Origin of the sequence: Pseudomonas sp. RC10-4-2 (assembly GCF_050433085.1) — a bacterium.
Taxonomy (GTDB): Bacteria; Pseudomonadota; Gammaproteobacteria; order Pseudomonadales; family Pseudomonadaceae; genus Pseudomonas; species Pseudomonas aeruginosa.
In genome coordinates this window covers 1,567,139-1,622,096 of the sequence record NZ_JBNPXX010000002.1, presented here as the reverse complement: position 1 = coordinate 1,622,096, position 54,958 = coordinate 1,567,139, and the positions used below count along the sequence as shown (strand labels likewise).

Genomic DNA, 54,958 nt, shown 5'->3' with positions numbered 1-54,958 from the left:
TCCAGGCCCGTGGCGTCGCCGTTGCCGTTGAGCACATGGCAGCCGGCGAAGCAGGGTTGCAGGCGCGCCGCACCGGCGCGCGGCTGGACCAGGGTGACGCCGGTGCGAACCTGCCTGCCGTCGATCCGCTGGTTCAGGGTGCTGTGGCCGACGCGCACGCCGGGAACGTCGGTGATCGCGTTGAACGGGCCGGGAGTGCCCAGGCCGAGGGTGATGCCAAGTTGTCGAGCGCGCATGCGGACTCCTGTTTCAAAGCTTCTGGAACGCCGGACTGAGCTTGCCGTAGGTGCAGTAGAGAATCACCGACACCGCCAGCAGTCCGACAATGATCATCACGTCCCTGGCCGAGGCCGCCAGGAACAGGTTGAGCAGCAGGTATCCCGCCCCGCTCACCGCCAGCAGCGCCGGCAGCGGCCACAGCGGCATCCGGTAGGGATGCTCGCGGTCGCGCCGCAGCACCCGGCTGAACAGCGCGCAGAGGGCGACGATCAGGTAGACCATGACGATCAGCAACACGGTGAACGAGGTCAGTTCGGCCAGGTTGGAGCTGAAGCTCAGCGCCGCCGAGGGAATGGCGAGGAACAGCGTGGCCAGCCAGGGCGATTCCCAGCGCGGATGGATACGGGTGAAGGCACGGTTCAACGCTGGCATCCAGAGCGCGTCGCGACCGCTGCTGAAGATCACCCGGGCGCTCTGGATGACGATGGCGACGATGGCGTTGAACACCGAGAGGAAGATTCCCGCGCTGACCAGGCGCGACAGCGTCTCGTTGCCATGGCTGTTCAACAGGTAGCCGATCGGATCGGGGCTGGCGAGCATCGCCGGAAGCGACGGCGCGCCGATCAGCAGCGCGGCGAGCGGGACGATCTCGATCAGCACCACCAGCGCCAGCGACCAGAGCACCGCGCGATGCACGCTGTGGCCGCCGTCCTTCATGTCCTCGGCGAGCAGCACCGCGCCGCCGAAACCGTTGTAGGAGAACAGCGCGGTACCGACCGCTCCGATCACCAATGCCCAGGGTGCGATCGCCAGCAGCCCGCCGTCGCCGACTACCTGCGGCTGCAGCAGGACGCTCGCCGGTTGCTGTGCATGGCCGAAACCGAGGCCGACGATCACCAGCAGCGCCGCCACTTCCAGCAGCAGGCAGGTACCCGTGACCCAGGCGTTGACGCGGATGTTGAGGATGCCCAGCAGGTAGCTGAAGGCAACGATCGCCAGGGCCACGGTCTGCGCATCGAAGTGGGTGCCGAGGGCAGCGTTCAGGTAAGTCGCCGCGCCGGTGGCGAGCACCGGCGGGATGAACAGCAGCATCGCCAGCACCGTGAGGAAGGTGGCGTAGCCGGCCAAGCCGCCGAACACCCGCTTGGCGTAGACATACTCGCCGCCGGCGGTGCTGTGCGCCCTGCCCAGCTCGGCATAGCACCAGGCGAACATCAGCGCCAGCACCCCGGCCAGGGCGAAGGCCCAGAAAGCGCCGGTGCCGGCCTGCTGGATGGCGAAGGGGGCGATGACGAAGACGGAACTGGCGGGAGTGACTGCGGAAACGGTGATGGCGACCACGTCGAACACGCCCAGCGTGGGTTTCAGCGCACTTTCGGGCGCGGGGGAAGAGCTCATGTCGTTGTCCTCTGATTGTTATTGAAGTTGAGGCAGTAACGGAGACTCGCGGCGGCCCCTTGCCGGGGCGCTGGTTATGCGCCGACTCTAGGAGCGCGGAACCGACGGGCCAATCACCCTTTGGGGTTACGCCCCTTGACGCGGCGGGTGGAAAAGCCGCAAACCGGAGCCTGCGAAAACCCACCGTGGAGCGAATACGGATGCACACCCTGTTCCGGGACATCGGCATGCACGCCAGCCTGGGCCGCGCCATCGAACAGATCGGCGGCAACCGTTTCTGGAAGCAATTGATCCTGCTGCTGCGCCAGCACCTGCCGTTCGACAACGCCCTGGCGATCTTCTACCCCGCCAACGGCGTGCCGGTGGCCCTGGAGGAATACGACGCCAAACCGCACGCCGGGCCGGCCTCGATGCTCGCCTACCTGAACGGGCTGTACCTGCTCGACCCCTTCTACCAGGCTTGCCGGGAAGGCCTGGCCAGCGGCCTGTACCGCCTCGAGGAGATCGCCCCGGACCATTTCCGGCAGAGCGAGTACTACCTCAGCTACTTCCACGACAACGTTCTGGAGGACGAGGTGCAGTTCATCCTACAGGTGCCCGGCCAGGGCGCGCTGTCGCTGTCGCTGGGCATGCAGAGGATGTTCGCCGACGAGGAATGCGGGATGCTCGGCTTGCTCTCGAGCTGGGTCCTGGCGCTGATGCAGCAGCACTGGCAGCAACGCAGCCAGCGCCTGTTGCCGGCTGCACCGCAGGAAGAGATGGCCACGCAGATACGCGACGCCCTCAGCCACTTCGGCGCCAGCGTGCTATCGGAACGGGAACTGGAGATCGCCCGCCTGATCCTTCGCGGCTACTCGTCGAAGGCCATGGCCGAGCGCCTGGCGATCTCGCCGGAGACGATCAAGGTCCATCGGCGCCACCTGTACGCCAAGCTGGACATTTCCTCGCAACCGGAGCTGTTCTCGCTGTTCATCCAGTCGCTCGGGCACGACCCGGAGAACCCCTAGGGATCATGGATTGGCGTAGCGCCGGCTGAGACCGGGCGGGATGCCGCGAGCGTCGGTCTCGGTCCATGGACCCTGCGGGCTGGTGGACCAGAACCAGCCGCCGTCCCACCGGTAGTAGGTGCGCTGGCGGTAGTAGAGATCGCGCTCGCCACGGATCACGTAGACCCCCAGGCTGCCGTCCCAGACGCCCTTGCCGCCTGGCGGCGGGGCGAACTGCGGACGCGAGCGGCTGGGCTGCGCCGGAGTCTGCGGTTGCGGGGTGATGCGCGGCGGGGTGGCGCCGGGCGCGCTGGACGGACCGGGCTGCGGCTGGCTCTGCGGCGGCAGCGAGGCCGGCGGTTCGCTGGTCTGCGGCGGATGCACCACGCACCCGCCGAGACCGCCCAGGAGAATCGCCAGACCCAGATACTTCGCCTTCACCGCCGCACCTCCCCAACCGATTGTCGTTATGGCCGGGCCGCCTGGGGCTGGTCCGGGCCGTCGATGGTCAGCGCTTGCGCCGACGACTGGGCAGTAGACAACGGTTTGCCGCGTCCGATCCACTCGCCGGAGATGGCGTTGCCGGCGCGGGATACCCGTGCCACCAGCTCGACCTGCGGGAAACCGCTGAGCTTGAGCTGCGGCATCATGGCGTCGGCATCGCTCAGGCTGACCTCGGCCGGCAGGTCGGCGACGGTCAGGCGCTTCACTGCCAACGGCATCGGCGGGCCGCCGACGGCGCGGGCGAAGACGAACACGCTGTCGTCGGCCTTGACCTGGCCCTTCACCGCGTCGCTGATATCCACCTTCACCGTCAGGGTCACCCCGGCGGCAGCGGGCGCGGCCGGCGCCGGCGGAGTCTGCCCGGCCTCGGTCATGCGCTCGCGGGCGCGCTGGATGCCGCCCTGGATCGCCGAGCGTGCCGGGTCCTCGTTCGGCAACACCGACACCAGGCGCTCCCAGAAGCCGATGGCGTCGGCGTAGCGCTGCTCTTCGAAGGCGGCGATGCCGAGCAGGCCAAGGGTGGTCACTTCGGCCGGGTCGCCCTTCAGCGCCTCGTCGGCCAGGGCCTTGATCTGCGCGGTCATTTTCTTGCCACCGGAGAAATACAGTGCCTGCGCCCACTGGCCGAGCACTTCCGGCTGCCGCCCGCTGAGTTCGGCGGCGCGTTCGAAGGCCCGCGCTGCATCGGCGCCGCGTTCCTGGGTCATGTAGGTGCGACCGAGGAAGTACCAGCCCTGGGCGGAATCCGGCTGAGCCTGTACCGCGCGCTCCAGGCGCGCAGTCATCTCTTCCATGGAGTGCGGCGCCTGGGCGAATTCGCGGGCCAGCTCGACCTTGTCGCTGGCGCCCCAATGCAGGTACAGGCCGAGCGCGACCAACGGCACCAGCAGCGCCGCGACCAGCGGGACCGCCCGGCCCAGGCGCGAGCTACGCTCTTCGCCGCTGCCCTCGGTGTCGGCGAGCAGTTCGCGGGCAGCCTCGGCGCGGCCATTCTCCAGTTGCTCGGCGGTCAGCGTGCCGGCGGCCTGCTGGCCGGCCAGCTCGGCGATCCGCTCCTGATAAAGCGCGACGTTCAGGGCGGTACGGTCTTCCTCGGCCTGGGCGCGACGGCCACGCAGCAGCGGAATCAGCAGGAATGCCAGGGCCGCCAGCAGCAGCAGGCCGGCAGCGAGCCAGAAATCGATCATTTGTCGTTCTTCAACAGGTTGGCGAGGCGCGCTTGCTCCTCGGCGGACAGGGTGGTTTGCACCTTGGCAGCGGTGCGCCGGCGGCGCAGGACGATCACGCCGATCACCAGCACGCCGAACAGCAGCAAGGCGCCCGGACCGAACCAGAGCAGCCAGGTACGCTCGTTGACCGGCGGCTTGTAGCGAACGAAATCACCGTAGCGGGCAACCATGTAGTCGACGATCTCGCCGTCGCTCTTGCCCTGCTGCAACTGGCCGTAGATCTGCTTGCGCAGGTCGGCGGCGATCGGTGCGTTGGAGTCGGCGATGTCCTGGTTCTGGCACTTCGGGCAGCGCAGTTCCTGGGTCAGGTTGCGGAAGCGTTCGCGCTCGGCGTCGCTGGCGAACTCGTAGGTGTCGATGGCGGCCCGGGCCACGCCGCAGAGGGCGAGACCGAGCAGCGCGGTGACGAGGAAACGCTTCATCGGGCCTCCGGCTCGTCCAGCAGTTGCTGGTACAGCGGCGCCAGTTGCTCGCGCCAGACTTTCTGGTCGACCACCCCGACGATCTTGTGGCGGATGATGCCCTGTTTGTCGATCAGGTAGGTTTCCGGCGCACCGTACACGCCCAGGTCCAGGCCCAGGGTGCCGTCGGCGTCGCTGATGCTCAGCAGGTAGGGATTGTGCAGCTCGTTCAGCCACTTGATGGCGGCGGCGTTGTCGTCCTTGTAGTTGATCCCGTAGATCACCACGCCCTGCTCGGCCAGTCGGGTCAGTTCCGGGTGCTCGACCCGGCACGACGGGCACCAGGTGCCCCAGACGTTGACCAACGCCGGCTTGCCCTTGAGGTCGGCCTCGGTCAGGCGCCGGGCCGGGTCCTGCACGCTGGGCAGGTCGAAGGCCGGGAACGGCTTGCCGATCAGCGCCGAGGGCAGCTCGCTGGGGTCCAGCCAGAGGCCGCGGAAGAGGAACACCGCGACGATCAGGAAGATCCCCAGCGGCAGCAGCAGAATCGCTCGTTTCAAGACTCAGGCTCCCTGACCGGCGAGGCCCAGGGCCTCGCGCACACGTGTTTTCACCTTCACCCGGTAGCGCCGGTCGAGCGCCGCCAGGGCGCCGCCGAGGCCCATCAGCAGGCCACCGAACCAGATCCAGCGGACGAACGGCTTGACGTGCACGCGCACCGCCCAGGCACCGTTCTCCAGCGGCTCGCCGAGCGCCACGTAGAGGTCGCGGGTAAAGCCGGCATCGATCCCTGCCTCGGTCATCATCGAACTCTGCACGGTGTACAGGCGCTTCTCCGGATGCAGGGTGGCGATCTCCTTGCCGTCGCGGCTGACGTGGATGCTGCCCTTGTCCGAGGTGTAGTTCGGCCCTTCGTGGTGCTTCGCGCCGTCGAAGAGGAAGTGGTAGCCGCCCAGTTCGACGGTGTCGCCGGGCGACATGCGCAGGTCACGCTGGGCGCTGTACTGGCTGCTGAGGACGATGCCGATGGCGCACACGGCGATGCCCAGGTGCGCCAGTTGCATGCCCCAGTAGCTGCGGGTCAGGCTGCGGGCGCCGGCCAGCACGCCCTTGTGCCGGGTCTTGTCGAGGAAGTCGCGGAAACCGGCCAGGACCACCCAGGCGGACAGCAGGAACACCGCCAGCACCGCCCAGTTGAAATCGCCGAAGTACATCGAACCGGCCGCCGCCAGGACCGCGCTGGCCACCAGCACCGGGGTCAGCATGCCGAGCAGCCAGCGGCTCGGGGTGTCCTTCCAGCGCACCAGCACGCCGACCGCCAGGGCCGCCATCAGCGCCGCCATCAGCGGCAGGAACATGGCGTTGAAGTACGGCGGGCCGACCGACAGCTTGGCGCCGCTGAGGGCATCGAGCAGCAGCGGGTAGAGGGTCCCGAGGAGGATCATCGAGGCCGCCACCACCAGCACCAGGTTGTTCAGCAGCAGCAGGGTCTCGCGCGACCACAGGGCGAAGCCGACCTGGCTCTTGACCACCGGCGCGCGCAGGGCGAACAGGGTCAGCGAGCCGCCGACCACCAGCAGCAGGAAGGCGAGGATGAACACCCCGCGCTCCGGGTCGGAGGCGAAGGCGTGCACCGAGGTGAGCACGCCGGAGCGGACCAGGAAGGTGCCCAGCAGGCTCAGGGAGAAAGCGGCGATCGCCAGAAGCACGGTCCAGCTCTTGAACACGCCGCGCTTCTCGGTCACCGCCAGCGAGTGGATCAGTGCAGTGCCGACCAGCCAGGGCATGAAGGAGGCGTTTTCCACCGGATCCCAGAACCACCAGCCCCCCCAGCCCAGCTCGTAGTAGGCCCACCAGGAGCCGAGCACGATGCCGATACCGAGGAAGGCCCAGGCTACCAGGGTCCAGGGCCGCGACCAGCGCGCCCAGGCGGCGTCCAGGCGGCCGCCGAGCAGTGCGGCGATGGCGAAGGCGAAGGCCACCGAGAATCCGACGTAACCCATGTAGAGCATCGGCGGGTGGACGATCAGGCCGACGTCCTGCAACAGAGGGTTGAGGTCGTTGCCGTCCATCGGGGTCTGCGGCAGCAGGCGGCTGAACGGGTTGGAGGTGATGATCAGGAACAGCAGGAAGCCGGTGCTGATCATGCCCATCACCGCCAGCACGCGGGCCAGCATGACCTCCGGCAGTTGCCGGGAGAAGATCGACACGGCGAAGGTCCAGCCACCGAGGATCAGCGCCCAGAGCAGCAGCGAACCTTCGTGGGCGCCCCAGACGGCGCTGAACTTGTAGTACCAGGGCAGCGCGCTGTTGGAGTTGCCGGCCACGTAGGCCACCGAGAAGTCGTCGCGCAGGAAGGCCCAGGTCAGGCAACCGAAGGCGAAGGCGAGGAAGGCGAACTGCCCCCAGGCCGCCGGGCGCGCCAGGCTCATCCACTGGCGGTCGCCGCGCCAGGCGCCGACCAGCGGCAAGCTCGACTGCACCAGGGCCAGGCAGAGGGCGAGGATCAGGGCCAGGTGGCCGAGTTCGGGGATCATCTACTTGCCCTCCTGGTTGTACGAGGTCTCGCCGGCGGCCTTGCCGTTCTCGTAGTGCTTCAGTTGGCCGCTGTCCTTGAGCGCCTTGGTGACTTCCGGCGGCATGTAGTTCTCGTCGTGCTTGGCCAGCACTTCATCGGCCACCAGCACGCCGTCGCCGCCCAGCTTGCCGAGGGCGACGATGCCCTGCCCCTCGCGGAACAGGTCGGGAAGGATGCCATGGTAGGCGATGGTCACTTCCTTGGCGCCGTCGGTGACCACGAAACGCACGTTCAGCGAATCCTCGCTGCGTTGCAGAGAACCCTTTTCCACCAGGCCGCCGGCGCGTATGCGGGTGTCGGTCGGCGCTTCGCCGTTGGCGATCTGGGTCGGGGTGTAGAACAGGTTGATGTTCTGTTGCAGGGCCGACAGCGCCAGGCCCACCGCGGCGCCGACACCCGCCACGATGGCGAGGACGATGATCAGACGTTTCTTGCGGACCGGATTCACTGCTGGGCCTCCCGGCGCAGACGACGCGCCTCTTCTTGCAGGTAGCGGCGCCGGGCCAGCAGCGGCTCGGCGACATTGATCGCCAGCACCAGCAGGCTGATGCCGTAGGCCGACCAGACGTAGGGGCCGTGATGGCCCATGGCGAGGAAGTCGCCGAACGATTCGAAGCTCATCGTGCCTTCTCCACCAGGGCCTTCACCTCGGCTTTCGCCCAGGCGGTGCGGGACTCGCGCTTGAGCACTTCCAGGCGCATGCGCACCAGCAGCATGGCCGCGAAGAAGCAATAGAAGCCGAGGACCATGATCAGCAACGGCAACCACATCTCCACCGGCATCGCCGGTTTCTCGGTGATGGTGAAGGTGGCCGGCTGGTGCAGGGTGTTCCACCACTCCACCGAGTACTTGATGATCGGGATGTTCACCACGCCGACGATGGCCAGTACGGCGCAGGCCTTGGCCGCGCTGTCGCGGTTACTGATCGCCTGGCCGAGGGCGATGATGCCGAAATAGAGGAAAAGCAGGATCAGCATCGCCGTCAGGCGCGCGTCCCAGACCCACCAGGCGCCCCAGGTCGGCTTGCCCCATACGGCCCCGGTAAGCAGCGCGACGAAGGTCATCCAGGCGCCGATGGGAGCGGCGCACTGCACCGCCACGTCGGCGATCTTCATCTTCCAGATCAGCCCGACGGCACCGGCCACGGCCAGCATGACGTAGCAGGACTGGGCGAGGAAGGCCGCCGGCACATGGATATAGATGATGCGGAAGCTATTGCCCTGCTGGTAGTCCGGCGGCGCGAAGGCCAGCCCCCAGACGCAGCCGGTGACGATCAGCAGCGCCGCCGCCACGGCGAACCAGGGCAGCCAGCGGCCGCTGATCTCGTAGAACCACTTGGGCGACCCAAGCTTGTGAAACCATGTCCAATTCATCATCAGGCTCTGTTTACAGGGCTCTTTGGAAATACCGGGCAGGCCTTCCGCTGCCAGCCCGGGTCAAGCGTGGGCGGCACAGCCGCCCGGTACCGCACGCCCGCCGATGCCTTCGGCGGGCGGACTCACTCGCCTACGCTGATCTTCAGGCCGGCAGCGATGGCGAATGGCGTGAGTGTCAATGCTAGCGCCGTCAGGCTCGCCAGCCACAATAAATGTCCGCTGCTGGGCAGTCCCTGCAGCGAAGCCTGCAGCGCCCCGCTACCGAGAATCAGCACCGGGATGTACAGCGGCAGGATCAGCAGCGCCAGCAACAGGCCGCCGCGCTTGAGGCCCACGGTCAAGGCCGCGCCGACGGCGCCGAGCAGGCTCAGCACCGGCGTACCGAGCAACAGGGAAAGCAGCAGCACCGGTATGCAACGGGCCGGCAGGCCCAGCATCAGCGCGAACAGCGGCGACATCAGGACCAGGGCCAGCCCGGAAAACAGCCAGTGTGCCAGCACCTTGGCCAGCACCAGAAGAGCCAGGGGGTGCGGCGAAAGGACCCACTGCTCCAGAGAACCGTCCTCGAAATCGCTGCGGAACAGCCCTTCCAGCGAGAGCAGCACGGCCAATAGCGCCGCCACCCAGACCAGGCCGGGCGACAAGGTTTGTAGCAATTGGCTCTCCGGCCCGACCGCCAGGGGGAACAGGGCGATGACGATGGCGAAGAACACCAGCGGATTGGCCAGCTCCGCCGGTCGGCGGAACAGCAGGCGCGCCTCGCGCGCCAGGAGCAGGCTGAAGACGTTGCTCATGCCGGGTCGCCCAGCGCCGGCTCGACCGTCGCGCCGCTGGCCGCCTTGAGCGCACCGAGGTCCAGCTCGCGGTAGCCGGCGGGCATCTGCTGCAGGCTGTGGTGGGTGGTCAGCACCACCATCCCGCCGCGCTGGCAATGCCCGGCCAGGTGCGTTTCCAGTTGCGCCACCCCCTGTTTGTCGAGGGCGGTGAAGGGTTCATCGAGGATCCACAAGGGCGGTGCGTCCAGGTACAGGCGGGCCAGCGCCACGCGGCGTTGCTGGCCGGCGGAAAGGGTGTGGCAGGGAAGGTCCTCGAAGCCACGCAGGCCGACGTCGGCCAGGGCCTGCCAGATCGCCTCGCGGCTGGCCGGCTGGTGCAGCGCGCAGAGCCAGGTGAGGTTCTCCTCGGCGCTGAGCAGGCCCTTGATTCCCGCGGCGTGGCCGATCCACAGCAGGCTGCGGGCCAGTTCGCCGCGCTGTTCGGCGAGCGGCCGGCCGTTCAGGCGGACTTCCCCGGCGGTCGGCTGCATCAGTCCGGACAGCAGGCGCAGCAGGCTGGTCTTGCCGCTGCCGTTGGGACCCACCACCTGCAACATCTCGCCGGCGGCCAGGCGCAGGTCGAGGCGCTCGAACAGCATGCGCCAGTCGCGCTCGCAGGCGAGCCCGACGGTTTCCAGCAAGGGGCTGGCTGTGGGGACTTCAGCAGGATCGGACATCGAACAACATCGCCAAGCGTCTCTCCTCGTCGCGGCGCCGGAGGCCTTCACGGAACAGACCCTAAAGTCGGGATAAACACGGCCGCTATACTGGTGACGACGCGGCCAGCCTGTTTGACAGGCGCGGCATTATACACGCCCTTCCCCAGCCTCCGCAGGGTCGTTTAAGACAGGTTGTTACCCATGCCAGCCGAGATAGGCGCTTCCCCGCCACTACCCCCGGTCTCCGCCCCACGCCCGCTGCCGCCGGCGCAATCGCAGGGCAACGCCCAGGCCGACGCCGAGATGACCCTGAAGCTGGTGCAGACCCTGGCCGGCCTGCTGGGCGAAGGCGAGTCGGGCAAGGCCGAGGTGCTGGCGGTCAAGGAAGGCCTGGCGAACAATTTCCAGGTCCTGCTCAAGCTGACCCTGGCGAACAGCGGGCAGAGCCTGGTGGAAGTGCAGAGCAATCGGCCGCTGGTGCCGGGCAACCTGCTCAACGTCAGCGCCACCAGCAACACCAGCGTGGTTGCAATCCTGCTCGACAGCATGGCCGGCGCTGGCCCGCTGAGCAGCCTCGACCTGGAGCAACTGCCGCCCGGCACCCTGCTCCAGGGCAAGGTCCTGTCCAGCACCGCGCTGCCGGCGGACAAGGCCCAGCAGGTGGTCTACCGGGTCCTGCTGAACCTGCTCAACACGCCGCTCGCCGGCAGCAAGCTGAGCCTCGACTCGCCCCAGGCGCTGCCGGTCGGCAGCCTGCTCACGGCGCTGGTGAAAAACAGCCAGCAGATCAACTTCCTGCCGCTCAGCGGACGCCTCGACCAGCTTGCGCTGGGCCAGCAACTGGCCGGGCAGAGCGCCCGCCAGGCTTCCCTGGAAGGCCTGTTCGCCGCCCTGCAGGGGCTGAACGGCCGCAACGACCTGCCGGACAGCCTGCGCCAGGCCGTGGAGCGCCTCTTCGCCGGCCTGCCGGAGGCGCAGAAGATGGGCGATTCCAAGCTGCTCGGCCAGGCCCTGCAGCAGAGCGGCCTGTTCCTCGAGGCGCGCCTGATGCAGGGCGCCACCGATCATCTCGGCCAGGACCTGAAGGCCAACCTGTTGCGCCTGTTCGCCCAGCTGTCGCCGCTGCCGCCGACCGGCGCCCAGGCGCCGGGCATGTTCGCCGGCAACACGGCGAACCTGGCCCAGGCGCTGCCGGCCTTTGTCCGCAACGCCCTGGGCAACCTGGGACAGAGCGCCAACAAGACCCAGGCACTGAACTTTCCCCTGCCGAGCAAGGTTCTCCAACTGTTCGACGAGGACATGGAACTGGAGTCGCTGCTGCGCCTTGCCGCCGCGGCGATCTCCCGCCTGCAGACCCATCAGTTGTCAAGCCTGGCGCAGACCAGCACCCTGCCGGATGGCACCCAACTGGCGACCTGGCAGATGGAGGTGCCCATGCGCCATCAGCACTCGGTGGTATCGTTGCAGGTGAAGTTCCAGGAAGAACAGCGCAAGACCGGCGAAGAGGCCCGCGAAAGCCTCTGGCGCGTCGAACTGGCCTTCGACCTGGAGCCGCTGGGACCGCTGCACGCCCAGGCGACCCTGCTACGCGGCAGCCTGTCCAGCCAGCTTTGGGCCGAGCGCGACGCGACCGCGCGGCTGGTCGAGCATGAACTCGGCCACCTGCGCCAACGCCTGCGCGACGCCGGCCTGACCGTTGGCGAGATCACCTGCCAACGCGGCCGCCCGCCCCAGGGCCCGCGAGCGACCATCGAACAACGCTGGGTAGACGAAACCGCATGAACAGAAAGCAGTCACCCGCCCCGCGCCAGGCCATCGCCCTGAGCTACGACGGCCAGGCCGCGCCGACCCTTTCCGCCAAGGGCGACGCCGAACTGGCCGAGGCGATCCTGGCCATCGCCCGCGACTACGAGGTACCGATCTACGAGAACGCCGAGCTGGTCCGCCTGCTCGCCCGCCTGGAACTCGGCGATGCCATTCCGGAAGCGCTGTATCGCACCATCGCCGAGATCATCGCCTTCGCCTGGCACCTGAAAGGCAAGTGTCCCGAGGGATTCGCGCCGGACGCCGCGGATGGCAACCAGATGCTGCTACTCGGCGGTCCCGGCGACTGAGCCAGCCCGCACGGCGAAACATCCGCACGCACATCAGCTCCAGGACCTCGCCGCTGCGCGCTAAGCTGCGCAGCCTCCGACCTCGGCAAAGGAGCGCCCGATGAACTTCGTCTTTCCCCACCCGTTGGACACCCCGCGCCTGCGGCTACGCACTTTCCGAGAGGAAGACGCCGCGCCGCTGTTCGCCATGATGTCCGACCCGGAAGTCATGCGTTACTGGAACACACCGCCGTGGACGACCCCTGCGCAGGCCCGCGAGGCGATCCTGCGGGACAGCCAGGCGCTCGTCGACGGCGAATACCTGAACCTGGCCATCGAGCGTCGAGAAGACGGCCAATTGCTCGGCAGTTGTATCCTCTTCCATTTCGAGAAAGGCTCGCGCCGCGCCGAACTCGGCTACTGCCTGGCACGTGCAGCCCAGGGCCGGGGTTACATGGGCGAGGCGCTGCGCAGGCTGCTGGCGTTCGCTTTCGATGAAATCGACCTGAACCGCCTGGAGGCGGAGATCGATCCGCGCAACCGGCCTTCGGCCGCCAGCCTGGAGCGCCTGGGCTTCCGCCAGGAGGGCCTGCTCGCACAACGCTGGATCGTTTCCGGAGAAGTCTCCGACTCGGCGCTCTACGGATTGCTCGCCGAGCACTGGCGCAACCGCTGAAGGAGGAACCACCGGCAGGGCCCGCCATCCGTCGCTTTCCACAGAACCTGTCGTTCGCGCAACGGTCTTTAGACGGCACACCACATGCCTGCGGAGGCATCCCTCAAATGAAAAAACATACCCTGTTCGCCGTAGCTGCTCTCGGCCTGCTGTTCGCGGGCAGCACCCTACTGCCTGGCGAGCTTTCTCCTGTCGGCTCCGCCTATGCCAAGGGCGGAAATGGCGGCGGCAACGGTGGCGGTCATGGCGGCGGTCATGGCGGCGGCAAGGGCGGCAGCCATGGCGGCAACCTCGGCGGCCACTCCAGCAAAGGCCATGGTTCAGCCACCTCCGGCATCGCCAGCTCCCGCGACAGCCGCGGGCTGTCGCAGGCCAGCGCGATCTCCGCCACCACCCCCGGCGATCACAACAGCAAGGGCTTGAGCAACGCCATCGGCTCCTCGACCAAGAACGACCGCTGACCGCCAGTGGCGACCACGAAAAAGCCGGCCTTCGCGCCGGCTTTTTCGTGCCCCGCCCACACGGCTCAGGCGAAACCGCCGTTGACCCGCAGCACCTGGGAATTGACCCAGGCCCCGTCCGGCCCGGCGAGGAAAGACACCGCCGCGGCGATCTCGTCCGGCTCGCCGAGACGCTCCAGCGGCGCCAGCCTGGCGATCTGGTCGATCTGTTCGGCGCTCTTGCCGTTGAAGAACAGCTCGGTGGCCACCGGGCCGGGCGCCACCGCGTTGACCCTGATGTCCTGGCCGCGCAACTCGTTGGCCAGCACGTGCACCAGCCCCTCGACCCCGGACTTGGACGCGATGTACGGACCGTAGCTGGGCAGCGCCCGGGCGATCACGCTGGTGGACAGGGCGATGATCCGTCCGCCGCGCTCGACATGCCGGGCAGCCAGGCCGAGCACGATGAAGGCGCCGCGCAGGTTGGTGCGGATCACCCGGTCGAAGCCCTCCAGGTCGCCGTCGGCGATCTTCAGGTAGGGCATCGTGCCGGCGCTGTTGACCACCACGTCGATGCGGCCGAAGGCGCCCCTGGTGGCTTCGAACAGCTTGTCCATGTCCTCCGGGCTGGCCACGTCGCCCTGTACGGCGATGGCCGTGCCGCCGGCGGCGACGATTTCGGCCACGACCTCGTCGGCCATGGTCTGGTTGCCGGCATAGTTGACCGCGACCGCGAAACCGTCGGCGGCCAACCGCCGGGCAATGGCGCGACCGATGCCGCGGGAGGCGCCGGTGACGATGGCGGCTTGGGTGATGTCAGGCATGCTGGGACTCTCCTGGAATGAGCGTGGCGACAGCCACGCATCGACAGGGAAAGTCTAGAAGCCGGGTATTGGCGGATAAACAGCAGACAACCGTCATGACTATCCAGGATTTCCGGACAATACCGATACGCGGTCACGGCTTGCGCGCGATCCAGGCGTACTGCTGACGCTTCTCCTCGCCCAGGCGCTGGCGTCGGCGATGACTGGCGAACGCATCGCCGGAACAGTAGGTGCAGACGGCGCTGGCTTCGATCTGCGCCGGCCCGACGCCGGCGGCCTGGAACAACTGGCGACAGAAGGCCACCAGGTCCAGCCAGGCGCCCTGCTCCGCCTGCCTTGGCTCGGGCGGAGCGAACCGGGGTGGCCGCTCGGGGAGCGGACGACGCTGGCTCCAGGGCGGCACCGCGCCCTCCCAGAGGCGGCCGTGGCCGACCTGCAACGCCTCGATGAACCCGGCACTCACCTCGTAGCAGCAGGCTTTGATCCCGGGACCGATAGCGACCCGGATGTCCGCGCTGGCGACGCCGCGCGCATTGAAGCGCGCCACCGCCGCGCCGACGATACCGGCGACGAGCCCCTGCCAGCCGCCATGCAGGGCGGCCACCACCCGACCGTCGCGACTGCTCATGAGAATCGGCAGGCAGTCCGCGGTGACCACCGCGACCGCCAGCGGCCCTTCGCTGAAAACACCGTCGGCGGCATGCCGTCCCGATTCCGACAACGAGCGCGCGTCGACGATCTCGGCGCCATGCACCTGCCGGCAATGGAATATCCGCTCGGAGAGTGCCTGGCCGGCTTGCTGGAAGCCATGCTCGATGCCTTCGATCGCCTTGAGGATGTCGGCCTGGACGGTCATGCTGTCTCGCCATAGAAGGTTGGAAAACGACCTTACCTCATCTTCCCGGAAGCCGCCTCAGGCGATGCCGCGCAGGAGGTCGGGGCAGCCGCGATCACGCTTGATCAACGCAGCCAGGGCGACCTGGCCCAAAGGCCGGTCGGACACCGCGCCGATGCTCAGGCCATGGCCTCTGCTCCACTCGAACAACAGGCGCTTCTCGCGGCAATCGAGTTCGCCCACCAGCAGGAAGCGCCGGATGCTGCCGCTGCGTCCCAGCATCGCCAGCGTGCCCTTGCAGCCCTGGTCCAGGCGGAATCCGTCGTAGAGGCAATAGTCGTACGGGTAACCCTGGTCCAGGGAGCGCCGCAGCTCCCGTCGGTCCAGGCACAGGCTCAGGTGGAAGTAGCCGCAGCGGTTGAACAGCGCTCCGTACCTGAGCAGACGGCCGGGGTTGGCGCACAGCACCATGGCGCGCAGGGGTATTGCAGGCATCCTTGTGGCCTCCTGGAAACGTGCGGGTTGACCAGGACCGATTCTAGAAAGCGACAGCCGCGCAATTAATAGGACTTTTCCTCTAAATGCCTACCTGTGATCCGAAGCTTCCTCCTGGCCCAGGTTACGCAGGACACGCTCGGCCTGGCGCCTCAACGGCTCGCGCAACTCCAGCGGCTGCCTGACCTCGAAGTCGAACGGCAGGCCGCACAGGCGCCGGGCGAACCAGTCCAGGTCGTCGGTGCTGGCGCGCAACAGCGTACCGCCATCGACCTCGGCGAGCAGACCGAGGGGCTCGCCGAGCACCGCGACCACCTGCTCCCTCGCCGCCCGCATCAGGATTTCCACCGGGTAGGCGCGCGGCATCCGGGCGAAGCTCTCCCGCAGGTGGCGGAGGGTATCGAAATCCGCCGGTCGCTCGAAGCGCTCCGCCAGCATGCGCGGCGCGTCCAGGCGATCGAGACGGAACGAGCGCAACGCCTGGCGCAGGTGGCAGAAACCGCTGACGTACCAGCAGCCGTTGCGATAGGCCAGGCCGTAGGGATCGAGTTGGCGGAGGGTTTCGGCGCCCTGCGGGTCGCGATAGCGGAACTCGACCCGCGCACGGACCTGGGCGGCTTCGGCGAGGGTCGCCAGCGCCGCCACACTGGTTCCCGCCCGGGCGCGGGCCAGGTCCAGGCTGGCGGTCTCGCGGAGCGCCACGAGGCGCCGCCGCAGCGCAACGGGCATCACCCTGCTCAGCTTGGCCTGCGCACTTTCCAGGGCCAGCTCGCTTTCGCCCAGGCCGAGACTGCGCACCGCCAGCAGGCCGAGGGACACGGCCAGGGTTTCCTCCGCGCTGAACATCAGCGGCGGGAGCTTGAAACCGGCCACCAGGCGGTAACCGCCATGGCGTCCGCGCTCCGCCGAGATGGGAATGCCCAGCTCCTCGAGGGCGACGATATAGCGACGCAGCGTCCGTCCATCCACCTCCAGGCGCCTGGCCAGCTCGCTACCGCTGAGCTGGCCGTGGCTCTGCAGCAGTTCGAGCAGGGCGAGCACGCGCACCGTGGGCTTGGACATTTTTCGATCCGCCGGAAAAAACAGGACCGAATATAGCCTATATCCCCTCTACCCTGCGTTCAGCCCGGTTGCGATGCGCAACGTGCGTTACCTGAACGGAGATGGAAAATGGAACCTGTACTGTTTTATGGCGTACCCCACGGCTGTTCCTTCGGCTCGATCGTGGCCCTCGAGTGGCTCGGCCGCCCCTATCGCCTGTGTCGGATCGAGATGCCGCTGGAGACCGGCGAGCGCACCTACGTGCGCCTGAACCCGGCTCGCCAGACGCCCACCCTGCTCCTGGAGGACGGCCGCGCGCTCAGCGAAAGCCTGGCCATTCTCCAGCACCTGGCGGCGCGCGACCTGTGCAGGAAGCTCGGTTATCCGCAGGGCAGCGCCGAGTTCGACGAACTGAACTTCGCCCTCGCCCTCCTGCATACCGAATGCCATTCGGCCTGGGGAGCCCTGTTCTATCTGGAGGACGCCGACGCAACCACGACGGCAAGGGCGCTGACGCGCGCGGCGCGAGCCTATGGCCGGATCGACAAGCTGCTCGGCGACCGCAAGTGGCTGGCCGGCGAAGGGCCGAGCGTGGCCGACGCCTACCTCGCGGGTACCGCTCGCTGGGGACGGGAGCTGGGCTACTTCGACCTGCAACACGACTTTCCGCGCCTGCATCGACACCTGGAGAAGCTGGAGCAGGACCCGGCGGTGCGCTTCGCCCATGCCATCGAGGATCGCCTGCCGGCGCAGAGCTGCGGGGAGTTCAGGGGAGAGGTGACACTGGCAGAAGTGGCGAGCCGCCTGCTCGCCTGAAAAGCGCCAGCGCCAGCGCCGGGCCGGCGACCGTCACTTGCCTTTGGCTTCGTGCAGGCGCGCCACCAGCTCGGCCTCGGCCTGCGACAGACCGCAGGCCTGGGTCAGGTCTTCGGCGCTGGCGCCGAGCCCGACCAGGCGTGCGGCCTGGCTGAACGACAGCGTGGTCGGATCGCGCTGCTCCAGGCGCGCGACCCGGTCGGGAAGCGGCGCGAGTTGCTTGCCCAGGTCCTGCAAGGCCTCGCCCATGCGCACGTTGACCTGCTGGTAGGACTCGATGCGCTTGCTCAGTTCCTTGAGCCGGCGCTCGCGCGCCGCGCCCTCCTCCGCCTGCTGCGCTAGCGCAGCTTGCAGGCGGCGCAATTCACGGCGCAGCCACAGGCACGCCGCCGCCAGTCCGAGGCAGGCGGCGACCGCCAGTGCCAGCGCGACGACCTCCATCTCAGCAGGCCCTCGTGTCGGTCGAACGCATCAGATGCTGCCCAGCTCCGACCATTCTTCCTCGGTCATCATCTTGTCCAGCTCGACCAGGATCAGCAGCTCGCCGTTCTTGTTGCAGACACCCTGGATGAACTTGGCCGACTCTTCGTTACCGACGTTCGGCGCGGTCTCGATTTCCGACTGCTTCAGGTAGACCACCTCGGCGACGCTGTCGACCAGGATGCCGACCACCTGCTTGTCCGCCTCGATGATGACGATCCGCGTGTTGTCGCTGACCGGCGCAGGGTCCAGGCCGAAGCGCTGCCGGGTGTCGATCACCGTGACCACGTTGCCGCGCAGGTTGATGATGCCCAGCACGTAGCTCGGCGCGCCCGGCACCGGGGCGATCTCGGTGTAGCGCAGCACCTCCTGGACCTGCATCACGTTGATGCCGTAGCTCTCGTTGTCCAGGCGGAAGGTGACCCACTGCAGGATCGGATCTTCGGCGCTTTGCGCGGTGGCTTTGCTCATTCCCCTAACCTCTCGAAAACCGCCGCAAGCGGCGGAAGCTGTCTATCAATGGTCGCCGTGCAGGCGCTTGACGGCGCCGCTGGCGATCAGTTCGGCGAGCGCCGCCACATCCAGCAGCGCACACATGTGTTCGATGACCGTGCCGGCCAGCCAGGGCCGCTGGCTACGCTGGCTGCGCCATTTCACCTCGGCCGGGTCGAGGCGGATCGAGCGGCTCACCTGGTGCACCGCCAGCCCCCACTCGTAGCCCTGGACCGAGATCACGTACTTGAGGCCGTCGCGATAGTCGTCGCGGTAGCGTTCGGGCATCACCCAGCGTGCGGTGTCCAGCACCTTCAGGTTGCCCGCCTGCGACGGCAGGATGCCGAGGAACCAGTCGGGCTGGCCGAACAACGGGGTCAGTTCCTGGTTCTCCAGCGGATAGATCGAGCCGAGGCACACCAGCGGCACCGCCAGGGTCAGCCCGGCGACGTCGAACAGCAGGCACTCGAAGGGCTCCGCCGCCCAGGCCGGACGACCGTCGTCGAGCAGCGGCAGGTCGAGCAGCGCCGGCTCGCTGGCGCTCGCCGGGGCGCTCGGCACGCGCAGTTCGATGACCTCGTGGGGCCGTGGCTCGACCGGCAGCTCGCGCAACGTCGTCGGTTCGTCGAGCAGGGCCGCCGGCGGAACCAGGCGCGCATCGCGGACCTGCTCCTCGAGCACCGCGGCCTCGAACTCGTCGAACCCGTGGTCGACCGGCAGCGTTTCCAGCGCCGGGGCCGGTGTCGCCACTTCGGCGACCGCCAGCGCGACAGGCTTCAACGGCGCGGGCGCAGGCGCTGGCGGCGTCTCGACGGGAGGTTCCAGGTCCTCGAAAGTGGCCTCCTGGAGCAACGCATCCAGGTAGGACTGCAAGGCCAGTTGCGAACGGGTGGCGGTGGCGGCGCTCATGTGGGTATTCCGCGACAGGGGTCTACAACGGTTATCGGCCGCACTCCGGTGCGGCTTGAATGCGCCTGTCGGCGCGGCGACCGGCGCGCCATCAGGCCACCCGGGTGGCCGGCTGCTGCGCCAGCAGATGCTTGAGCAAGGCGCGGTAGGCGATCACCCCGCGACTCTTGCCGTCGTGCTGCGACGGCGTGACCCCGGCCCGGCTGGCATCGCGCAGGCGGGTATCGATGGGAATGAACGCCTGCCACAGGTTGTCCGGGTAGTTCTCGTTGAGAATCCGCAGCGTGCTCAGCGAAGCCTGGGTCCGCCGGTCGAACAGCGTAGGTACGATGGTATAGGGCAACGCCTGTTTGCGCGACCGGTTGATCATCGCCAGGGTGTTGACCATCCGCTCCAGCCCTTTCACCGCGAGGAACTCGGTCTGCACCGGGATCACCAGGTGCTGGCTGGCGGCCAGGGCGTTGACCATCAGCACGCCGAGCAGCGGCGGGCTGTCGATGATCGCATGGTCGAAATCCTGCCAGAGCTGCGCCAGGCTCTTCGAGACCACCAGGCCGAGACCGCTCTTGCCCGGCGACTGGCGCTCCAGGGTGGCCAGCGCGGTACTCGACGGCAGCAGGGAAATGCGTTCGTTGCTGGTGCTGCGCAGCAGCGAGGCCGGCAGCCCCTCGGGGACGTTGCCCTGGTGCAGGAACAGGTCGAAGGCGCTGTGCTCGAGGGTGTCCGGGTCATAGCCGAAATAGCTGGTCATCGAGCCGTGGGGGTCCAGGTCGACCACGACCACGCGCTTGCCGGCATCCGCCAACAGGCCGGCCAGGGCGATGGACGAGGTGGTCTTGCCGACCCCTCCTTTCTGATTGGCGACTGCCCAGACTTTCATTGCTCTACTCTTCCTGGCATGGGTCTACCCGGTTGGGGCCGCGCTAATGGCCAGTTCGGCCCCGGCGCCCGTACGCAAACCATGGTTCGCGCGCTCATGGCGAAGGCGACGGGGAATTGACGGTTGCCGGCGCGGGCGCCGGCGTACCGCCAGTATCTGCAGCTTGCGTGCCAGCTGCCGAGCCTGCGTGGCGGAGCGCCGAATCCGGTTGCGCCTTGCCGCTGCCGACCCCGCTGACGCTGCGCCGCACCTCCAGGTTGCGCGAGATCACCAGCACCACCCGGCGATTCTTCGCCCGCCCCTCGGCGCTGGCATTGTCCGCCACCGGCTGAAATTCACCATAGCCCACCGCAGCCATCCGCGACGGCTCGACCCCATCGTTGCCGAGCAGGCGGACGATGCTCGCCGCCCGCGCCGCCGACAGTTCCCAGTTGGTGGGATAGCGCGGGCTATGGATCGGCACGTCATCGGTGAAGCCCTCGACATGGATCGGGTTCTTGTAGGGCGCCAGGATCTTGGCGACCTTCTCGACGATATCGAAGGCGGCATCGTTGGGCAGCGCATCGCCGCTGGGAAACAGCAGGCTGGAATTGAGAGTGATCTCGATCCACAGCTCGTTGCCGCGCACGCTCAACTGGTCGGAGGCGATCAAGTCGCCGAAGGCATCGCGCACGCTGTCGGCGATCCGCTCCAGCGAGTCGGCGCTGGCCGCGTTGTCGCTGGGCTGCTCCTCGACGCTGGTGCGCTCCGGCTCGGTGGTGCGCGGCCGCTCGTCGCCGATGGGAATCGGCTTCAACGAGCGGTCGGGCTGGTTGAACACGCCGGTGAGGGTCTCCGAGAGGATCTTGTACTTGCCCTCGTTGATCGAGGAAATCGAATACATCACCACGAAGAAGGCGAACAACAGGGTGATGAAATCGGCATAGGAAACCAGCCAGCGTTCGTGGTTCTCGTGTTCCTCCTGGTGGCGACGGCGACGCTGCATGCTCGGCTCCGGTCAGTCCATGAAGCCTTGCAGCTTCAACTCGATGGAACGCGGGTTCTCGCCCTCGGCGATGGACAGCAGGCCCTCCAGGAGCATCTCGCGGTAGCGCGACTGGCGCAGTACCAGGGTTTTCAGCTTGTTGCCGATCGGCAGCAGGAGCAGGTTGGCAAAGCCGACGCCATAGATGGTGGCGACGAACGCCACGGCGATGCCGCTGCCGAGCTGCGCCGGGTTGGCCAGGTTGCCCATCACATGGATCAGGCCCATTACCGCGCCGATGATGCCGATGGTCGGCGCATAGCCGCCCATGCTCTCGAACACCTTGGCGGCCTGCAGGTCGCGGCTTTCCTGGGTGAACAGGTCGACCTCAAGGATGCTGCGGATGACTTCCGGCTCGGCGCCGTCCACCAGCAGTTGCAGGCCCTTGCGCGCATAGGGATCGGGCTCCGCGTCGGCGATGCTCTCCAGGCCGAGCAGGCCTTCCTTGCGCGCGGTCATGCTCCAGGAGACGATCCGGTCGATTCCCCCGGAAAGATCCTCGCGCGGCGGGAAGAACACCCAGCCGAGCATGCCCAGGCCGCGCTTGAGCACGTTCACCGGGGTCTGCAACAGCGCCGCGGCCAGGGTGCCGCCGATCACGATCAGCGCCGCCGGACCGTTGAGCAGGGCCCCCGCGTGGCCGCCCTCGAGAAAGTTTCCGCCGACGATGGCGACGAACGCCAGGATGATCCCGACCAGGCTGAGCACATCCATCAGCGCGTCCCCTCGGCTCGGCGAAGGCGCGCGCAGGTCGTCACGTGGGTGGCCATCGAAGGCAGTCTCCTCATTCCTGCACGCACGCTTACTGGCACGCCTCGACCAGGTGCCGGCCGATGTCGTCGAGCCCGTACACCGCGTCCGCCAGGTTGGCCTTGACCACGGCCATCGGCATCCCGTAGATCACGCAACTGGCCTCGTCCTGCGCCCACACCTGGCTGCCGCCCTGCTTGAGCAGGCGCGCACCCTCGCGTCCGTCGGCGCCCATGCCGGTGAGGACCACCGCCAGGACCTTGTCGTTGTAGGCCTTGGCCGCCGAGCCGAAGGTCACGTCGACGCAGGGCTTGTAGTTCAGGCGTTCGTCGCCGGGGAGGATGCGCACCGTGCCGCGGCCGTCGACCATCATCTGCTTGCCGCCCGGCGCCAGCAGCGCCAGGCCGGGACGCAGGATGTCGCCGTCCTCTGCTTCCTTGACGCTGATCCGGCACAGCTTGTCGAGGCGCTCGGCGAAAGCCTTGGTGAAGGCCGCCGGCATGTGCTGGATCAGCACCAGCGGCGCCGGGAAGTTGGCCGGCAACTGGGTCAGCACCCGCTGCAAGGCAACCGGTCCACCGGTGGAGGTACCGATCGCGACCAGCCGGTAGGCCTTGCGCTTCGGCGCCGCCGAGGTCGACGCCGGGGCCGGCGACGCGCCGGCACCAACACGCGCGCTCGCGCCGACGCTGGAGGACGACGCCGGCGCATGGCTGGACGAGGTGGCCGAAGGCAGCGGCGGCAGGCTGATCGAGCGACGATTGCTACGGGCGATGGTCAGGACCTTCTCGCAGAGCAACTGGCGGACCTTGTCCGGGTTGCGCGAGATGTCCTCGAAATTCTTCGGCAGGTAGTCGACCGCTCCAGCGTCCAGTGCATCCAGGGTCACCCGCGCGCCCTCGTGGGTCAGCGAGGAGAACATCAGGACCGGGGTCGGGCAACGCTGCATGATGTTGCGTACCGCGGTGATGCCGTCCATCAGCGGCATCTCGTAATCCATGGTGATCACATCGGGTCTCAGGGCCAGCGCCTGCTCGATGGCCTCGCGGCCATTGGTGGCGGTGCCGACCACCTGGATCTGTCCATCGGCGGAGAGAATCTCCGAGACACGGCGGCGGAAGAACCCCGAATCGTCCACCACCAGGACTTTGACTGCCATAGCTACTCCTCAGAGGGCGACGCTCCTGCGCCGCCGGAAACCCATACGCGGCGTCAGATGCGCCGTGCGTAACGCTTGAGCATGCTCGGCACATCGAGGATCAGGGCGATGCGCCCGTCCCCGGTGATGGTGGCGCCCGCCATGCCGGGGGTGCCCTGCAACATCTTGCCGAGTGGCTTGATCACCACTTCTTCTTGTCCCACCAACTGGTCGACGACGAAACCGATGCGCTGGGTGCCGACCGACAGGATCACCACGTGTCCCTCACCCTGCTCTTCGTGGGCCGCACTCGGCACCAGCCAGCGCTTGAGATAGAACAGCGGCAAGGCCTTGTCGCGGACGATCACCACTTCCTGGCCATCCACGACATTGGTGCGCGACAGGTCAAGATGGAAGATTTCGTTGACGTTGACCAGCGGGAAGGCGAACGCCTGGCTGCCCAGCATCACCATAAGGGTAGGCATGATCGCCAAAGTCAGCGGCACCTTGATGACGATCTTCGAGCCGGACCCCTTCTGCGAAAACACGTTGACCGTGCCGTTGAGCTGGGAAATCTTGGTCTTCACCACGTCCATGCCGACACCGCGGCCGGACACGTCGGAAATCTCGGTCTTGGTCGAGAAACCCGGGGCGAAAATCAGGTTGTAGCACTCCAGGTCGGTCAGGCGGTCCGCCGCATCGCGCTCCAGCAGGCCCTTCTCCACCGCCTTGTTGCGCAGCACCTCGGCGTCCATGCCCTTGCCGTCGTCGGTGATCATCAGGAGGATGTGGTCACCCTCCTGCTCCGCTGACAGCACCACCTGGCCGACCCGCGGCTTGCCGGCGGCCTCGCGCTCCTCCGGACTCTCGATGCCGTGGTCGACGGCGTTGCGCACCAGGTGCACCAGCGGATCGGCGAGGGCCTCGACCAGGTTCTTGTCGAGGTCGGTCTCTTCGCCCACCAGCTCCAGGTTGATCTCTTTCTTCATGTTCCGCGCCAGGTCGCGAACCAGGCGCGGGAAGCGGCCGAAGACCTTCTTGATCGGCTGCATGCGGGTCTTCATCACCGACATCTGCAGGTCGCCGGTGACCACGTCGAGGTTGGCCACGGCCTTGGCCATGGCCTCGTCGCCACTGTTCAGGCCCAGGCGCACCAGGCGGTTACGCACCAGCACCAGCTCGCCGACCATGTTCATGATCTCGTCGAGACGCGCCGTATCCACCCGCACGGTGGTCTCCGCCTCGCTTGCCGCGGGCCTGTCGGGCGCCGCCGGACGCGCGGCGGCGGCCTTGGCCGGAGCGACCGGTTTCGCCGCGGGACTCTTCGCCGCGATGTTCTTGGCTACCGCCGCGGCGGCCGCCACGGCCTCGGAGGCGCCGTTGAACTTGCCCTTGCCGTGCAGTTCGTCGAGCAGCGACTCGAACTCGTCGTCGCTGATCTCATCGCCGCCCGCGGCGGCCGGCGCCTTGCCCTGCTCCGCCGGCGCAGCCGCTGGAGCCGCGGCAGCCGGTGCGGCGGGTGTGCCGGCGGCTTCCGGGACATCGCCGAACTTGCCCTTGCCGTGGAGTTCGTCGAGCAGCGCCTCGAACTCGTCGTCGCTGATATCGTCACCAGCGGCAGCCGCGGCCGGCTCGACCGCCTCGGCGGGGACTTGCGCAGGCTCGGCCGAGACCGCCGGCGGGACGAACTTGCCCTTGCCGTGCAACTGGTCGAGCAACGCCTCGAACTCGGCGTCGCTGATCTCGTCGCCAGCGGGAGCCGCGGGCGCTTCTGCAACGGCGGAGGCCGGCGCTTCGTCGCCCTGCAGAGCATCCAGCAACTGCTCGAACTCGTCGTCGGTGATATCGCTGGAGGCACTCTGCGCGGGCGCTTCCGGCGGCGCCGCAGGCTCGGCTGGCGGAACGGCCGCCGGCGGCGCTTGCACAGGTTCCGCGGGCTCGGCGCCCTCGGGCTCGGCCAGGCGGGCAAGGGCCGCCAGCAGCTCGGGCGTCGCCGGGGTCGGTTCGGACTGCTCGCGCACCTGGTCGAACATCGCGTTGACCGTATCCAGCGCCTGCAGCACCACATCCATCAGTTCGGAGCTGACGCGCCGCTCGCCCTTGCGCAGGATATCGAAGACGTTTTCCGCAATGTGGCAGCATTCCACCAGCGCGTTCAGCTGGAGGAAGCCGGCACCGCCCTTGACCGTATGGAACCCACGGAAAATGGCATTGAGCAGGTCCATATCGTCCGGCCGGCTCTCCAGCTCGACCAGTTGCTCGGACAATTGCTCGAGAATCTCGCCGGCCTCAACCAGGAAGTCCTGGAGGATTTCTTCATCGGCGTCGAAGCTCATTCGGCTGCTCCCAGAGACGTGTTACTCGAAAGGATCGGCAGGACCGCTGTCCTGCCGGAAATACCGGCCCGGCTTTCCGGACCGACTTCAGCCCGCCCGCCGGGATCACCGGCATGACGAAGGCTGTGCCAGCAGCCCGCGGATGCCAGCGTTCAATGCTTACTTAACGGCAGCGATGCCGCAGTCTTGAGCCGGGCGGGTCAGAAACCCAGGCTGGACAGCAGATCGTCCACGTCATCCTGCCCGGACACCACATCCTCTCGTTTTTCCGCGGCGACCTGCGGCCCCTCGCCCTTGGCCGAACGCTCCAGCGCGGCCTGGTGGCGCATGCTCACGTGGTCGTGCTCGATCCCGGCGTAACGGTCCACCTGGCCGGCCATCCAGACCAGCTTCACGAGGTTGCTCTCGACCTCGGTGACCAGCTTGGTGACACGCTTGATCACCTGGCCGGTCAGGTCCTGGTAATCCTGCGCCAGCAGGATGTCATTGAGCTGCGAGGACAACTGGCCGGCGTTCTCGCCGCTGCGCACGAGGAACTGTTCGATGCGCTTGGCCAGCTCGCGGAAGCCGTCAGCGTCGATTTCCCGGCGCATGAAGCGTTGCCACTCCTGGTGCAGCTCCCGCGAATCGTCGCCCAACTGGTTGACCAGCGGGGCGCTCTGCTCCACCAGGTCCATGGTCCGGTTGGCGGCCTTCTCGGTCATTTCCACCACGTAGGAAAGACGATCGGTGGCATCGGCGATCTGCGACATTTCCTGCGCGTGGGGGGAATGCGGGTCGATCTGGAAATCGACGATGGCGTTGTGCAGTTCGCGGGTCAGCTTGCCCACTTCCTGGTAGAGGCCACGGTCCCTGGCCTGGCTGAGCTCCTGGATCAATTGCACCGCCTGCTGGAAGTGCCCCCGTTCGAGACAGTCCACCAGTTCGCGCGCATGTTTTTTCAGGGTCGATTCGAATTCGTCGCCCGTGGAATCGTTACCAAGCACCATGACACCCTCTTGGCCGGCTTCAGCCGTTGACCCGCTCGAAAATCTTCTCGATCTTTTCCTTCAGGACCTGAGCGGTGAAGGGTTTGACCACATAGCCGTTGACCCCGGCCTGGGCCGCTTCGATGATCTGGTCGCGCTTGGCCTCGGCGGTGACCATCAGCACCGGCAGGTGCTTGAGGCGCTCGTCGGCGCGAACCGCGCGCAGCAGATCGATGCCGGTCATGCCCGGCATGTTCCAGTCGGTGACGAGAAAGTCGAAATTGCCGCTGTGCAGCATCGGCAGCGCCGTGGTGCCGTCGTCGGCCTCGGCGGTATTGGTGAAGCCCAAGTCCCGCAAGAGGTTCTTGATGATGCGTCTCATCGTGGAAAAGTCGTCCACGATGAGAATTTTCATGTTCTTGTCCAAGTAAACCTCCGTACAGACCAGAGCGCGCCCCAGGGGACGCGCCACACATTCTTTTGCGTTAACGGTTACAAGCTGCGGTCGAGGCCGGTTCAGGCCGACCGCCAATCGGCCAGGCGCGCGCGCAAACGCGCGGCGCACTGGCTGTGCAACTGGCTGACCCGCGATTCGCTGACGCCCAGTACCTCGCCGATCTCCTTGAGGTTGAGTTCCTCGTCGTAATACAACGCCAGCACCAGGCGCTCGCGCTCCGGCAACTTGGCGATGGCATCCGCCAGGGCCGCCTGGAAACGTTCGTCGAGCAGGCCGTGGATCGGTTCGTTGTGACTGAGGCTGGTGTCTTCCGGCAATCCATGTTCGCCGTCCTGCAACAGGTCGTCGAAGCTGTACAGGCGGCTGCCCTGCGTGTCGCTGAGGATGCCGTAGTAATCTTCGAGGCTCAATTGGAGTTCGGCAGCAACTTCGTGATCTTTAGCGTCGCGTCCGGTTCTCGCCTCGATCGCGCGGATCGCGTCGGTCACCATGCGCGTGTTGCGGTGCACCGAACGCGGCGCCCAGTCGCCCTTGCGGACCTCGTCGAGCATGGCCCCGCGGATGCGGATGCCGGCATAGGTCTCGAAGCTGGCGCCCTTGCCGGCGTCGTATTTCTTCGCGGCCTCGAGCAGGCCGATCATGCCGGCCTGCATCAGGTCCTCCACCTGCACGCTGGCCGGCAGGCGGCCGAGCAGGTGATAGGCGATGCGCTTGACCAGTGGTGCGTAACGCTGGATCAGTTGCTCCTGGGAGTTCTGCGCTTGCGCCTTGCTATACATACGCACTCCAGAGGCCGCTGTCATACGGCCGAACCTGTCGCGGGGTGTTGGACCAGTCGTTCGACGAAGAACTCCAGGTGCCCGCGCGGGTTGGCCGGCAGCGGCCAGCTATCGACCTTCTGCGCGACCGCCTTGAAGGCCAGGGACGCCTTCGAGCGGGGGAATGCCTCGTATACGGCTCGCTGTTTCTGCACGGCCTTGCGTACCGACTCGTCGTAAGGGATGACACCTACATACTGTAGTGCGACGTCGAGGAAACGGTCAGTGACCTTGGTCAGTTTGGCGAACAGGTTGCGTCCTTCCTGCGGGCTGTGGGCCATGTTGGCCAGGACCCGGAAGCGGGTCATGCCGTGGTCGCGGTTGAGCAGTTTGATCAGGGCGTAGGCATCGGTGATCGAGGTCGGCTCGTCGCAGACGACCAGCAGCACCTCCTGCGCGGCGCGGACGAAACTGACCACCGAATCGCCGATCCCGGCGGCAGTGTCGACGACCAGGACATCGAGGTTGTCGCTGATATCGCTGAACGCCTGGATCAGCCCCGCATGCTGCATCGGCGAGAGGTGCACCATGCTCTGCGTGCCGGAGGCCGCGGGAACGATGCGCACGCCACCGGGACCGAGGAGGAGGACATCGCGCAGTTCGCAGCGTCCCTCGATCACGTCGGCCAGGGTGCGCTTGGGCGTGAGTCCCAGCAGGACGTCGACGTTGGCCAGGCCGAGGTCGGCATCCAGCAGCATGACGCGACGGCCGAGATCGGCCAGAGCCAGTGCCAGGTTCACCGACACATTGGTCTTGCCGACGCCGCCCTTGCCGCCAGTTACTGCGATCACCTGTACGGGATGCATGCTACCCATCTGCTTCATACCTTGTGTTGTCGTCTTCCCGGAACGCCCCTTCCAGCGCTCTCCGGTATTGGCGGGAACGATGCGCCATCGCTCCCGGCCCGGCGGAAGCCACCTTCGCTTCCGTCACCCGCGCCACGCGCGGTTCTTCCCACGTCCTCAGCCGGCACGCCGCGCCGGTTGCTGGTAGAGCCCGGCGAACATCTCGGCCATGGCGTCCTCGCTGGGCTCTTCCGGTGCCTGCAGGCTCACCGCCCGGCTGACCAGTTGGTGACTGCGCGCCACCTGCAGGTCGTCCGGAATCCGCGGCCCATCCGCCAGATAGGCTACCGGGAGACGCTGGGCGATAGCCAGCGCCATCGATTCACCGAGGCTGCCCGCCTCGTCCAGCTTAGTCAGGATGCAACCCGCCAGCCCGCAGTGCCGATAGGTCTGGTAGGCCGACTTGAGCACCTGGCTCTGGCTGGTGGTGGCCATCACCAGGTAATTCTTCACGTTCAGGCTCGGCGACGCCAGTGCCTCGAGCTGCATGCGCAATGCCGGGTCGCTGGCCGGCAGGCCGGCGGTATCGATCAGCACCATGCGCTTGCGCGCCAGCGGCGCCAGGGCCTGGATCAGCGACTGGCCGGGATCGACCAGGGTCACCGGTACGTTGAGGATCCGACCGAGGGTCTTGATCTGCTCCTGGGCGCCGATCCGGTAGCTGTCCATGCTCACCAGCGCCAGGCTCTGGGCGCCGTACTTGAGGACGTAGCGCGCGGCCATCTTCGCCAGGGTGGTGGTCTTGCCGGCACCTGCCGGGCCGACCAGGGCCAGTACGCCGCCCGCGTCGAGCGGGTCCTGCTCGGGGGTCTGCACGGCACGCGACAGGTGCGCCAACAGCATGCGCCAGGCCTGGCGCGTATCGCCCACCGCGGCGACCCGCTCCAGCAACGGCTTGCTCAGCTCCGCCGGCAAGCCCATGCGCTGCAGGCGCCGCCAGAGATTGGCCTGCTGCGGACGCTGGTGCTGCAACTGGCCCCAGGCGATGGAACCCAGTTGTACCTCGATCAGCTCGCGCAGGCCGTTCAGTTCGAAACGCATTGCCTCGAGGGTCTGGCCGCCCGCCTGGGGCTTGGCCTGCGCCGCCGTCATGGACTCGGCCAGGGACGGACGCGCCGGCTTCTCCTCGGCGAACAATTGACGGTCCTTGCGCTGGGTTTCCGCCGGACGCGCCGTCAACTCGGCGCGCGCCTCTGCGATCCGCGCCTGGGTCTTGCGCAGCTCCACTTCCAGCGCCGGGTTGGGCTTGCTCGGCGCCGGCGGGGCCTGGTAATCCAGCGCCGCGGTCAGCTCGATGCCGCCGGCGACCCGGCGGTTGCCGAGAATCGCGGCGTCCGGACCCAGTTCGTCGCGGACCAGTTTCATGGCCTGGCGCATATCGGCGGCGAAGAAGCGTTTGACTTGCATTGCCCGAACCCCTCAGTTCAGTAGTCTTGCCGGCAACCTCAGGTTGCCCGGTGTGCCGGCCCTGGAGCCGGCGCAGCCCTCGTTCAGTTCTGTCCCACCGTCGCGACGATGGTGACTTGCTTGTTGTCCGGGATTTCCTGGTAGGCCAGCACATGCATGCTGGGCACCGCCATCCGCGCGAAGCGCGACATCATCGAGCGGATCGGTCCGGCAACCAGCAGGATCGCCGGCTTACCGAGCATCTCCTGGCGTTGTGCGCTCTCGATCAGCGAGCGTTGCAGCTTCTCGGCCATCCCCGGCTCCAGCAACATGCCGTCCTCGGAGCCTTGTCCGGCCTTCTGCATGCTGTTCAGCAAAATCTGTTCCAACCTCGGCTCGAGCGTGATCACAGGCAGCTCCGGCTCAAGCCCGACAATGCTTTGCACGATTGCGCGGGACAACGCGACGCGAACCGCGGCGACCATCGCGCCGGGATCTTGACTCCGTGGAGCGACGTTGGCGATGGCCTCGGCGATGGTACGGATGTCGCGCACCGGCACCTGCTCCTGGAGCAGCGCCTGCAGGACCTTGAGCAGGGTGGACAGGGAAATCAGCCCCGGCACCAGCTCTTCCGCCAGCTTCGGCGAGCTGCGCGCGAGCAATTGCAGGAGCTGTTGCACTTCTTCATGGCCCAGCAGCTCGTGGGCGTGCTTGTGCAGCACCTGGTTCAGGTGAGTGGCGACCACGGTGCTCGCATCCACCACGGTGTAGCCCAGCGACTGCGCCTGGTCGCGCTGGCCGGGCTCGATCCATACCGCCTCCAGGCCGAAGGCCGGGTCCTTGCCGGCGATGCCGTTGAGGCTGCCGAATACCTGGCCGGGGTTGATCGCCAGCTCGCGATCGGGATAGATCTCCGCTTCGGCCACGCTGACCCCCATCAGGGTCAGACGGTAGGCGTTGGGCAGCAGGTCGAGGTTGTCGCGGATGTGCACCGAGGGCATCAGGAAGCCCAGCTCCTGGGACAGCTTCTTGCGTACGCCCTTGATCCGCGCCAGCAGTTGCCCGCCCTGGTTGCGGTCGACCAGCGGGATCAGCCGGTAGCCGACTTCCAGGCCGACCATGTCCACCGGGGTGACGTCGTCCCAACCCAGTTCCTTGACCTCCTGGGCGCGCTGCGCCGGCAGCAGCTCCTGCTGGCGCTGCACCTCCTGCTCGGCGACCTGCTTGGCCTTGTTCTGCCGGTGCCAGATCCAGTAGGCGGCAGCGCCGGCCAGGGCGCCGAGGCCGATGAAGGAAACATGCGGCATGCCCGGCACGGCGCCCATGGCGATCAGGATCGCCGCGGAAATCGCCAGCGCCTTGGGCGAGGCGAACATCTGCCGGTTGACCTGCTGGCCCATGTCCTCGGAACTGGAGACCCGCGTCACCATGATCGCCGCCGCGGTCGACAGCAGCAGCGACGGCAGTTGTGCCACCAGGCCGTCACCGATGGTCAGCAGGGCGTAGACCTTGCCGGCGTCGCCGAAGGACATCGAATGCTGGATCATGCCGATGGCGACGCCGCCGATCAGGTTGATGAAGAGAATCAGCAGGCCGGCGATGGCGTCGCCGCGGACGAACTTGCTGGCACCGTCCATCGAACCGTAGAAGTCGGCCTCCTGGGCCACCTCGCTGCGGCGCTTCTTGGCTTCCTCCTGCTCGATCAGGCCGGCGTTGAGGTCGGCGTCGATGGCCATCTGCTTGCCGGGCATGGCATCCAGGGTGAAGCGCGCGCTGACTTCGGAAATCCGCCCGGCGCCCTTGGTCACCACCACGAAGTTGATGATCATGAGGATCGCGAACACCACCACCCCGACCACGTAGTTGCCGCCGATCACCACTTCGCCGAAGGCCTGGATCACCTTGCCTGCGGCGCCATGGCCGTCGTGGCCGTGGAGCAGCACCACGCGGGTCGAGGCAACGTTCAGCGCCAGGCGCAACAGGGTCGCCACCAGCAGGATGGTCGGGAACACGGCGAAGTCCAGCGGCCGCAGGGCGTACACGCAGACCAGCAGGACGACGATGGACAGGGCGATGTTGAAGGTGAACAGCACGTCCAGCAGGAATGGCGGGATCGGCAGGGTCATCATCGCCAGCATGGCCAGCAGCAGGACCGGCACGCCGAGGCTGCCGCGCCCCAGTCCCGCCAGGTTGCTGCGCACATTGCTGATCAGTTGCGTGCGATCCACTCTCGACTCCCCTGCCCTGCGTATGGCGCCCGTAGGTGGGCGCCGAACAAACTTTTGACGCCGGAATGCGCGTCGGGCGGGTCATTGCAGGAACCGTTCCAACTTTTCAATTCATTGATTGAAAAGGGTTTTCGCCAATCACCAACTACCGGAGGCGCCACCGCCGCCACTCGAGCCTCCGCCGCCGGAGAACGAGTCCGAAGACGAACTGGACGAACTGGACGACGAGGAACCCGATGAGCTAGCGTAATCGCCGCCGCGTCGACGCCCTCCCCCCGAGCCGCCGGCGCTGAAATTGCAACCGATGAGCAGCGGCAGGCAAGCGGCGGGCAGGATGATCAGCGCCTCGATGCTGTTCAGCGGGTCGTCCACCAGCAACAGCAGGCACTCCAGGGCCAGGGTCAGCAGCAGGCCGAGCAGGCCCGGCAGGTAGGCCCAGCGCCGTCCTCTGCGCAGCCCCTGCCAGGCACCGGCCAGCATCAGCAGGGTCAGTCCCAGCGAAAGCGGCACGGCCAATCCGTAATGGAGCACCGGCAGGCCATAACGGCCGTAGGCCCAGAACAGCCCCAGCGCATAGAGCACAAGAATGGCGAAGAACCAGCGGGCACCGCGCGAATACTTGAGCAACGCGCCGAAGCCGACGCCCAGGACCGCCACCATCTCCGCCAGCGCCACCATCGCCCCTGCCGGCCAGTGCCGCCCCAGTGCCAACGCCGCAGCGAGCGCCACTACCGCCCCCAGGGTCCAGTACCAGGCGCGCGGACGTACCAGCAGCGCCACCCCGCCGAGAGCGCCGAGCAGGAATGCGATAGCCAGGGTCTGCCGTACCGCGCCGGGCTCCAGCGGGTCGCGCGGCGGCGGCGGCAACGCCTCGCCGTCGATCAGTCGTACCAGGCGCTGCGCCGCCGCTTCCAGGCCGCCGGCGTAGTCTTGCTGACGGAACGCAGGGGTCATGTATTCGCGGATGATCCGCCCGGCATCGATGTCGGTGATCGTTCCTTCCAGGCCATAGCCGACTTCAATGCGCATGCGCCGGTCGTCCTTCGCCACCAGCACCAGGACGCCGTCATCGATCCCCTTGCGCCCCAGCTTCCACGCCTCGAAGACCCGCGTCGCATAGGCCTCGATGCTGTCCGGATAGGTGCTGGGCACCATCAGGATCGCTACCTGGGCACCCTTCCGGGCCTCCAGCGCGGCCAGCGAAGCTTCCAGGCGGGCACGCTCGGCGGCGTCGAGGGTCGCGGTAAGGTCGGTCACCCGCCGCGCCAGCGCCGGAACCTCCGCGGACTCGTAGCCCGCATCGCGCGCTGCCTCGGCCTCGGCGCCGACCGCCGATGCCTCCACGGCCTCCTCCTCGACATCGGACGCTGCCACCGCGACGGTGACCGGCACCGTCGCGGTGGCAACGGAGGGAATCGCGGCGGCGCAGAGCAGCATGCCGAACAGGCGAAGCATGGCGAGATAACGCGTGATTGCAGACATCCTTGTCTCCGAATGAAATGAACGGGAACCCATTACCAACTGCCCGAGGCACCGCCTCCGCCGCTGGAACCACCGCCCCCGGAAAAGCCGCCGGACGACGAGGAGGAAGAGGAGGAGGAACCGCCGCCGGAGCTTCCCGACGAGCCTCCACCACCCCCACTCAGGCGTACCTGGCCGAACACCAGCAGCCCGAGCATGAGCTGGAACGGTAGCAGGGCCAGCCAGACCAGCGGTGCGTCCAGGCCACCGGACAGCAATCCGAGCAGCAGGTAGGCCGCCAGCAACGCCCATAGTCGGCGGTGGAAACTTTTCCGCCGCTCGCGCCACAGCGAGCGCATCAGGCGGTAGTTCGACCAGCAGAGAACCGCCAGCATCAGCACCCCGGCCGGCCACAGCAGGCCGTAGATGAAGGACACCGCGCTGAACCAATGCGCCGCCAGCCCGAGCAGGGCTACATAGACCAGTACGCCGATCACCAGGTAGAAGGCCGGGCGCACCGTCCACAGCGCGCCGAAGGTCGCGCCGCCGACCAGCATGCACAGCGGAGCGACCAGCAGCACGCTCATCCATTCGCCGGAAGCGCCGGCCAGCGTGCCCAACAGCCAGCAGAGCAGCGCCCCGCCGAGCAGCCAGGGCCAGCGCAGCGCCCGGGCACTCAACAGCACTCCGGCCAACGATCCGTAGATGAAGGCGACCAGCAGCGCCCAGGCTTCCGCCGGCAATTGCCCCAGCGAGACTTTCGGCGCACCCGACGACGCGGCCGCCGGCAGCGTTTCGCCGTCGACCAGGCGGATCAGCTCGTCCACCGCGGCCTCGATCCCGCCGGCGTAGTCGCCCTCGCGAAATGCCGGGGCCATCCGCTCGCGAATGATCCGTCCGGCGACCACATCGGGCACCGCACCCTCCAGGCCGTAGCCGACCTCGATGCGCATGCGCCGGTCATCCTTGGCCACCACCAGCAGCAGACCGTCGTCGACCGCCTTGCGGCCGAGCTTCCAGGCCTGGAACAACTTGTCGGAGAAGGCTTCGATATCGAGGGTACCGGTAGTCGGCAGCATCACCACCGCGATCTGCGCACCGCGTCGCCGCTCCAGCGCCTCGAGCTTCTCCACCAGGCGTTGGCGCGTCGCCTCGTCCAGCGTGTGGGTGGCATCCACCACCCGCTCCGACAGGGGCAAGGCGACCCATTCCGCCGGCGCTTCGGCGTGCGCAGGCATCCAGGGCAGCAGCCAGGCCAGGGCGAGCAACAGGAGGACAGGCGGGAAAATACGATCAGACAAGGTTCGATCCATGAACGGCAAAGCTCTCATCCCAAGCGAGTATCGGCCAAGGCTGCCACAGCGCGGCGCGTAGCTCCAGCCAGGTCACTCGTCGCGACGCAGGTCCGGCGGGATCGGCAGGTCCTTCAACGGGCTCGGCCGCTTGCCCTTGCCGGCCTGGTACTGCTTGAGCTGGTAGACATAGGCCAGCACCTGGGCCACGGCGAGATAGAGCCCGGCGGGAATCTCCTGGTCCAGCTCGGTGGAGTAGTACACCGCTCGCGCCAGCGCCGGCGACTCCATGACCATCACCTTGTGCTCCTGGGCCACCTCGCGGATCTTCAGGGCCAGGAAATCGTTGCCTTTGGCCAGCAGCAGCGGCGCCCCGCCGCCCGCCGGGTCGTACTTCAGGGCTACGGCGAAGTGGGTCGGGTTGGTGATCACCACGTCGGCCTCCGGCACCGCCGCCATCATCCGTCTCTGCGCCATCTCGCGCTGCATCTGGCGGATCTTCGACTTGACCTCGGGCTTGCCCTCGGAGTCCTTGTATTCGTCGCGGACTTCCTGCTTGGTCATCAGCAGCTTCTGGCGGTTGTCCCAGATCTGGTAGGGCACGTCCACCGCGGCGATCAGCAGCAGGCTGCAGGCCATCCAGAAGGCGCTCCAGCCGACCACCCGCACGCTGTGCAGGATCGCCTGCTCGAGCGGCTGGTGCGCCAGCGCCAGGAGGGCGTCGCGGTCGGCGGAGAGCACCAGCAGGGCCACCGCCAGCACCACCAGGAACTTGATCAGCGCCTTGCTCAGTTCGAGCAGCGACTTGGCGGAAAACATCCGCTTCAGCCCCGACAGCGGGTTGAGCCGGCTGAACTTGGGTTGCAGGGCGTCCATCGAGAACAGCCAGCCGCCGAGGGCGATCGGCCCGACGATCGCCGCCACCAGCAGCATCAGCAGGATCGGCCAGAGCCCCTGGGCCGCCAGGTAGGCCGAAGCGCCGAGCAACTGCAGCATGCTCTCGGTATTCATCGCGGTTTCCCGGGACAGCTCGAAATTGCTGCGCATCAGGCGCAACAGGGCGCCCGCCAGGTCGGCGCCGTAGATCAGCAGGCCGCCGGCGCCGGCCATGAGGATGGCCAGGGTGTTCAGCTCCCGCGAACGCGGCAACTGCCCTTTCTCGCGCGCCTCGCGGCGGCGTTTCTCCGTGGGTTCCTCTGTCTTGTCCTGCCCGCTTTCGCTCTCGGCCATGGCTATTTCGCCCGCACCAGTTCACGGAGGAATTGCAGGGCCTCGCCGGCCAGCACCTGGTACTGGCTGAGCAGGTCGGCGGTGCCGATCCAGAGGATCACCAGGCCCAGCACCAGGGTCAACGGAAAGCCGATGGAGAAGATGTTCAGTTGCGGCGCCGCGCGGGTCATGGCGCCGAAGGCGAGGTTCACCACCAGCAGCGCGGTGATCGCCGGCAGCGCCAGCAGCAGTGCCGCGCCCATCACCCAGCCGAGCTTGCCGGCGATGATCCAGAAATGGTTGCCGCTCAGGCCCTCGCCCACCGGCAGGGTGACGAAGCTCTCGGCGATTACCTCGAACACTACCAGGTGTCCGTTCATCGCCAGGAACAGCAGCGTCACCAGCATGGTGAAGAACTGGCCGAGCACCGGCACCGAGACGCCGTTGGCCGGGTCAACCATGGAAGCGAAGCCCAGGCCCATCTGCATCGAGATGATCTGCCCGGCGATCACGAAGGCGTGGAACAACAACTGCAGGGAAAAGCCGAGCAAGGCGCCGACCAGGATCTGCTCGCCGATCAGCAGCATGGCCTTCATGCTCAGCGCGTCCACCTGCGGCATCGGCGGCAGGTTCGGCACCAGCACCACGCAGACGCCCAGCGCCAGGTACAGTCGCACCCGCACCGGCACCAGCTGGGTGCCGATCACCGGCATGGTCATCAGCAGCGCCGCGACCCGGAACAGCGGCAGCACGAAGCTGGCGATCCAGCCGCCGATCTGCGCGTTGGTCAGCTCCAGCATCAGCCGATCAGCAGCGGGATGTTGCCGATCAGCGTCTGGGTGTATTCCATCAGCTGCCGCAGCAGCCAGGGACCCAGCACGATCAGGGTGAGCAGGATCACCATCAGGCGCGGCAGGAAGCTCAGGGTCTGTTCGTTGATCTGGGTGGCGGCCTGGAACATCGCCACCACGAGACCGACCAGCAGGCTCGGAACCACCAGCACGCCGACGATCATCGCCGTCAGCCACAACGCCTCGCGGAACAGGTCGAGTGCCACCTCAGGGGTCATGTCTCTCTCCAGCGCGCCAGCGGCGCGTCAAGCCGGCGGCACCGCTAGACGGTGCCGAAACTGCCCGCCAGCGTCCCGATGATCAGCGCCCAGCCATCCACCAGGACGAACAGCATGATCTTGAACGGCAGGGAAATGATCAGCGGCGACAGCATCATCATGCCCATCGCCATCAGCACGCTGGACACCACCAGGTCGATGATCAGGAACGGGATGAAGATCATGAAGCCGATCTGGAACGCGGTCTTCAGCTCGGACGTGACGAAGGCCGGGACCAGGATGGTCAGCGGCGTCGCCTCCGGGCTGCCGATGTCGGTGCGCTTGGACAGGCGGACGAACAGCTCCAGGTCGGAGGTGCGAGTCTGCGCCAGCATGAACGCCTTCAGCGGTACCTCGGCCTTTTGCAGGGCTTCCTGGGCGGGAATCTGCTCGTTCAGGTAGGGCTGCAGGGCCTGGCTGTTGATCTTGTCGAACACCGGGGCCATGACGAACATGGTCAGGAACAGCGCCAGCCCCACCAGCACCTGGTTCGACGGCGTCGATTGCAGGCCCAGCGCCTGGCGCAGGATGGAGAAGACGATGATGATCCGGGTGAAGCTGGTCATCAGCATGACGAACGCCGGGATGAAGCTCAGCGCGGTCATGATCAGCAGGATCTGCAGGCTGACCGAATACTCCTGCTGGCCCTGGCCGTTGGTGGTCACGGTGATCGCCGAGATCGATGTCGGGTCGGCGGCCAGCGCCGGCCACGGCGCCAGCAGCAGAAGGCAGAGCGCGGCGAGCGCGCCGGCCAGGGAGATGCGCGGAGTCATGGCTTGCCCTTGGGGTCCTTGTTCAGCAGCTCCAGCAGGCGCTGGGCGAATTCCGGCGTGGCCGGCTCGCCGTCCGGCAGGTGTACCGGCTCCTTGAGCACGTGCAACGGCGTGATCCGGCCGGGCGTCAGGCCGAGCAGGATCTGCTCCTCACCGACCTGCACCAGCACCAGCCGGTCGCGCGGACCCAGCGGCTGGCTGGCGAGGGTGCGGATCAAGCGGTTGCCTCGCGGACCGGCCTGTTGCACCCGGCGCACCAGCCAGGCGAGCAGGAAGATCAGGCCGATCACCAGGCCCAGGCCGAGCACCAGTTGGGCCAGTTGCGCGGCGGCGCCGGAAGCGGCGCCCACCGTCGGCGCGGCGGCACCCGTCGTCCCCTCCGCGGCGCACAGCGGCGCGCTCAGCGAGGCGAGTGCCGGCAGGAAGCCGGCGAACAGGTAGCGACGCATGTCAGCGCAGCTTCTTGATGCGTTCGCTGGGACTGATCACGTCGGTCAGGCGGATGCCGAACTTCTCGTTCACTACCACCACCTCGCCGTGGGCGATCAGGGTGCCGTTGACCAGTACGTCCAGCGGCTCGCCGGCCAGGCGATCGAGTTCGATCACCGACCCCTGGTTGAGCTGCAGCAGGTTGCGGATGCTGATGTCGGTATGCCCGACCTCCATGGAAATGGTCACCGGGATGTCCAGGATCACATCCAGGTTGGGCCCCTCCAGGCCGGAAATGGTCGGTGCCTTCGGCGAAGCGCCGAACTCTTCCATCGGCGCCCGCGGGGTACTCGACTCCGCCACGGGAGTCGCGCCGCCCTGGGCCATCAGCGCATCGATGTCGTCCTGGCTGGCGTCGCCCGCCTCGGCCAGCGCCGCCGCCCACTCGTCGGCCAGTGCCTGTTCCTCGGTGGTCACTTTTTCTTCGTCTGCCATGGTTCGTCTTTCCTCCGGGGGAAGCGGTCAGCGCGAGCGCTCGACCGCTTCGAGAATCTGTAGCGCCAGGTTGCCCTTGTGGGCGCCCAGCTTGACCTTGAAGGCGGGCACGCCGTTGGCGCGCATCACCATGTGTTCCGGCATCTCCACCGGGATCACGTCGCCCGGCTGCATGTGCAGGATGTCGCGCAGCTTGAGCTGGCGGCGGACCACGGTGGCGCCGAGCGGTACCTGGACGTCCAGCACGTCCTCGCGCAGGGCCTTGATCCAGCGCTCGTCCTGGTCGTCGTGGTCGGACTGGAAACCGGCGTCGAGCATCTCGCGGATCGGCTCGATCATCGAATAGGGCATGGTGATGTGCAGGTCGCCGCCACCGCCGTCCAGTTCGATGTGGAAGGTGGAGACCACCACCACCTCGCTGGGACTGACGATGTTGGCCATGGCCGGGTTGACCTCCGAGTTGACGTACTCGAAGTTCATCTCCAGCACCGCCTGCCAGGCTTCCTTCAGATCGACGAAGGCCTGCTCCAGCACCATCCGCACCACCCGCAGTTCGGTCGGGGTGAACTCGCGGCCCTCGATCTTGGCGTGGCGGCCGTCGCCGCCGAAGAAGTTGTCCACCAGCTTGAACACCAGCTTGGCGTCGAGGATGAACAGCGCGGTGCCGCGCAGCGGCTTCATCTTCACCAGGTTGAGGCTGGTGGGAACGTACAGCGAGTGCACGTACTCGCCGAACTTCATCACCTGCACGCCGCCGACCGCGACGTCGGCCGAACGGCGCAGCAGGTTGAACATGCTGATGCGGGTGTAGCGGGCGAAACGCTCGTTGATCATCTCCAGGGTCGGCATGCGGCCCCGGACGATGCGGTCCTGGCTGGTCAGGTCATAGGACTTGACCGATCCCGGCGTCGCCTCGACTTCGGTTTCCACCAGGCCATCGTCGACGCCGTGCAACAGCGCGTCGATTTCATCCTGGGAAAGCAGATCTTGCACGGCCATGGGATACCTACTGCAGCACGAAATTGGTGAACAACACTTGTTCGATAGCCAGTTGGCCGGTTTCCTTCTTGGCCAGTTCCTGCAATCCAGCGGTCGCCTGCTGGCGGAGCATTTCCTTGCCCACCGGAGTCACCAGCGAGTCGAAACTCTGACTCGAGAACAGCATCACCAGTTTATTGCGAACCAGCGGCATGTGCTCGCGCAATGCGTCCATCTGCGCCTTGTCGCGCCCCATCAACGCGACGCCGACCTGCATGTAGCGCTGCCGGCCGTTCTGGTTGAAGTTGACGACGAAGGCCGGCGCCAGGATCTCGTAGAGCGCCGGCTGCTTGCCCGGCTTCGCCGCCTCGCTGGCGACTTCCTCGGTCTTCTCGGCCTTCAGCGACTTGCTGAGGAAGAACCAGGTGCCGCCCACCGACAGGCCGATCGCCAGCAGCAGGCCGACCACGATCAGCAGGATCAGCTTCAGCTTGCTCTTGCCGCCGCTCGGAGCCCCCGCGTCGGCGGGTGTCGCCTCTTTCTTAGCCATGCCAAAAATCCGTCGCTATAGCGTCAAATGAAGGGTTTCACAGGGGCAGAGCAAGGGTTGTGCCATTTCTGCAACGCCGCCCCGCCTCCTGGGACCAGCCCCGGAGGGCTGTCCGAGATGATAGACGGCGCGGATATTACAGCCTGGCCACAGGAAATCATCCCCGTCTTTTGCGAAATTGCCCGCTCCGGAAAAAGAAAGGCCTCCCGCAGGAGGCCCAAAGGGGAAATGCAGTCGTTCGCCTCAGGCGTAGTAGTCGACCAGACCGCGCGCCGCCGACGCACCCGGCCGGCTGCGGATCTCGCTGACTCCGGCGAGGGTTTCCTCATCGCCCGAGGCCTCGCCGGCCAAGCCGCGTCCGCGCGCCGATCCGCCCTCGCCCTGCTGCTGGCCCTGCCAGCCCCGCGCCAGCGACTGGTCGGAGACGTTCACGTCGAGCTGGTTCATGCCCTGCTGGCTGAACATGTCGCGCAGCCGGTGCATCTGGCTTTCCAGGGCGTCGCGAACGCCGGCGTTGGGACTGGCGAAGGTCACCTGGGTCTGGTCGGCGGTCATGTGGATGCGCACGTCCAGGCGTCCCAGCTCGGCGGGGTCGAGCTGGATCTCCGCCGACTTCAGGTTCTGGCTGGACATCCACATCACCCGGTCCACCACCGCCTCGCTCCAGCCGTTCTGCTGCATCGCCACCGGCTGGCCGGGCACCGTGCCGTTCACCGGACGGTTGGTCAGGGCCTGTTGCGCCATGGCCTGAGTCAGCCCGTTGAGCTTGGCCGCGAAAGGTTCACCGCGGGGTTCCGCCTTGCTCTCCAGCAGGCTCTCGGAGGCGGCGCTGGCGACGGCCGGCTCGGCGGTCTGCTGCAACTGGGCCTCGAGCGCCTTGCCGTCGACGGCCTTGGTCAAGGAATCCGAGGTCAGGCCGGCAAGGGCATCGCCGAGGTTCGCCTGGCGGGGATCGGCGCTCTTCGCCGGCCCGCCTTTCGCCGTCTGCGCGGCGTCCTGGGCGCCCTGCTCCAGGGCCATGTTCACCGCCGGCACGCCGTTGAGCTTGAGCAGGGTCGGGTCGCTGCTGGCTTCGGTAAGGCTGGCCGGAGCACTGCTGGCCGTCGGCACGGCCGGTGGCAGCAAAGTCGCCTGGGTATTCTCGTCGAGCAACGGTACGGCACCGCCGAGGCCGAGCAATTGCAGCGGATCGACCGGCGTTTCGACTTTATCTTCGCCGTCGGCCTTGACCTGGCCGTCGGCCGGCAAAGGCTTGCCGTCTTCGGCAACGGCCGGCTGCCTGGCGGCATCCGTCGGCTGCGCTTCGACGGCGTCCTTGCCGGCGTCCCGTGGCTTGTCCCGCGAACCCTTGGAGGGACCGTCGGCGCGCTCGGCGGGCTTCTTCGCGGTCTCCTTGGCATACATGTCGGAGAAGCTGGAAGTCTTGTCGTTACTGGGCTCAGGCGTTTTCTGCTGGCTCTTCGGCGCAGCGGCCTTGGGCTTTACATCAGGCGTCGGCGGCAACAACACACCAGGGGCGACGGCCATGGGAATTCTCCATTTGCGAAGGGATTGCATCGTGGCTTGCGCAAGGGATGGAGCAAGGTCCGGGCCAACTTCGCCGAGAGCGTCCGTGAAACGCTCGCCAGGGCGCCGCAGCAGGCACGCTCGCTTTGCCCGCAGGTCCCGTCTGGACTACAATCCAGAGCCGCATCCCTCCCGAGGTAGTACCCTGATGTCCTTCGCCGAAAAACTGTCCCGTCTGCAAGCCTTCCTCGATGCCGATGACCTGCACGAAGAAGCGCTGGACTACGTGGCGACCCACGGCTACCTGACCGCCCTCTCCATCTGCCCGGAGCAGGTGCCGGAGCGGGAGTGGATCGACGCCCTGTTCGCCGAACCGCCGCACTACCGCAGCGATGAGGAGCGCCAGGAGATCGAGACTTCCCTCGAGCAGCTCAAGGCGCACATCACCCGCGTGCTGGCCAGCGACGAAGACCTCGAGCTGCCCTGCGACCTCGACCTCGGCGACGAGCCGGACGACTCCGACCTGCGCGGCTGGTGCATCGGCTTCATGGAAGGCGTGTTCCTTCGCGAGGAAGTCTGGTTCGAGCAGGCCGAGGAGGAAGTCAGCGAGCTGCTGCTGCCTATCATGGTCGGCTCCGGCCTGTTCGACGAGCAGCCCGAGTTCGACGAGATCGCCCGCGACCGCCACCTGGTGGACGACATGGTCGCGCAGATTCCCGACCTGCTGACCAACCTGTTCCTGCTCTGCCAGGCGCCGGAAGAAAAGCCCGCCCTGCTCAAGCCGCGCACGCACTAAGGAGCGCCGCGGTGGCGCAGCGGGAAATTCGCCCGAGCGCTCGTGCCTGGGTGCGCTATAGCCTCCAGGCCGTGGGTTTCCTAAGCGTAGCCCTGGGCGTGATCGGCATCTTCCTGCCGGTGCTGCCGACCACGCCTTTCCTGCTCCTCGCGGCGGCCTGCTTCATGCGCAGCTCGCCGCGCTTCTACCACTGGCTGGTCGGCCATCCACGGCTCGGCCCGTGGATCCGCGACTATCTCGACGGCGAAGGCATCCCGCTCAAGGGCAAGGTCTACGCCATCGGCCTGATGTGGGCCAGCATCGCCCTTTCCTGCTACCTGGTCCGACGCCCCTGGGCCCAGGGCTTCATGCTGACCAGCGCGGTACTGGTCAGCATCTATATCCTCCGCCAGAAGACCCGCCCGCCGCACGACGCCTGATGGCCCGCTCAGGACAGCGCCGGATCGCCCTCGCCCAGCGGCAAGCGGTCGCCGGGCCCGCGCCGCTCGGGGCTCAGCACGGTGAAGCCGAAGGTGTTCCAGCCGTCCGCGCTGTCGACGAACACCGAACCGCCGTGCATGCTCGCCACCGCCTTGACGATGGACAGGCCGAGGCCGTGGTTGGCCTCGCTGTTGCTGCGCGCCGCGTCGACCCGATAGAAGCGTTCGAACAGGTGCCTGCGGTGCTCGTCGGCGATCGGCACGCCGGGGTTGCTCACCGCCACCCGCACTTCGTCGCCGCGCCGCTCGACGCCGACCCGCAGCGTGCCGCCGGCGGCGGTGTGCTGGGCGGCGTTGTACAGCAGGTTGGTCACCGCCCGCTGGAACAGGGCGCGCTCGACCAGCGCGCGGGCCTCGCCGCGCACCTCGATACCGACCCCGGCCTCGTCGAAGATCACCTCGAGGAAATCCACCGTGGTGGCGATCTCGCCGGCCAGCGAGGTTTCCTCGCGCTCGCAGGCCAGGCGTCCCTGGTCGGCGCGGGCGAGGAACAGCATGTCGTTGACGATCGCCCGCAGCCGCTCCAGCTCCTCCAGGTTGGATTGCAGGACCTCTTCGTAATGTTCGCCGCTGCGTTCGCGGGACAACGCCACCTGGGTCTGGCCGATCAGGTTGGTCAATGGCGTGCGCAGCTCGTGGGCGACGTCGGCATTGAACGACTCCAGGCGCACGTAGGCCTGCTCCAGGCGGTCCAGGGCGCCGTTGAACGCTCCCACCAGCTCGCGCAGCTCGGCCGGCAGCGGCGAGAGCTGCAAGCGCTGCGACAACTGCCGCGGGCTGATCCGCCGGGCCTCCTCGGACAGCCGATGCACCGGCCACAGGCCCAGGCGGGCGATCCAGTGGCCAAGCAACGAGGCCAGCAGCACACCGAGGGCGGACAGGCCGAGCAGCCATTTCAGGGTGGAGGTCCGCGCCTCATGGAACGCCGCGCTATCGATGGCGGTGACGTAGGTCAGCCGCGGCCGCCCCTCGCGCGCCGGCAACACGCCGACCCGCGCAGTCAGCGCGTACCGGTGCTCCGGCAACTCCAATTCGTAGCGGCCGGCGCCATCGGCGATCAGCCGCTGCACCGGTTCGCTGAAGCGCCCGTAGTGATAGCGCGGGTCGTCGCTGTCGATCCAGAAACGGATCAGCTCGTACTCCTGGCTCAGGTTGTCCAGCTTGCCCTGCAGGTGCGGCCAGCGCTCGGCCAGGTCGGGATGGTCGAGCATCCGCGAGACCATGTTGAAGCGCACGTCCACCTCGCCCTGCTGCAGGCGCTCGGTCTGGCGGTCGAGGATGCAATAGAGCATGGTGCCGATGAGGGCGAAGATCACCACCGCGGCGCCGGCGAACATTCCCGCCAGGCGGGTCGACAAGGACATGCCCACCTCAGCCCGACTCCGCCAGCGCACGGTTCTCCAGGACGTAGCCCATGCCCCGGATGGTATGCAGCAGCTTGTTCTCGAACGGACCGTCGAGCTTGGCGCGCAGGCGCTTGATCGCCACCTCCACGACATTGGTGTCGGTATCGAAGTTGATGTCCCAGACCAGTTCGGCGATCGCCGTCTTCGACAGGATCTCGCCGCTGCGCTGGGCCAGCACGCAGAGCAGCGCGTACTCCTTGGCAGTCAGCTCCAGACGGGTGTTGCCACGGAAGACCTTGCGGCTGAGCAGGTCGATGGACAGGTCGGCGATGCGCATCTGCGAATGGCTTTCATGGTTGCCGCCGCGCCGGGTCAGGGCCTGCAGGCGGGCGACCAGTTCGAGGAAGGAGAACGGCTTGATCAGGTAGTCGTCGGCGCCCTCGCGCAGCCCGCGCACCCGGTCTTCCACGCGCTCGCGCGCGGTGAGCATGATCACCGGGGTCTGCCGCCGCTCGCGCAACGCCCGCAGAACGCCGTAGCCGTCGACGCCCGGCAGCATCACGTCGAGCACGATCACGTCGTACTCGCCATGGAGCGCCAGGTGGCGACCGTCGATGCCGTTGTCCGCCAGGTCCACGGTGAACCCCTGTTCGCTGAGGCCACGGTTCAGGTAGTCCGCCGTCTTCGCCTCGTCCTCGACAATCAGTACCCGCATCTATCGCCCGATCCTCTGTTCGCCTTCGCATCCCGGGCGGGACGCATGCCTGCCTGCATCCTAGCCACGCGCCGCCGTCCAGGAAAGCCGCGTCCGTTACGCCTCATGTCGCCGTCGCCCCAGCGGTTCCGCCGTCCGAGGTCGTCGTCCCGCGCCGGTGGAACAGCCGCTCCAGGGCCAGGTATACCACCGGCGTGCTGAACAGGGTCAGCACCTGGCTCACCAGCAGCCCGCCGACCACCGCGATGCCCAGAGGCTGGCGCAGCTCGGAACCGGTGCCGAAGCCGATCATCAGGGGTATCGCGCCCAGCAGCGCGGCCAGGGTGGTCATCATGATCGGCCGGAAACGGGTCAGGCAGGCCTGGTAGATCGCCTGCTCCGCGCTCATGCCCTGCTCGCGCTGGGCGACGATGGCGAAGTCGACCATGAGGATGCCGTTCTTCTTGACGATGCCGATCAGCAGCACGATGCCGATCAGCGCCATGATCGAGAAGTCCTGGCCCCAGGCCCAGAGCAGGAACACCGCGCCGATCCCCGCCGAGGGCAGGGTCGAGAGGATCGTCAGCGGATGTACGAAACTCTCGTAGAGCACGCCGAGGATGATGTACACCGCGATCAGCGCGGCGAGGATCAGCAGCGGTTGCGAGGCCAGCGAGCTCTGGAAGGCCTGCGCCGCGCCCTGGAACACGCCGATAATGGTCGAGGGCATGCCGATCTCCTCCTGGGCGCGCTGCACCGCCTGCACCGCCTCGCCGAGGGACACCCCGGCAGCCAGGTTGAAGGACAGGTTGACCGCCGGGAACATGCCGTTGTGGTTGATCTGCAGCGGCCCGGAGCGCGGCGCCGCGACCTTGGCGATGGCCGACAGCGGGACCATCTCGCCGCTCAGCGGCGAGCGCAGGTAGAACCAGTCCAGGCTTTCCGCGCGGCCGCGCTGGCGCGCATCGAGTTCGAGGACCACCTTGTACTGGTTGACCTCGGTCTGGTACTCGCCGACCTGGCGCTGGCCGAAGGCGTCGTAGAGGGTCTGGCTGACATCCTCGGCGCTGAGGCCGAAACGCGCCGCGGCCACCCGGTCGATGTCCAGCGCGGTGACGCTGGCGCCGACCTGCAGGTCGTTGGACACATCCATCAGCCCCGGCACCTGCTTCAGGCGCTCGGTGAGGCGTTGCGCCCAGAGCGCCAGCTGGGTGCTGTCGCTGCTGCGCAGGGCGTACTGGTACTGGGTCCGCGAGGGTCCGGAACTGAGGTTGATGTCCTGCGCCGCGCGCAGGTAGAGCATGATTCCCGGCACCTTCGCCAGTTGCGGGCGCAGCCGGTCGATGAACTCGCCGACCGAGACATCGCGCTCGCCACGGTCCTTGAGGACGATCCAGAAACGTCCGTTGGCCAGGCTCTGGCTACCGCCGGTGACGCCCACCGCATGGTTGTAGCTCTGCACCGCCGGGTCGCTGGCGATGATCTCGGCCAGTTGCCGGTGCTTGGCGACCATGTCGTCGTAGGAGATATCCTCGGCAGCCTGGCTCGTGCCGAAGACGAAGGCGGTGTCCTGCAAGGGGAAGAAACCCTTGGGAATCCCGACGTAGCCGGCCACCGCCACCAGCACGGTAAAGGCGAAGCCGACCAGCATCAGCCGCTGGTGCCCGAGCGCCCAGCGCAGGCCGCGCTCGTATCCGCCGGTCAGCCATTCGGCGAAGCCCTTTCTCGGCGCGTCGGCATGCCGCAATGCCGGCATGAAGCGCGAAGCCAGCATCGGCGCCAGGGTCAGCGAAGCGAGCACCGAGATCAGGATCGCCACCGTCACGCTGACCGCGAATTCGCGGAACAGCCGGCCGACGATCCCGCCCATGAACAGCAGGGGAATGAACGCGGCGATCAGCGAGAAGCTGATGGAAATCACGGTAAAGCCGATCTCCGCCGCGCCCTTGAGCGCCGCCTCGACCTTCGAGGCGCCCGCTTCCAGGTGTCGGTGGATGTTCTCCACGACCACGATGGCGTCGTCGACGATGAAGCCGACGGCGATGATCAGCGCCACCAGGGTCAGGTTGTTGAGGGTGAAGCCGAGCACGTACATCGCCGCGAAGCTGGCGCTCAGGGACACCGCCAGCACCGTGGCGACGATCAGGGTCGCCGACAGCTGGCGGAGGAACAGGCCCATCACCAGCACCACCAGGCCAATGGTCAGCAGCAGGGTCAGTTCGACCTCGTGCAGCGACGAGCGGATGGTCCGGGTGCGATCGTTGAGCACGTCTACCTCGATGGTCGCCGGGAGCATCTCGCGCAGGCGCGGCAATGCGGCCTGGATCGCGTCGGCGGTATCGACGATGTTCGCCCCAGGCTGGCGGAGGATCACCAGTGCCACCCCGGGCACACCGTTCGGCCAGGCCTGCACGTAGTCGTCCTCGGGCGCCGAGACGATCCGCGCCACGTCCTTGAGGAACACCGGCGCGCCCTGGCGGTAGGCGACCACCAGGTCGTCATAGTCGCTGGCGTTGAACAACTGGTCGTTGGCCGCGAGGGTCGACACCCGCCCCTCGCCGTAGAGCGCGCCCTTGGCCAGGTTGACGCTGGCCGACTGCAACGACTGGCGCAGGTCGGCCAGGGTCAGCTGGTAGGCGGCGAGCTTTTCCGGCTGGGCCTGGATGCGGATCGCCGGGCGCTGCTGGCCGACCACGAAGATCTGCCCCACGCCGTTCACCTGGCTGAGCTGGCGGGCGAGGATGGTCTCGGCGTAATCGCTGAGTTCGATCAGCGGCATCATCTCCGAGTTGACCCGCAGGATCATGATCGGGCTGTCCGCCGGGTTGACCTTGCGCCAGGTCGGCAGGTTCGGCATGTCCACCGGCAGCCGCCCGGCCGCGGCGTTGATCGCCGCCTGGACCTCCTGGGCGGCGACGTCGATGCTCTTGTCGAGGCTGAACTGCAGGGTCAGGGTGGTGGTGCCCAGGGCGCTGCTGGAAGTCATCTCGGTGATCCCGGGAATCGCGCTGAACTGCACTTCCAAGGGGGTGGCCACCGACGAGGCCATGGTTTCCGGGCTACCGCCGGGCAGCAAGGCGTTGATCTGGATGGTCGGGAAGTCCGCCTCCGGCAACGGCGCCACACCGAGCCGGAGGAACGCCAGCAGCCCCAGCAGCAGCGAGGCCAGGGTCAGCAGCGCGGTGGCGATCGGGTGCCGTACGCACCAGCCGGAAATCCCGGCGCGCGGCGTCACGGCTGCCGCTCCGCCGCCTGAGCCAGGCTCGGGCGCGGCTCCTGGATATCGACCAGGGCGCCGGGCATCAGCCGCGAGTGGCCGTCCACCACCACCTGGTCACCGCTGGCCAGGCCTTCCACCACACTGAGGCCGTCGATGTCCTGGAGCACCCGCACTGGCACCGCCTCGACCCGGTCGGCGGCGACCCGGTAGACGAAATTACCCTCCAGGCCGCGGCGCACCGCCTTGCTCGACAGCACCAACTGGTCGCGCCGGACCCCGGTGTGCAGGCTCACCGCGACGAACTGCCCGGGCCAGAGCCGGGCCTGGCGGTTATCGAAGGAGGCGCGCACGCGGATGGTGCCGGTGGAACTGTCGATCTGGTTGTCGATGGTCAGCAACCGGCCCTCGCCCAGCGCGCTCCCGCCGTCGCGGCTGTAGGCGCGCACCGCCGCCTCGCCGCCGAGCAGCGCCTGCAACTGGGGCAACTGTTCCTGTTGCAGGGAGAAGACTACGGAGATCGGTGCGATCTGGGTCACGCTGAACAGGCCGAGACTGTCGCCGACCCGCACCAGGTTGCCGACATCGACGTTGCGGATACCGACCTTGCCGGATACCGGCGAGGTGATCCGGGTGTAGGACAGGCGCACCCGCTCGGCGTTGATGGTGGCATCGTTGGCCTTCAGGGTCGCGCGCAACTGGTCGACCGTCGCCTGCTGCTGGTCCAGCAGTTGGCGTGACACCGCACGCTCGGCATACAGGCTGCGGTAGCGTTGCAGGTCCTGCTCGGCGGATTTCAGCTGGGCCTGGTTGCTCGCCCTGGAGGCCTGCGCCTGCTCCAGCGCGGCGACGACGGCGCGGTCATCGATGGTCGCCAGCAACTCGCCCGCCTCGACCATCTGCCCTTCGCTCACCAGCAGGCGGGTCAACTGGCCGTCGATCTGGGTGCGGACCACCACGTTGTGCAACGAAGTCACCGTACCGATGCCGCTGACCTGTTGCTCGACGTCGCGCCGCTCCACCCGCGCCACGTTCACCGGGACCCTGGCCGGCGCGGGCGCCGCCTTCGCCCCGGCGTCGCCGCCGAGCCATGCCCAACCGCCGAAGGCGACCAGGCCCGCCGCCAGCACGCCCACCAGGACCCGCCCCCCACCACTGCGCAACGCCTGCATCTGTCCACCTTTCCCAGTCGCCGGCCTCGCGCGGCCGACTTCGTTCTTCTTTATAAGCAGCGCAGCGGGACCCCACCCTGACCCCTGAATGACAATCCTGTCAGTTTCGCCGGACACCCCGCGCTGGCAGGCCGCCCGGCGCTCTCGTAGACTTCGCTGAGTCCTTCCGGAGCCCGCTCGATGTCCCCAACCCCCGGCGCCCGCCGGCCCTGCCCCAGGGCCTACGCCCCCTGGCTGCTGTCGCTGGCGACGACATTGCTGCTGGCAGTCGGCGCGGCGCTGGCGCAGTGGGACCTGGAGTCGATACTGAGCCGTGCCGAGCAGCGCTACGGCGAGCTGGGCGCGGCGAAATCACGCCTGGGCGACTGGGGCCGCCTGCTCGAACAGGGCGGCACGCTCGACGAAGCGGCCAAGCTGCGCGCGGTCAACGACTTCTTCAACCAATCGCTACGCTTCACCGACGACATCGAGATCTGGCGACAGGAAGACTACTGGGCGACTCCGGTCGAGGCGCTGGTCAAGGGCGCCGCCGACTGCGAGGACTACGCCATCGCCAAGTACGTGACCCTGCGTCGCCTCGGCGTCGCCAGCGACAAGCTGCGCATCACCTACGTCAAGGCCCTGCGCCTGAACCAGGCGCACATGGTGCTGACCTGGTACGCCAGCCCGGGCGCCGACCCACTGGTGCTGGACAACCTGATCGGCGAGATCCGCCCCGCTTCGCAACGCGACGACCTGTTGCCGGTGTACGCCTTCAATGCCGAGGGCCTCTGGCTGCCCGGCGCCGACGGCGGACGCCGGACCGGCGACAGCAAGAAGCTGTCGCGCTGGCAGGACCTGCTGACCAAGATGCGCGCCGAAGGCCTCGACCTCGACGCACCCAAGGAGGATTGAATGTCACTGCTCAAGCAATTGTTCCTCGCCATCTGCCTGTTCCTCGTCGTCGCCTTCAGCGGCAGCTTCGTCAGCAGCGTGGAGAACTCCCGCGAGCAATTGCGCGGCCAGTTGCGCTCCCACGCCCAGGACGCCGCCACCGCCCTCGGCCTGTCCCTGACGCCGCACGTGGACGACCCGGCGATGGTGCAACTGATGGTCAGCTCGATCTTCGACAGCGGCTACTTCGCCAGCATCCGGGTGATCGACATCAAGAGCGGCAAGCCGCTGGTCGAGCGCGTGCAGGCGCATGCCGAGCGTACGGTGCCCGGCTGGTTCGAACGCCTGGTGGATCTCCAGCCCCAGGGTGGCGACGCGCTGATCATGCGCGGCTGGGAACAGGCGGCGCGGGTCGAGGTGGTCAGCCATCCGCAATTCGCCCTGGCGCGCCTGTGGGACAGCGCCCTGGGCAGCCTCTACTGGTTGCTGGCCTGCGGCGCGGTGAGCCTGCTGCTTGGCGGCTGGCTGCTGCGCCGCCAACTGCGCCCGCTCGACCAGATGGTGCGCCAGGCCCATGCCATCAGCCGGCGGGAATTCCTCAGCCTGCCCAGGCTGCCGCGCACGCCGGAGCTGCGCCGCGTGGTGCAGGCGATGAACCAGATGGTGGAGAAACTTCGCACGCTGTTCGCCGAGGAGGCCGCGCGTAGCGACAAGCTACGCGCCCAGGCCTACCAGGACAGTCTCACCGGCCTGCCCAACCGGCGCCTGTTCGACGCCCGCCTCAACGAACAGCTGGGTGCCGGCGAGCACGAGCATGCCGGGCAGCTCCTGCTGCTGCGCCTGAACGACCTGAACGGGCTGAACCAGCGTCTCGGCGGGCAACGCACGGATGAACTGATCCAGGCGGTCGCCCGCTTGCTGGTCGACTCCTGCGGCCAGCAAGGGCGCGCCGACTGGCTGCTGGCCCGCAGCCGCGGCGGCGAGTTCGCCGTGCTGGCTCCCGGTTGCTCCCGCGAGCAGGCCGAACGCCTGGCCGAGGAACTCTGCGAAGGCCTGGAGAACCTTGCCCGCACCGGTGCCAGCGATCTCACGCCGGTCGCCTATCTCGGTATCAGCGCGTTCGCCGAAGGCGACTCGCCCGCGGATCTCATGGCCCGTGCCGACCAGGCCCTGGCCCAGGCCGAAAGCCAGCCCGCCCAGCCCTGGGCGAGCCAGGACGGCACCGCGCTCGCGGCGCTCAACGATAGCCAGGACTGGCACGACTGGATCGACCAGGCCCTGACGGAGCGCCGCCTGCTGCTCTATTTCCAGCCGGTGGTGGACTGCCTGGACACCCAGCGCGTCCTCCACCACAAGGTCCTCGCGCGTCTGCTCGACCCGCAGGCCACGGCCATCGCCGCCGGGCGCTTCCTGCCCTGGATAGAACGTTTCGGCTGGGCCGCGCGCCTGGACCTGGCGATGCTCGAACAGAGCCTGGAGCACCTGCGGCGCCATCCACGGCCGCTGGCGCTGAGCCTGTCGGCCGCCAGTGTCCGCAATGCGCAGACGTTTGCCCCGCTACTGGCCCTGCTCAAGGCGCATCCGCAGGAGGCGCGCCAGCTGACCCTGGAACTGGACGAGCGGCACCTGCCAGCCGCGGCCGAACTGGAACGCCTCAGCCAGGTCCTGCGCGAACTGGGCTGCGGTCTCGGCCTGCAGCATTTCGGCGGCCGCTTCAGCCTGATCGGCAACCTTACCCATCTGGGGCTGGCCTACCTCAAGCTGGACGGCTGCTACCTGCACGCCGTCGACCGGGAAGGCGACAAGCGGTTGTTCATCGAAGCGGTCTATCGCACCACCCACAGCATCGATCTACCGTTGATCGCGGAACAGGTGGAAACCCTCGGTGAACTCGAAGTACTGCGGGAAATGGGTTTGCGTGGCGCCATGGGACGCCTGTTCGGCAGCCCGGCGCCCTGGTCCGGGGATGCCTGATAGCGAGTCCGGAGCGGGTCGGACTCGCTTTACAGCGGATTCGGCATCGACGCCAGGCGCTCCCTCTCCGACAGAGAACGCGCCGGCGCGAGCCGACAGATCCCCGTCATGAAACCGCCAGTCGCTGTTCCACCAGCACTCCCCCGTAAAGCGCGATCTGGGTCTTGGCATTGAGTTCGATGCGCAAGGCCACCGCGCGCTCGATGCCGATCTTCAGGTGCGGACCGAAGCGCGATACGTCCAGGCCGGCACGGATCATCATCTTCTCCACGCCTACGGTGGTTACCGTCACCAGCGTCTGGATGTCGTTCTGCAGGCTGTAGCGGGCCAGCGCGCGCATCGCCTCCAGCGTACAGTCGGAAAAGCCCAGCGAGCCTTTCTGTCCAGAGTTGATGGCGAAACGGCTGAGTTCCCAGATGTGCGGCGAGCAAGGCGCTTCCTTGCCGTGCAGAAGCTCCGGGAAGGTGTTCTTCAGCATGTAGGGGCCAGTGGTATCGAGAATTCGCCAGCAACCGAAAACCTGGGCTTCAGGAGTATCTTCCTGGATCAACATGTAATAAGGACTGAGTGCGTCATAACCATCGATTTCCATCTCGTCGATGACACTAACGTCCCAGCCTTTGCGCTCCTTGAACACTTGAGCACGCAACTTGTGCATCTCGCCCAGCAGTTTTTTATCGAACTCTTCGCGCCGACCAATTTGTACGATCATCTTCACTTCCTCCAAATAGGAAGCTGAAGAATTTATGCAAATTTCATAATTTTATAACTAGCAAATGAGATAGATTTCGGTGAACCCGGACCCTTGCTAGGCTCGAAGAAACGTCCGAAAAGATCAGAGCAATGGCTTCACACGAGAGAACACAGCCCCAAAACATGGCCTTCCGGGCAAAGGCCACCCGCACCGCCCGACGGGAAAGCCAGGAAACTTTCTGGAGCCGCTTCGGGATAAGCCAATCCTGCGGCAGTCGTTTCGAGAATGGCGAGAACCTGCCCTTCCCTATATATCTGCTTTTGCATTTCTATATAGAAGGGCAAATTACCGATCGCCAGCTCGCCGACCTGAGAGGCAAGATCAGAGAGTAATAAGACCCAAATTAACGGCCATAATGGCCGCTACGCGGCGGGAGGTCACACCGAACTTCCGCCGAATATTTCCCATATGGAAGTTCACATTGGCTTCCGAGCAGTTGCAGATAACCGATATCTCCCAACTGGTCTTGCCGATGGCGCACCACTGCAACACTTCCTTCTCCCGGCTGGTCAGAACCACCGGTTTGCTGACCGGATGTTCGAAGGCCAGTCCGGCACCGCTCTGCAGTGCGTAGTCCTTGAGCATCCACAGGGTCGGCAGGACCGACTCCATGAAACGGTTGGCCTCGGCCCGGTTTTCCGCTTCCACGCTGAGGCTCAGCGCGCCGAGTTCGCCGCGAGCACCATGCAGCGGCATGGTCAGCCCATACACCAGGCCGGCGGCCGAGGCTTCCTCGAAGAACTCGTGCTGCTTTCGCGTCTGGTAGATGGACGGTTCCCAGAAAATCGGCAGTACGCTCTGGGTACAGTGACTGACCGTCGGGTCGACCCGCGCGTAGCCAGCCCGGTCGTAATGCTCGCGCCAGGCGGCCGGGTAGTTGCCGACGATGAAGGCGTTCTCGTAGTCCTGGCTGTCCTTAGGCAACAGGCCGAACAGGATCTTCGAGAATCCAAGGTCGCTCGCCATCTTCTGCAGGATGGCGCTCCACTCCAATTTTCCACTTGAGCGTTCCAGCTCAAGAAAACCGTCAACCAAGGCCATAGCGCTACGTTCTTCTTAAACTATTAACCAATCAGCCAAATATGGATTCGGCACCCGATATCCGGCACGTTGTACGGCAGTCCGAGAATCCCGGCTTCCTGCCGAGGCGCATGCGCCCGTGCCCGACGACCCCTGAAGATGTCCAGTCAGCCCACTCTATAGAGTTGGCGTTGTGCCGGAAAGGCACATTTCAGTCCCACTTAACAATAGACCGCAGCGTTTGATGCACCTAGTACGATACCCGTCCTAGAGGGTAAGCAAACGTTTAAATGTGATCTAGATCACATTTTATGCGAACTGAATACCCAGTCACACCTGGTCCCCGGGTTCACTGTCGGCCCATCGCCACGCGTGCGACCGCTCTCGGCCGGGCGATCCGAGGCGCAGACGTCTGTGCGCGGCGCACGCGCAAAGGCACAGCGCCACGGCCAAGGGGGCGACCTCGCGGCGTCAGGCCTGCCGGGCACGGACCCGGCGACATAGCCACTTTTCCAGTTCGGCGACGCAGAACAGGCCGAGCCCGGCCAGCAGCACCCGCGCCCACTCGCCCGGGGCCAGGCCGACCGAGCCGAACAGCGCCTGCAACGGCGGCGCGTAGGTATAGAGCAGTTGCAGCACCACGCAGGCGGCGATCGCCAGCAAGACCTGGCGGTTGCCGAACAGGCCCTCGCGGCTGAGCACCGAATCGTAGATATGCCGGCTGTTGAGCAGGTAG

The 54,958-nt window shown here is 67.0% G+C and carries 59 protein-coding genes (2 of these 59 cut by a window edge); 11 read left to right on the top strand and 48 right to left on the bottom strand.

Annotation, left to right across the window (positions count from 1 at the left end; translation table 11 throughout):
- Positions 1–236, bottom strand: the 5' end (the start) of a protein-coding gene (locus FHW81_RS15660; protein ID WP_003145095.1) for a P1 family peptidase. Its footprint begins 865 nt before the window's first position; only the first 236 of its 1,101 coding nucleotides appear in the window; the start codon lies at positions 234–236; the stop codon falls past the left edge of the window.
- 13 nt (positions 237–249) lie between these two features.
- On the bottom strand, positions 250–1,617 hold the full coding sequence (locus FHW81_RS15655; protein WP_003110692.1) for an APC family permease: 1,368 nt from the start codon (positions 1,615–1,617) through the stop codon (positions 250–252).
- Between the two features lie 200 nt (positions 1,618–1,817).
- On the opposite strand from FHW81_RS15655, the gene FHW81_RS15650 reads away from it, so the two are divergent.
- Positions 1,818–2,624 carry a helix-turn-helix transcriptional regulator gene (locus FHW81_RS15650; RefSeq protein ID WP_023090697.1) on the top strand — a complete coding sequence of 269 codons (807 nt, stop codon included), beginning with the start codon at positions 1,818–1,820 and terminating at the stop codon, positions 2,622–2,624.
- Between the two features lie 3 nt (positions 2,625–2,627).
- Here FHW81_RS15650 and FHW81_RS15645 read toward each other — a convergent pair whose 3' ends face one another.
- The 10 genes from FHW81_RS15645 to ccmA form a co-directional block, all read right to left on the bottom strand.
- The gene (locus FHW81_RS15645) at positions 2,628–3,044 is read right to left on the bottom strand and encodes a hypothetical protein (RefSeq protein ID WP_003087156.1); all 417 of its coding nucleotides are present in this window, start codon (positions 3,042–3,044) and stop codon (positions 2,628–2,630) included.
- Between the two features lie 26 nt (positions 3,045–3,070).
- Positions 3,071–4,294, bottom strand: coding sequence for a c-type cytochrome biogenesis protein CcmI (ccmI, locus tag FHW81_RS15640; protein WP_003083145.1), 1,224 nt, complete (start codon positions 4,292–4,294; stop codon positions 3,071–3,073).
- On the bottom strand, positions 4,291–4,758 hold the full coding sequence (gene ccmH / locus FHW81_RS15635; RefSeq protein WP_003087150.1) for a cytochrome c maturation protein CcmH: 468 nt from the start codon (positions 4,756–4,758) through the stop codon (positions 4,291–4,293). The genes ccmI and ccmH overlap by 4 nt, the downstream gene beginning before the upstream one ends.
- Positions 4,755–5,297: a thiol:disulfide interchange protein DsbE gene (gene dsbE / locus FHW81_RS15630; RefSeq protein ID WP_003083138.1), complete on the bottom strand. Its 543-nt coding sequence runs from the start codon at positions 5,295–5,297 to the stop codon at positions 4,755–4,757. Before dsbE ends, ccmH begins: the two co-directional genes overlap by 4 nt.
- Before the next feature lie 3 nt (positions 5,298–5,300).
- The gene (locus FHW81_RS15625) at positions 5,301–7,274 is read right to left on the bottom strand and encodes a heme lyase CcmF/NrfE family subunit (protein ID WP_003107324.1); all 1,974 of its coding nucleotides are present in this window, start codon (positions 7,272–7,274) and stop codon (positions 5,301–5,303) included.
- Positions 7,275–7,763 carry a cytochrome c maturation protein CcmE gene (gene ccmE / locus FHW81_RS15620; protein WP_003107323.1) on the bottom strand — a complete coding sequence of 163 codons (489 nt, stop codon included), beginning with the start codon at positions 7,761–7,763 and terminating at the stop codon, positions 7,275–7,277.
- Complete coding sequence (ccmD, locus tag FHW81_RS15615; RefSeq protein WP_003083136.1) at positions 7,760–7,936, bottom strand: heme exporter protein CcmD; 177 nt, start codon at positions 7,934–7,936, stop codon at positions 7,760–7,762. The genes ccmE and ccmD overlap by 4 nt, the downstream gene beginning before the upstream one ends.
- Positions 7,933–8,691, bottom strand: coding sequence for a heme ABC transporter permease (locus FHW81_RS15610; RefSeq protein WP_003083135.1), 759 nt, complete (start codon positions 8,689–8,691; stop codon positions 7,933–7,935). The genes ccmD and FHW81_RS15610 overlap by 4 nt, the downstream gene beginning before the upstream one ends.
- 122 nt (positions 8,692–8,813) lie before the next feature.
- Positions 8,814–9,485, bottom strand: a complete 672-nt coding sequence (gene ccmB / locus FHW81_RS15605) for a heme exporter protein CcmB (RefSeq protein WP_003083130.1) — start codon at positions 9,483–9,485, stop codon at positions 8,814–8,816.
- Positions 9,482–10,183 (bottom strand): cytochrome c biogenesis heme-transporting ATPase CcmA, encoded by a 702-nt coding sequence (ccmA, locus tag FHW81_RS15600; RefSeq protein ID WP_023119650.1) that lies wholly within the window; start codon positions 10,181–10,183, stop codon positions 9,482–9,484. The genes ccmB and ccmA overlap by 4 nt, the downstream gene beginning before the upstream one ends.
- A gap of 285 nt (positions 10,184–10,468) precedes the next feature.
- Here ccmA and FHW81_RS15595 point away from each other — a divergent pair, with 285 nt between their 5' ends.
- The 4 genes from FHW81_RS15595 to FHW81_RS15580 all read left to right on the top strand — a co-directional run bounded on the left by FHW81_RS15595 (position 10,469) and on the right by FHW81_RS15580 (position 13,395).
- On the top strand, positions 10,469–11,947 hold the full coding sequence (locus FHW81_RS15595) for a flagellar hook-length control protein FliK (RefSeq protein WP_079388101.1): 1,479 nt from the start codon (positions 10,469–10,471) through the stop codon (positions 11,945–11,947).
- Positions 11,944–12,279, top strand: a complete 336-nt coding sequence (locus FHW81_RS15590) for an EscU/YscU/HrcU family type III secretion system export apparatus switch protein (protein ID WP_003083121.1) — start codon at positions 11,944–11,946, stop codon at positions 12,277–12,279. Before FHW81_RS15595 ends, FHW81_RS15590 begins: the two co-directional genes overlap by 4 nt.
- Before the next feature lie 100 nt (positions 12,280–12,379).
- Positions 12,380–12,934 carry a GNAT family N-acetyltransferase gene (locus tag FHW81_RS15585; protein WP_003083119.1) on the top strand — a complete coding sequence of 185 codons (555 nt, stop codon included), beginning with the start codon at positions 12,380–12,382 and terminating at the stop codon, positions 12,932–12,934.
- A gap of 107 nt (positions 12,935–13,041) precedes the next feature.
- Positions 13,042–13,395 carry a hypothetical protein gene (locus tag FHW81_RS15580; protein WP_003083115.1) on the top strand — a complete coding sequence of 118 codons (354 nt, stop codon included), beginning with the start codon at positions 13,042–13,044 and terminating at the stop codon, positions 13,393–13,395.
- A gap of 65 nt (positions 13,396–13,460) precedes the next feature.
- Here FHW81_RS15580 and FHW81_RS15575 read toward each other — a convergent pair whose 3' ends face one another.
- From FHW81_RS15575 to FHW81_RS15560, 4 genes are all read right to left on the bottom strand, one after another.
- Positions 13,461–14,198, bottom strand: coding sequence for an SDR family oxidoreductase (locus tag FHW81_RS15575; RefSeq protein ID WP_003083112.1), 738 nt, complete (start codon positions 14,196–14,198; stop codon positions 13,461–13,463).
- Positions 14,199–14,331: 133 nt separating this feature from the next.
- Positions 14,332–15,054: a polyphenol oxidase family protein gene (locus FHW81_RS15570; protein WP_003083110.1), complete on the bottom strand. Its 723-nt coding sequence runs from the start codon at positions 15,052–15,054 to the stop codon at positions 14,332–14,334.
- Positions 15,055–15,111: 57 nt separating this feature from the next.
- Positions 15,112–15,528, bottom strand: a complete 417-nt coding sequence (locus tag FHW81_RS15565; RefSeq protein WP_003083108.1) for a hypothetical protein — start codon at positions 15,526–15,528, stop codon at positions 15,112–15,114.
- Positions 15,529–15,618: 90 nt separating this feature from the next.
- Complete coding sequence (locus tag FHW81_RS15560) at positions 15,619–16,590, bottom strand: helix-turn-helix transcriptional regulator (RefSeq protein WP_003083105.1); 972 nt, start codon at positions 16,588–16,590, stop codon at positions 15,619–15,621.
- Between the two features lie 108 nt (positions 16,591–16,698).
- On the opposite strand from FHW81_RS15560, the gene FHW81_RS15555 reads away from it, so the two are divergent.
- Positions 16,699–17,385, top strand: a complete 687-nt coding sequence (locus FHW81_RS15555) for a glutathione S-transferase family protein (protein ID WP_003083103.1) — start codon at positions 16,699–16,701, stop codon at positions 17,383–17,385.
- Between the two features lie 33 nt (positions 17,386–17,418).
- Here FHW81_RS15555 and FHW81_RS15550 read toward each other — a convergent pair whose 3' ends face one another.
- The 25 genes from FHW81_RS15550 to FHW81_RS15430 all read right to left on the bottom strand — a co-directional run bounded on the left by FHW81_RS15550 (position 17,419) and on the right by FHW81_RS15430 (position 41,918).
- Positions 17,419–17,826, bottom strand: coding sequence for a DUF2802 domain-containing protein (locus tag FHW81_RS15550; protein ID WP_017001822.1), 408 nt, complete (start codon positions 17,824–17,826; stop codon positions 17,419–17,421).
- Positions 17,827–17,856: 30 nt separating this feature from the next.
- Positions 17,857–18,336, bottom strand: coding sequence for a chemotaxis protein CheW (locus tag FHW81_RS15545; RefSeq protein WP_003083098.1), 480 nt, complete (start codon positions 18,334–18,336; stop codon positions 17,857–17,859).
- 45 nt (positions 18,337–18,381) lie between these two features.
- Positions 18,382–19,266: a CheW domain-containing protein gene (locus FHW81_RS15540; protein WP_023097830.1), complete on the bottom strand. Its 885-nt coding sequence runs from the start codon at positions 19,264–19,266 to the stop codon at positions 18,382–18,384.
- Between the two features lie 91 nt (positions 19,267–19,357).
- On the bottom strand, positions 19,358–20,146 hold the full coding sequence (locus FHW81_RS15535) for a ParA family protein (RefSeq protein WP_003083092.1): 789 nt from the start codon (positions 20,144–20,146) through the stop codon (positions 19,358–19,360).
- 94 nt (positions 20,147–20,240) lie between these two features.
- Positions 20,241–21,131 carry a flagellar motor protein MotD gene (motD, locus tag FHW81_RS15530; RefSeq protein WP_003083090.1) on the bottom strand — a complete coding sequence of 297 codons (891 nt, stop codon included), beginning with the start codon at positions 21,129–21,131 and terminating at the stop codon, positions 20,241–20,243.
- Between the two features lie 12 nt (positions 21,132–21,143).
- Positions 21,144–21,884 carry a flagellar motor protein gene (locus FHW81_RS15525; RefSeq protein WP_003083089.1) on the bottom strand — a complete coding sequence of 247 codons (741 nt, stop codon included), beginning with the start codon at positions 21,882–21,884 and terminating at the stop codon, positions 21,144–21,146.
- Positions 21,885–21,972: 88 nt separating this feature from the next.
- Positions 21,973–23,079 (bottom strand): protein-glutamate methylesterase/protein-glutamine glutaminase, encoded by a 1,107-nt coding sequence (locus FHW81_RS15520; protein WP_023110191.1) that lies wholly within the window; start codon positions 23,077–23,079, stop codon positions 21,973–21,975.
- A 53-nt stretch (positions 23,080–23,132) separates the two neighbouring features.
- The gene (locus FHW81_RS15515; protein WP_003114282.1) at positions 23,133–25,394 is read right to left on the bottom strand and encodes a chemotaxis protein CheA; all 2,262 of its coding nucleotides are present in this window, start codon (positions 25,392–25,394) and stop codon (positions 23,133–23,135) included.
- A gap of 200 nt (positions 25,395–25,594) precedes the next feature.
- Entirely contained in the window at positions 25,595–26,383 is a 789-nt protein-coding gene (locus FHW81_RS15510; protein WP_003083075.1) for a protein phosphatase CheZ, read from the bottom strand.
- Positions 26,384–26,402: 19 nt separating this feature from the next.
- Complete coding sequence (locus tag FHW81_RS15505; protein ID WP_003083073.1) at positions 26,403–26,777, bottom strand: chemotaxis response regulator CheY; 375 nt, start codon at positions 26,775–26,777, stop codon at positions 26,403–26,405.
- Positions 26,778–26,878: 101 nt separating this feature from the next.
- Positions 26,879–27,622 (bottom strand): RNA polymerase sigma factor FliA, encoded by a 744-nt coding sequence (gene fliA / locus FHW81_RS15500; RefSeq protein WP_003083070.1) that lies wholly within the window; start codon positions 27,620–27,622, stop codon positions 26,879–26,881.
- Complete coding sequence (gene fleN / locus FHW81_RS15495) at positions 27,619–28,461, bottom strand: flagellar synthesis regulator FleN (protein ID WP_003083064.1); 843 nt, start codon at positions 28,459–28,461, stop codon at positions 27,619–27,621. Before fleN ends, fliA begins: the two co-directional genes overlap by 4 nt.
- Positions 28,462–28,599: 138 nt before the next feature.
- Complete coding sequence (gene flhF, locus FHW81_RS15490; protein WP_003083061.1) at positions 28,600–29,889, bottom strand: flagellar biosynthesis protein FlhF; 1,290 nt, start codon at positions 29,887–29,889, stop codon at positions 28,600–28,602.
- An 83-nt stretch (positions 29,890–29,972) separates the two neighbouring features.
- The gene (flhA, locus tag FHW81_RS15485; RefSeq protein ID WP_003083059.1) at positions 29,973–32,096 is read right to left on the bottom strand and encodes a flagellar biosynthesis protein FlhA; all 2,124 of its coding nucleotides are present in this window, start codon (positions 32,094–32,096) and stop codon (positions 29,973–29,975) included.
- Positions 32,097–32,234: 138 nt separating this feature from the next.
- Complete coding sequence (locus FHW81_RS15480; RefSeq protein ID WP_023105442.1) at positions 32,235–33,578, bottom strand: TPM domain-containing protein; 1,344 nt, start codon at positions 33,576–33,578, stop codon at positions 32,235–32,237.
- 32 nt (positions 33,579–33,610) lie between these two features.
- Entirely contained in the window at positions 33,611–34,870 is a 1,260-nt protein-coding gene (locus FHW81_RS15475; protein ID WP_003083057.1) for a TPM domain-containing protein, read from the bottom strand.
- Positions 34,871–34,942: 72 nt separating this feature from the next.
- Entirely contained in the window at positions 34,943–36,079 is a 1,137-nt protein-coding gene (gene flhB, locus FHW81_RS15470; protein WP_003083056.1) for a flagellar biosynthesis protein FlhB, read from the bottom strand.
- A 2-nt stretch (positions 36,080–36,081) separates the two neighbouring features.
- Entirely contained in the window at positions 36,082–36,858 is a 777-nt protein-coding gene (gene fliR / locus FHW81_RS15465; RefSeq protein ID WP_003083054.1) for a flagellar biosynthetic protein FliR, read from the bottom strand.
- Positions 36,858–37,127, bottom strand: coding sequence for a flagellar biosynthesis protein FliQ (fliQ, locus tag FHW81_RS15460; protein WP_003083053.1), 270 nt, complete (start codon positions 37,125–37,127; stop codon positions 36,858–36,860). Before fliQ ends, fliR begins: the two co-directional genes overlap by 1 nt.
- A 44-nt stretch (positions 37,128–37,171) precedes the next feature.
- The gene (gene fliP / locus FHW81_RS15455) at positions 37,172–37,939 is read right to left on the bottom strand and encodes a flagellar type III secretion system pore protein FliP (protein WP_003083052.1); all 768 of its coding nucleotides are present in this window, start codon (positions 37,937–37,939) and stop codon (positions 37,172–37,174) included.
- The gene (fliO, locus tag FHW81_RS15450) at positions 37,936–38,388 is read right to left on the bottom strand and encodes a flagellar biosynthetic protein FliO (RefSeq protein ID WP_003083051.1); all 453 of its coding nucleotides are present in this window, start codon (positions 38,386–38,388) and stop codon (positions 37,936–37,938) included. The genes fliP and fliO overlap by 4 nt, the downstream gene beginning before the upstream one ends.
- Position 38,389: 1 nt before the next feature.
- Complete coding sequence (fliN, locus tag FHW81_RS15445) at positions 38,390–38,863, bottom strand: flagellar motor switch protein FliN (protein WP_003118680.1); 474 nt, start codon at positions 38,861–38,863, stop codon at positions 38,390–38,392.
- 27 nt (positions 38,864–38,890) lie between these two features.
- Positions 38,891–39,862, bottom strand: coding sequence for a flagellar motor switch protein FliM (gene fliM / locus FHW81_RS15440; RefSeq protein WP_003083045.1), 972 nt, complete (start codon positions 39,860–39,862; stop codon positions 38,891–38,893).
- 7 nt (positions 39,863–39,869) lie between these two features.
- On the bottom strand, positions 39,870–40,391 hold the full coding sequence (gene fliL, locus FHW81_RS15435) for a flagellar basal body-associated protein FliL (RefSeq protein ID WP_003083042.1): 522 nt from the start codon (positions 40,389–40,391) through the stop codon (positions 39,870–39,872).
- 243 nt (positions 40,392–40,634) lie between these two features.
- A complete protein-coding gene (locus tag FHW81_RS15430; RefSeq protein ID WP_171893890.1) occupies positions 40,635–41,918 on the bottom strand; it encodes a flagellar hook-length control protein FliK in 1,284 nt (427 codons plus the stop codon).
- 187 nt (positions 41,919–42,105) lie between these two features.
- Here FHW81_RS15430 and FHW81_RS15425 point away from each other — a divergent pair, with 187 nt between their 5' ends.
- Both FHW81_RS15425 and FHW81_RS15420 read left to right on the top strand, forming a co-directional pair.
- Positions 42,106–42,693, top strand: a complete 588-nt coding sequence (locus FHW81_RS15425; protein ID WP_003083037.1) for a YecA family protein — start codon at positions 42,106–42,108, stop codon at positions 42,691–42,693.
- 11 nt (positions 42,694–42,704) lie between these two features.
- Positions 42,705–43,112, top strand: a complete 408-nt coding sequence (locus tag FHW81_RS15420) for a YbaN family protein (protein WP_003087079.1) — start codon at positions 42,705–42,707, stop codon at positions 43,110–43,112.
- 8 nt (positions 43,113–43,120) lie between these two features.
- Here FHW81_RS15420 and FHW81_RS15415 read toward each other — a convergent pair whose 3' ends face one another.
- The 4 genes from FHW81_RS15415 to mexM all read right to left on the bottom strand — a co-directional run bounded on the left by FHW81_RS15415 (position 43,121) and on the right by mexM (position 49,601).
- Positions 43,121–44,566: a sensor histidine kinase gene (locus FHW81_RS15415; RefSeq protein WP_003083034.1), complete on the bottom strand. Its 1,446-nt coding sequence runs from the start codon at positions 44,564–44,566 to the stop codon at positions 43,121–43,123.
- Positions 44,544–45,233, bottom strand: a complete 690-nt coding sequence (locus tag FHW81_RS15410) for a heavy metal response regulator transcription factor (protein ID WP_003083028.1) — start codon at positions 45,231–45,233, stop codon at positions 44,544–44,546. Before FHW81_RS15410 ends, FHW81_RS15415 begins: the two co-directional genes overlap by 23 nt.
- A gap of 103 nt (positions 45,234–45,336) precedes the next feature.
- On the bottom strand, positions 45,337–48,447 hold the full coding sequence (gene mexN, locus FHW81_RS15405; protein ID WP_003083027.1) for a multidrug efflux RND transporter permease subunit MexN: 3,111 nt from the start codon (positions 48,445–48,447) through the stop codon (positions 45,337–45,339).
- Entirely contained in the window at positions 48,444–49,601 is a 1,158-nt protein-coding gene (gene mexM / locus FHW81_RS15400; protein ID WP_106120583.1) for a multidrug efflux RND transporter periplasmic adaptor subunit MexM, read from the bottom strand. The genes mexN and mexM overlap by 4 nt, the downstream gene beginning before the upstream one ends.
- A gap of 180 nt (positions 49,602–49,781) precedes the next feature.
- On the opposite strand from mexM, the gene lapG reads away from it, so the two are divergent.
- Both lapG and lapD read left to right on the top strand, forming a co-directional pair.
- Positions 49,782–50,495, top strand: coding sequence for a cysteine protease LapG (lapG, locus tag FHW81_RS15395; RefSeq protein ID WP_023090700.1), 714 nt, complete (start codon positions 49,782–49,784; stop codon positions 50,493–50,495).
- The gene (gene lapD, locus FHW81_RS15390) at positions 50,496–52,448 is read left to right on the top strand and encodes a cyclic di-GMP receptor LapD (protein ID WP_023090701.1); all 1,953 of its coding nucleotides are present in this window, start codon (positions 50,496–50,498) and stop codon (positions 52,446–52,448) included.
- A 106-nt stretch (positions 52,449–52,554) separates the two neighbouring features.
- Here lapD and lasI read toward each other — a convergent pair whose 3' ends face one another.
- Positions 52,555–53,160: an acyl-homoserine-lactone synthase LasI gene (lasI, locus tag FHW81_RS15385; protein WP_003083017.1), complete on the bottom strand. Its 606-nt coding sequence runs from the start codon at positions 53,158–53,160 to the stop codon at positions 52,555–52,557.
- A gap of 131 nt (positions 53,161–53,291) precedes the next feature.
- Here lasI and rsaL point away from each other — a divergent pair, with 131 nt between their 5' ends.
- Entirely contained in the window at positions 53,292–53,534 is a 243-nt protein-coding gene (gene rsaL / locus FHW81_RS15380) for a quorum-sensing transcriptional regulator RsaL (protein WP_003083010.1), read from the top strand.
- On the opposite strand, the gene lasR is transcribed toward rsaL, so the two are convergent.
- Entirely contained in the window at positions 53,524–54,243 is a 720-nt protein-coding gene (gene lasR, locus FHW81_RS15375) for a transcriptional regulator LasR (protein WP_003082999.1), read from the bottom strand. The genes rsaL and lasR overlap by 11 nt on opposite strands.
- Positions 54,244–54,693: 450 nt before the next feature.
- Positions 54,694–54,958: the 3' end of a cation-transporting P-type ATPase gene (locus FHW81_RS15370; RefSeq protein ID WP_003116553.1), read on the bottom strand. The gene runs 2,444 nt beyond the window's last position; 265 of the gene's 2,709 nt are visible here — the last part of the coding sequence; its start codon lies off the right edge, out of view; it ends in the stop codon at positions 54,694–54,696.

Excerpts from the sequence above, each read along its gene's own strand:
- FHW81_RS15555 (WP_003083103.1), top strand. The coding sequence starts at position 16,699 with ATGGAACCTGTACTGTTTTATGGCGTACCCCACGGCTGTTCCTTCGGC.
- lapD (WP_023090701.1), top strand. The coding sequence starts at position 50,496 with ATGTCACTGCTCAAGCAATTGTTCCTCGCCATCTGCCTGTTCCTCGTC.
- fliN (WP_003118680.1), bottom strand. The coding sequence starts at position 38,863 with ATGGCAGACGAAGAAAAAGTGACCACCGAGGAACAGGCACTGGCCGAC.
- FHW81_RS15540 (WP_023097830.1), bottom strand. The coding sequence starts at position 19,266 with ATGAGCGCCGCCACCGCCACCCGTTCGCAACTGGCCTTGCAGTCCTAC.
- FHW81_RS15410 (WP_003083028.1), bottom strand. The coding sequence starts at position 45,233 with ATGCGGGTACTGATTGTCGAGGACGAGGCGAAGACGGCGGACTACCTG.
- FHW81_RS15505 (WP_003083073.1), bottom strand. The coding sequence starts at position 26,777 with ATGAAAATTCTCATCGTGGACGACTTTTCCACGATGAGACGCATCATC.
- fliA (WP_003083070.1), bottom strand. The coding sequence starts at position 27,622 with ATGACAGCGGCCTCTGGAGTGCGTATGTATAGCAAGGCGCAAGCGCAG.
- lasR (WP_003082999.1), bottom strand. The coding sequence starts at position 54,243 with ATGGCCTTGGTTGACGGTTTTCTTGAGCTGGAACGCTCAAGTGGAAAA.
- fliR (WP_003083054.1), bottom strand. The coding sequence starts at position 36,858 with ATGCTGGAGCTGACCAACGCGCAGATCGGCGGCTGGATCGCCAGCTTC.
- FHW81_RS15580 (WP_003083115.1), top strand. The coding sequence starts at position 13,042 with ATGAAAAAACATACCCTGTTCGCCGTAGCTGCTCTCGGCCTGCTGTTC.
- FHW81_RS15595 (WP_079388101.1), top strand. The coding sequence starts at position 10,469 with ATGACCCTGAAGCTGGTGCAGACCCTGGCCGGCCTGCTGGGCGAAGGC.
- ccmA (WP_023119650.1), bottom strand. The coding sequence starts at position 10,183 with ATGTCCGATCCTGCTGAAGTCCCCACAGCCAGCCCCTTGCTGGAAACC.
- FHW81_RS15545 (WP_003083098.1), bottom strand. The coding sequence starts at position 18,336 with ATGAGCAAAGCCACCGCGCAAAGCGCCGAAGATCCGATCCTGCAGTGG.
- fliQ (WP_003083053.1), bottom strand. The coding sequence starts at position 37,127 with ATGACCCCTGAGGTGGCACTCGACCTGTTCCGCGAGGCGTTGTGGCTG.
- FHW81_RS15515 (WP_003114282.1), bottom strand. The coding sequence starts at position 25,394 with ATGAGCTTCGACGCCGATGAAGAAATCCTCCAGGACTTCCTGGTTGAG.
- FHW81_RS15535 (WP_003083092.1), bottom strand. The coding sequence starts at position 20,146 with ATGAAAGTCTGGGCAGTCGCCAATCAGAAAGGAGGGGTCGGCAAGACC.
- fliO (WP_003083051.1), bottom strand. The coding sequence starts at position 38,388 with ATGCGTCGCTACCTGTTCGCCGGCTTCCTGCCGGCACTCGCCTCGCTG.
- FHW81_RS15560 (WP_003083105.1), bottom strand. The coding sequence starts at position 16,590 with ATGTCCAAGCCCACGGTGCGCGTGCTCGCCCTGCTCGAACTGCTGCAG.
- FHW81_RS15575 (WP_003083112.1), bottom strand. The coding sequence starts at position 14,198 with ATGCCTGACATCACCCAAGCCGCCATCGTCACCGGCGCCTCCCGCGGC.
- lasI (WP_003083017.1), bottom strand. The coding sequence starts at position 53,160 with ATGATCGTACAAATTGGTCGGCGCGAAGAGTTCGATAAAAAACTGCTG.
- FHW81_RS15520 (WP_023110191.1), bottom strand. The coding sequence starts at position 23,079 with ATGGCAGTCAAAGTCCTGGTGGTGGACGATTCGGGGTTCTTCCGCCGC.
- fliL (WP_003083042.1), bottom strand. The coding sequence starts at position 40,391 with ATGGCTAAGAAAGAGGCGACACCCGCCGACGCGGGGGCTCCGAGCGGC.
- fliM (WP_003083045.1), bottom strand. The coding sequence starts at position 39,862 with ATGGCCGTGCAAGATCTGCTTTCCCAGGATGAAATCGACGCGCTGTTG.
- ccmI (WP_003083145.1), bottom strand. The coding sequence starts at position 4,294 with ATGATCGATTTCTGGCTCGCTGCCGGCCTGCTGCTGCTGGCGGCCCTG.
- fleN (WP_003083064.1), bottom strand. The coding sequence starts at position 28,461 with ATGAAGCAGATGGGTAGCATGCATCCCGTACAGGTGATCGCAGTAACT.
- mexM (WP_106120583.1), bottom strand. The coding sequence starts at position 49,601 with ATGCAGGCGTTGCGCAGTGGTGGGGGGCGGGTCCTGGTGGGCGTGCTG.
- FHW81_RS15550 (WP_017001822.1), bottom strand. The coding sequence starts at position 17,826 with ATGGAGGTCGTCGCGCTGGCACTGGCGGTCGCCGCCTGCCTCGGACTG.
- ccmD (WP_003083136.1), bottom strand. The coding sequence starts at position 7,936 with ATGAGCTTCGAATCGTTCGGCGACTTCCTCGCCATGGGCCATCACGGC.
- FHW81_RS15565 (WP_003083108.1), bottom strand. The coding sequence starts at position 15,528 with ATGCCTGCAATACCCCTGCGCGCCATGGTGCTGTGCGCCAACCCCGGC.
- motD (WP_003083090.1), bottom strand. The coding sequence starts at position 21,131 with ATGCAGCGTCGCCGTCGCCACCAGGAGGAACACGAGAACCACGAACGC.
- FHW81_RS15655 (WP_003110692.1), bottom strand. The coding sequence starts at position 1,617 with ATGAGCTCTTCCCCCGCGCCCGAAAGTGCGCTGAAACCCACGCTGGGC.
- FHW81_RS15510 (WP_003083075.1), bottom strand. The coding sequence starts at position 26,383 with ATGGTGCTTGGTAACGATTCCACGGGCGACGAATTCGAATCGACCCTG.
- FHW81_RS15650 (WP_023090697.1), top strand. The coding sequence starts at position 1,818 with ATGCACACCCTGTTCCGGGACATCGGCATGCACGCCAGCCTGGGCCGC.
- fliP (WP_003083052.1), bottom strand. The coding sequence starts at position 37,939 with ATGACTCCGCGCATCTCCCTGGCCGGCGCGCTCGCCGCGCTCTGCCTT.
- FHW81_RS15430 (WP_171893890.1), bottom strand. The coding sequence starts at position 41,918 with ATGGCCGTCGCCCCTGGTGTGTTGTTGCCGCCGACGCCTGATGTAAAG.
- ccmH (WP_003087150.1), bottom strand. The coding sequence starts at position 4,758 with ATGAAGCGTTTCCTCGTCACCGCGCTGCTCGGTCTCGCCCTCTGCGGC.
- FHW81_RS15480 (WP_023105442.1), bottom strand. The coding sequence starts at position 33,578 with ATGTCTGCAATCACGCGTTATCTCGCCATGCTTCGCCTGTTCGGCATG.
- flhF (WP_003083061.1), bottom strand. The coding sequence starts at position 29,889 with ATGCAAGTCAAACGCTTCTTCGCCGCCGATATGCGCCAGGCCATGAAA.
- FHW81_RS15570 (WP_003083110.1), bottom strand. The coding sequence starts at position 15,054 with ATGACCGTCCAGGCCGACATCCTCAAGGCGATCGAAGGCATCGAGCAT.
- ccmB (WP_003083130.1), bottom strand. The coding sequence starts at position 9,485 with ATGAGCAACGTCTTCAGCCTGCTCCTGGCGCGCGAGGCGCGCCTGCTG.
- FHW81_RS15425 (WP_003083037.1), top strand. The coding sequence starts at position 42,106 with ATGTCCTTCGCCGAAAAACTGTCCCGTCTGCAAGCCTTCCTCGATGCC.
- FHW81_RS15475 (WP_003083057.1), bottom strand. The coding sequence starts at position 34,870 with ATGGATCGAACCTTGTCTGATCGTATTTTCCCGCCTGTCCTCCTGTTG.
- FHW81_RS15525 (WP_003083089.1), bottom strand. The coding sequence starts at position 21,884 with ATGGATGTGCTCAGCCTGGTCGGGATCATCCTGGCGTTCGTCGCCATC.
- FHW81_RS15610 (WP_003083135.1), bottom strand. The coding sequence starts at position 8,691 with ATGATGAATTGGACATGGTTTCACAAGCTTGGGTCGCCCAAGTGGTTC.
- FHW81_RS15590 (WP_003083121.1), top strand. The coding sequence starts at position 11,944 with ATGAACAGAAAGCAGTCACCCGCCCCGCGCCAGGCCATCGCCCTGAGC.
- rsaL (WP_003083010.1), top strand. The coding sequence starts at position 53,292 with ATGGCTTCACACGAGAGAACACAGCCCCAAAACATGGCCTTCCGGGCA.
- flhB (WP_003083056.1), bottom strand. The coding sequence starts at position 36,079 with ATGGCCGAGAGCGAAAGCGGGCAGGACAAGACAGAGGAACCCACGGAG.
- FHW81_RS15585 (WP_003083119.1), top strand. The coding sequence starts at position 12,380 with ATGAACTTCGTCTTTCCCCACCCGTTGGACACCCCGCGCCTGCGGCTA.
- FHW81_RS15625 (WP_003107324.1), bottom strand. The coding sequence starts at position 7,274 with ATGATCCCCGAACTCGGCCACCTGGCCCTGATCCTCGCCCTCTGCCTG.
- lapG (WP_023090700.1), top strand. The coding sequence starts at position 49,782 with ATGTCCCCAACCCCCGGCGCCCGCCGGCCCTGCCCCAGGGCCTACGCC.